This is a genomic window from Solimonas flava DSM 18980 (assembly GCF_000426685.1).
Lineage (GTDB): Bacteria > Pseudomonadota > Gammaproteobacteria > Nevskiales > Nevskiaceae > Solimonas > Solimonas flava.
The window spans coordinates 511,866-568,815 of sequence record NZ_AUFV01000001.1 but is presented as its reverse complement, the minus strand read 5'-3'; the positions used below and the strand labels follow the sequence as shown (position 1 = coordinate 568,815).

The following is a 56,950-nucleotide window of genomic DNA, read 5'->3' as shown; positions in this document are numbered from 1 at the left end:
ATCGACAGCAGCGCGCCGGCCGCCGGGATCAGTGCGATGCTGCCGCGGATCGCCTGCAGGGCGCCGGCCTGCTGCGCCTGGTTGGCGACGAAGCCGCTGGCGTCGAACAGCTGGCCGAGCAGCAGTGCCGACAGGCCGATCGCGATTTTCTGCGTGAACGAGGCGATGCCGAAGACCTTGGCCTCGTCGCGCCGACCAAAGCGCCATTCGTTGTACTCGACGGTATCGGGCAGCATCGCCCAGAAGCAGACGGCGTGCGAGGTCATGCTGATCGCCACCGCCGTCAGCAGCGCGATCGACAGCGGCAGCGGCAGTGGCGCCGGCAGGGCGAGCGGCAGGGCGAACAGCGCGGTGGCGACGCTGCCGAACAGCCATCCGGCGCGCTTGCTCGTGCGCCGGATGATCCAGACCCAAAGCGGCGCGCTGACGACGCTGACCGCCGTCAGCAGCGGCACCGCGTAAGGAATCAGCGCTTCGGCGCCGAGCACGTACTTGAAGAAATACACCAGCGTGCGCGTGTGCAGCGTCAGGGTCAGCGAGATCACGAACTTGCCGGCGAGCAGGCGCAGCAGCGGCGGGCTGGCGCGGACCACGCGCAGGAAGGCGAGGGCGTCCGGCACGAAGGTGCGGGCGTGCGCCGCGCTGACCGCGGCACGCGGGCGCTCATGGACGGTCGCGAAGCAGGCGACGAAGCTGGCCGTCGCCAATACGCCGATCAGCATCGCCGCCGCGGTGTACGCGCCAGGGCCGGCACCGAACGCCGCCGCCAGGCTCGGCAGCAGGTAGGCGACCGCGGCGCCGCCGAGGAAGGCCAGCTGCATGCGCAGGCCGGTCAGCGCGGTGCGCTCGTCGCTGTCCTCGGTGATCGCGACCGACAGCGAGCTGTACGGAATGGCGACCGCCGTATAGAGCGTGCGCACGACGATGTGCGTGACGAGCGTGTAGGCGACGAGCCAGGGCAGCGGCAGCGCCGGACCGGAGAATGCGAGCGCGAACGCCAGCGCCAGCGGCACCGAACCGTACAGCAGGAAGCTGCGGTAGTTGCCGAGGCGGCCGCGCACGCGGTCGGCGACGACGCCCATCAAGGGATCGCTGACACAGTCCCACAGCGATGCGACGAAGAACGACAGGCCGGCCCAGGCCACCGGAATGCCGAGCACGTCGGTATAGAAGAAGATCAGGAACAGGCCGAGGCCCTGCCAGTACAGGTTGAGGCCGAAGTCGCCGATCGCGAAACCGAGCCGCTCGCGCAGCGGCAAGCGGTGGCGCGCACGGGCGCTGGCGGGCGGCGGCTGCGGCATGGTCTCCCCTGGAACGGTCATCGGCGGACAACGGTCGGCGACGCTGGCGCAGTCTCGCACGCGACGCCGGGCCCTGAAACTTCCGCAGCGCTACCATAGCGGACAGACGTGGCGCGACAGCGCGAAGGGAAGGCGATGAAGCCAGGCGACCGCAAACCGACGATCAACGATGTGGCCCGCCTCGCCGGGGTTTCGATCAAGACCGTTTCACGTGTCATCAACAAGGAGCCGAACGTTCGCGACGAGGTGCGCGAGCGCGTGCTGCGCGCGACGACGCAGCTCGGTTATCGGCCGAACTTCTCGGCGCGCAGTCTCGCCGGGCAGCGCTCGTATCTGGTCGGCTATCTGTTCGGCGATGCCGGCGGCGACTACGCGCACCGCGTCGAAGTCGGCATCCTCGACCGCTGCCGCGCCGCCGGCTATCACCTGCTGGTCGAGCAGATCGACGCCGCGGCGCCCGACGTCGCCGAACGCACCGCGGCGCTGGTCACCCAGCTGCGCCTCGATGGTGTCGTGCTGACGCCGCCGATCACCGACCATGCCGATGTGCTGCGCGTGCTGCGCGAGGCCGGCGTGCCGTACGTGCGCATCGCGCCGGACCGTCACGACGACGTCTCGCCGTTCGTCGAGATCGACGACGAGGCGGCGGCCTACGAGCTGACCACGCATCTGATCGGCCTCGGCCACCGCCGCATCGGTTTCATCAAGGGCGACCCTGGCCATGCCGCGGCGCGCCTGCGCTACGACGGCTTCTGCCGGGCCCTGCGCGAGCACGGCCTCGAACTGCAGCCCGCGTTCATCGGCCAGGGCGATTTCTCTTATGCCTCGGGGCTCGCGGCGGCGCGTGGCCTGCTGCTCGGCGGCCAGCGGCCGAGCGCGGTGTTCGCCGGCAACGACGACATGGCGGCGGCGGCGATCGCCGTTGCGCACGAGGCCGGCCTGCGCGTGCCGGCCGAGCTGTCGGTGGTCGGCTTCGACGATGCACCGATCGCCGGCGTGGTCTGGCCGCCGCTGACGACAGTCCGTCAGCCGATCGCGCAAATGGCCGAAACCGCGACCGAGCTGCTGCTGACGCGGGCCGATCCGAAGCGCGGCGGCGAAGCCGGCGAGACGCCGCCGCGACACCGGCTTGCCTACGAGATCTGTCTGCGCCGTTCGACCGCGCCGCCGGCCTGAACGACGGCACCCCGGCCGGAACCGGGGTGCCGTTGCCGCACGGTGATCCCGTGCCGGGACCCGATGCCGCGGGCTAGAACTCGATGCCGAAGTTGGCGCCGAAGGTCCGCGGCGGCAGGTATTGCGCCTGCCAGACCCCGAAGGCGTTCTGGGCGCTGGTCTTGACGTCGTCGTCCTCGACATTGCGCACGTAGACGTCGACATACCAGGGCTGCTGCGCCGCCGTCGTGTAGCGCAGCGCCAGATCGGTGCGCGTGTAGGCGTCCTGGCGGTCACCCTCGCCGAGATTGAAGACGCTGAGCCAGCTCGCCGTCTCGTAGTGGACTGCGACGCGCGGCGCCAGCACCGCGCCGTTGCCGAGATGGAACTTGTGCTCGTACATCAGCTGCGCGGCAAAGCTCGGCGCGTGCGGCAGCTCGTTGTCGGTGACGTCGAGGCAGCTGCTGACGCCGGCGACGGGATTGCCGTGGCGATCGACGCAGGGGGCGGGCAGCGCGTAGTCGTTACTGCCGGCGATCAGCTCGCCGAGCTGGGTGTGCGTATAGGCCATCGACAGCTGCACGCGATCGTCGCGCGTGATCCGGGCGGCGAGCTCGGATTCGATGCCCCAGACCTTGGCGCCTTCGGCGTTCGAGGTCGCCAGCGAATGGGTGCCGTCGGGGTTGGTGACCGGGGCGCTGAACTGGAAGTCGGTGAAGTCCTCGTAGTAGACGGCGTTGTTCCACGTGAGCTTGCCGCCGAAGAAGGTGTTCTTGATGCCGAGCTCGTAGTTCGTCAGTTCTTCCGGCCCGTACTCGCGGCCGCCGTCCTGCAGGCCGCCGGACTTGTAGCCGGTCGAGACGCTGGCGTAGCCGAGGAAGTCCTTGCTGAAGTCGTAGGACACGCGCGTCAGCCAGGTCAGCTTGTTGCCGCTGTAGTGGCCGTCGTTGTGCTGGTAGGTGGTGAAGCCCGAGCCCGGGGCGCGCGGGTCGGTGCTCGGGTCGATCGGCACTTCGCCGAGCGCCGGCGGATTGTTGGCCGGATCCCAGCCGTTGTTGGTGCCGCCTTCGTTCTTGCGGTCGTCGGCGGTGTAGCGCAGGCCGCCGGTCAGGTGCAGGGCGTCCGTCAGGTTCCAGGTCGCCTGACCGAACACGGCCTTCGAATCGACCGTCTCCTTCGGCTGGATGAACGAGCCCTGCCACGACACCGTGCCCTGCTGGGTGCCATTGAAGATCGGGATGTCGAAGCGGATGCCGTTGTCCTCGGCGGCGTAGTAGAGACCGAGGATCCAGTCGACGGTATGCCGGCCGCGCGACTGCAGCTGCAGTTCGTGGCTCTGGTTCTTGTACGTCGACCAGTTGGTGCGGTCCTCCTGGAAGGTGGCGCCGCTGGCGAAGCTGGTCGGCGCCAGCGCGCCGCCGTCCTGATCGAACGTCGACTGGCCGGAGTAGCGCGAGAAGCCGGCGATGTAGGCGAACTCGAGATAGTCGCTGATCGTGTAGTCGACGCGGCTGCGCAGCGTGGTCACGTCGCGGTCGACGTAGGGCGCGGTGTCGATCAGCGCCGACCAGCGGTCCTGGCCGGCGCGCGGCGTTTGCATCAGGTTCATGTTCGGCGTGCCGCGGTCGACGAAGTACTCATACGACAGCGTCCAGCTCAGCCGGTCGAGCGGCTGCCAGAGCGCGCTGACGCGCAGCGCGCTCTGATTCTGCGCGTTGTACTTGTCGCCGCCCTGCACGAACAGGTTCGGGTTGATCGGTTCGAACGGCTTGGTGCCGCCGCTGGCGGCGTAGGCGGCCTGCTGCTCGGCGAGGCTCGGCAGCTTCGGCGCCTGGTAGTCGACGTAGCCGTCGTGCTGTTCGTGCACGAAGGCCAGGCGCACCGCCAGCGTGTCGGCCAGCGGCAGATTCAGTGCGCCGCGCGCGCCGAAGCGGGCATAGTCGCCGATGCCGCCTTCGAGCGAGGCCGAGGTCTGGCCGAGCACCGGCTTGGCGGTCTGCATGTTGACCGCGCCGACCGTCGAGTTGCGGCCCCACAGCGTGCCCTGCGGCCCGCGCAGCACTTCGATCGCGCCCATGTCGAACAGCAGCGAGGTGGCGCCCTCGGCGCGCGGCGAGTAGATGCCGTCGACGAAGATCGCGACCTCCGGGTCGGCGTACTCGGTCTTGGCGCTGTCGTTGCCGATGCCGCGCATCGTCATCGTGATGACGCCGTGGTCGCCCTGGGTCGTCGCCTGGAAGCTCGGCACGAGATGCACCACGTCCTGCACGGTCTGTACGTGGGCGTCGGCGAGGGCCTGCGCATCGAGTGCGGTGACGGCGACCGGCGTGTCCTGCAGCGAGGTCGCGCGCTTGGTGGCGGTGACGATGACCTCGGCGATCGCGTCGTCGGCGGGCGCGGCCCCGGCCGCCGCCGGCGCCGTGTCCTGCGCACGCGCGGCCTGCGTTCCGGCGAGAAAGGCCAGCGCGGCGGCCTGCGTGGTGAACAGTCCGGTCTTCTTGCGGAACGTGAAATCCCTACGGCCCATCGGTGTCTCCTCTCTCTCGTGGCGTGACGCCTTATGCGTTGAACCGGCCTGCGCGTGGCGAGCCCGATTCTTGTATTGGTGGCGATGCTGCCGCCAAAAGACAGCGCTGTCAATAGACCCGATGGACCGCCTGGCGCCGTGCCGCGCGAGGCGAACCGGGGCTCGCCCCGGCAGCGACCACCGAAAGGCGATGACAGCGTTATCATCGCCACCACAAGCGGTTTCGAACCGCGCACGGAGGAGAACCCGATGCTCAAGAATCTGCTGATCGTCGGCGGCGGTACCGCCGGCTGGCTGACGGCGGCGCTGCTGTCGAAGCTGCTTGCAAGCGGCCGCGGCGGCGTCGCGATCACGCTGGTCGAGTCGCCCGACATCGCGACCGTCGGCGTCGGCGAGGGAACCTTCCCGTCGATCCGCGGCACCCTGGCGACGATCGGCCTGTCCGAGGCCGACTTCCTGCGCGGCAGCCACGGCGCGTTCAAGCAGGGCATCCACTTCGCCGACTGGGTGCGCGCGCCGGGCAGTCCGGGCGTGCCGAGCTACTTCCATCCTTTCAGCCTGCCGAGCCAGCGCGGTGCGCTGGAACTGCTGCCGTACTGGCTGCTCGGCGCCGCCGGCGATGTGCCGTTTGCCGAGGCGGTGACGCTGCAGAAGACGCTGACCGACGCGCGCCGCGCTCCGAAGCGCGTCGCCGACGGCGAGTACGAAGGCGCGATGAACTATGCCTACCACTTCGACGCCGCCTGCTTCGCCCAGGTGCTCGCCGCGCACGCCCGCCGCGACGGCGTCGAACACGTGCCGGCGACCGTCGAGCGCGTCGAGCTCGGCGAGGACGGTCATATCGCGGCGGTGCATACGCGCGAGCGCGGCGCATTGCGCGCCGACCTCTATATCGACTGCACGGGCTTTCGCGCGGCGCTGATCGGCGAGGCGCTCGGCACGCGCTTCCAGGGCATGAACGAGGTGCTGTTCAACGACCGCGCGCTGGCGATGCAGGTGCCGTACGCGCGTCCCGACGCGCCGATCGCCTCGTACACGATCGCCAGCGCGCAGGAATGCGGCTGGATCTGGGACATCGGCCTGCAGCAGCGGCGCGGTATCGGCTATGTCTATTCCAGCCGCTATTGCGACGATGCGCGTGCCGAGGCGGTGCTGCGCCGCTACGTCGGCGCCGCCGGCGATGCGCTGCCGGCCCAGCCGATCCGCCTGCGCGTCGGCTATCGCGAGACGCCGTGGTTCCGCAATTGCGTCGCGGTCGGCCTGGCCGGCGGTTTCGTCGAGCCGCTGGAGTCGTCCGGCATCGGCCTGATCGAGACGGCGGCCTACCTGATCGGCCACCTGTTTCCGCATGGCGGCGAACTGGCGCCGACGGCGCGGCTCTTCAACCGTCTGATGGTCGGGCGTTACCGCCGCATCTTCGACTTCATCAAGTTGCACTACTGCCTGACGCAGCGCCGCGACACGCCGTTCTGGATCGACAACGCCGACCCGCGCAGCGTGCCGGATGCCTTGCAGCAGAAGCTGGCGATGTGGCGCACGCGGCCGCCGCACCGCCTCGATTTCGTCACCGACCTGGAGATGTATCTGCCGGCGAGCTGGCAGTACGTGCTCTACGGCATGGAGTTCCGTACCGATCTTGCCGCGCGCCGCTCAGACTTTCCGCGCTACGACGAAGCGCAGCGCGAATTCCGCATGATCCGCGAGGTCGCCCGTCACGCCCTGAACGATCTGCCGGATCACCGCGCGCTGGTCGAGCGGCTATGCGCCGGCGCAGAGCCGCAGCTGGCGCGCGGCGCGTAAGTCCGCGTCAGCCGGGTTTGCGCGGGCAGGTGTTGATGCCGAAGACGCGATACAGCGGGCAGATGCCGATCGTGCCGGTGATCAGCGGGATCAGGCCGAGCAGGCCATACCAGTGCGCCTTGCCGTCGCCGAACACGAAGAAGGCGAGCAGCGCGACGCCGAGCGCGATGCGCACGATGCGGTCGGTGGAGCCGACGTTATTGCTCATCATGGGACGGATGCTCCGGTGTGGGGTTCAGGCTGTGGCGGCGTCCGGCTGCAGCGCCGGGGCCATTTCCTCGTAGGCGGCGACCGCGTTGGCGGCGTACATCAGCGACGGTCCGCCGCCCATATAGACCGCCATGCCGAGCGCTTCCTCGATCTCGAGGCGGGTCGCGCCGGCCTTCAGCAGTGCCTGCATGTGAAAGCCGATGCAGGCGTCGCAGTGCGCGGCGACGCCCAACGCCAGGGCGATCAGCTCCTTGGTCTTGGTGTCGAGCGCGCCGGGCTTGGTGGCGGCGCGCGCCAGCGCGCTGAAGCCGGCCAGCGGTTCGGCGATATCGGCGCGCAGCCTGGCCAGATTGCGCGAAACCTCACGCGTGATGTCCGTGTACTTGCCCGCGCCGTCGGCCATGCCCGCACTCCTTGATTGATTCAGTGTGCAATAGGGTCCTCGCCCCGGCGTCGGCGGGCATTGATCGGCATCAAGCCTCGCGCCTTATGGGCAGAAGCCGTCGCCCGGATTCGAGTCGAGCTGCAGTTCGGTGAAGCTCAGTGCGAAGCGGCCGGCAGTCGCCAGCTCGAACGGACGCTCGACGCGGGCGAGGTCGGCGCCGGCCGCCGCGAAGCAGGCGAGCTTGATGCGCGCGGTGCGCCAGACGCCCGGCGGGGCCTGCGCGAACAGCGCGGTGGCGTCGAGCGTCGCGCCGCAGCCTTGGCCGCAGCCGAGGTGCAGGCGCACCGGCGCATCCGGCGCGGCGTCGACGCGGTATTCGAGACGCAGCACCATGTCGCCGTTGGCCTGGCGGCGCAGGTCGGTCGGCGGGCCTTCGACGTAGACCGCGGCCTCGCCGTCGCCGCGCCAGCGCAGCGACTTGGCGTCCTCCTGCGCGCCGGCGTCGATCGAGCGCACCTGCAGCCGGCCCTGCGGGGTCGACTGCTGCGAAGCCTGCAGATCGACCGTGCCGCCGGCGTCGCGCGCGCGCAGCTGCCAGGGCGGCGTGCTGCGGCCGCGCGCGTAGTAATTGCCGCGGTTGACGAGCGCCGAGGCGGGCACGCCGGAGGCTTCGCTCAGCATCGGCACGCTCACCGTGTCGGCATCGCGCAGGCCGTAGCCGAACGCGAACAGCGGGTCGTAGCCGGGATCGCCGCGGTTCAGCACCGTCTGCGCGGCGCTGCGCGGCCACGACGATGGCAGCCGGCCGCGGAAGTCGTAGGCGATGCGCCCCTGGCGGTCACGGAACAGCAGATCGGCGATCGCGGCGCCTTCCGAGCCGGGCAGCCAGGCCGCGACGAAAGCCTGTGAGGCATTGATCTCCGGATTGACCCACAGCGGGCGCCCGGACAGGAATACCGAAACGACCGGGATGCCGGCGTCGCGCAGGCGCCGCAGCAGGGCGAGGTCGCGCTTGTCGCCGGCCTGGTATTCGAGCGTGTCGAGATCGCCCTGGAACTCGGCGTACGGCAGCTCGCCGTAGACGACGATGGCGACGTCGGGCCTGGTCGCGTAGCGGCCGTCGGCGCGGTACTCGACCTCGCCGCCGGCCTCGCGCACGGCGGCGCGGATGCCGTCGAGGATCGTCGTCGCATGCGGGAAGTCGGCGCGCGTGTTGCCGGTGCCCTGCCAGGAGAGCGTCCAGCCGCCGGCCTGGCGCGCCACGTCGTCGGCGGCGTCGCCGGCGACCAGCACGCGCTGCTGCGGCCGCAGCGGCAACAGCCGCTCGTTGTTCTTCAGCAGCACCAGCGATTCGCGCGCCGCTTCGCGGGCCAGCGCGCGGTGCGCCGGACTGCCGAGTTCCTCGTCGTGCCCGGCCAGCGGCCGCCGCGACGGTGCGCCCTTGTCGAACAATCCGGCGAGCAGCTTGACGCGCAGGATGCGTCGCACGGCGTCGTCGATGCGCGCCGCCGGAATCTCGCCACGTCGCGCCTGCTCCAGCGTGTTCGTGTACAGGCCGCGCCAGCAGTCGGCCGCCATCGCCATGTCGATGCCGGCGTTGAACGCCGCCGCGCAGCTCTCCTTCGTGCAGCCGGGGATCTGGCTGTGCGCGTTCCAGTCGCTGACGACGATGCCGGCGAAGCCCATGCGCTGCTTGAGGATCGTCGTCAGCAGATCGTGGCTGCCGGCGAGCTTTTCGCCGCGCCAGCTGCTGAACGAGGCCATCACGGTCAGGCTGCCGGCGGCGAGCGCCGGCGGATAGCCGGCGTTGTCGATGCGGATCAGCTCCGCCTCGTCGGCGCGGTTGTCGCCCTGATCGACGCCGCCGGCGGTGCCGCCGTCGCCGAGATAATGCTTGGCCGAGGTGATGGTGCGCGTCGCGTCCATGAATCCGGCGCTGCCGTAGCGGCCCTGCAGGCCTTCGACGATCGCCGCCGCGTAGTCGCGCACCAGGTCCGGATCTTCGGAATAGCTTTCGTAGGCGCGGCCCCAGCGGTCGTCGCGGACCACGGCCAGCGTCGGCGCGAAGCTCCAGTCCAGGCCGATCGCCGCCACTTCGCGCGCCGTCGCGGCGCCGATGCGTCGCACCAGCTCCGGATTGCGCGTCGCGCCGAGGCCGATGTTGTGCGGGAACAGCGTGGCGCCGACCAGATTGTTGTTGCCGTGGATGGCGTCGATGCCGAACATCACCGGCACCGGCGTGTGGCCGGGCCGCGCTTCGGTCGACGCCCGCCAGAATGCGTCGGCGAGCGCGAGCCACTGCGCCGGCGGCGCGCGGTCGTTGCCGCCGGGGCCCGAATTGCCGCCGGCCAGCACCGAGCCGAGCGGATAGGCGCGCAGGTCCTCGGGCGTGATCGTCGAAATGTCGCCCTGGATCATCTGGCCGATCTTTTCATCGAGCGACATGCCGGCCATCAGCGCCGTGATGCGCGCCTCGAGCGCCGGATCGCGGTCGAGCGCCGCGGCGGGATGATCGGGCCACAGCGCCGGATGGACACGGGCGTCATCGGGTGCGGCGACCGCCCTGGCGGCGAGCGGCGGCAACGGCGGGCGGCTGCACGCGGCGGCGAGTGCGGTTGCCGCGAGCAGGGCGGCGAGGGCGCCGCGCCGCGATTCAGCGCGCATGGCCGGCCTCGGCCACGCCCAGCGCTGCCGCCGGTGCGGGCCGGCCCCAGACCTCCTGCATCTGTTCGAGCGTGCGGCCCTTGGTTTCGGGCACGAGCTTCCAGACGAACAGCGCCGCGGCGAGGCTCATCGTGCCGTACAGCCAGTACGCGAAGCCGTGGTGGAAGGCGGCGTTGAGCACCGAATTGCCGTCGAGCACCTTGAAGCTCCACGACACCAGCAGATTGGCGATCCACTGCGCGGCGACCGCCAGCGCCATGGCCTTGCCCTTGATCGCGTTCGGGAAGATTTCGGAGAGCAGAATCCAGACGATCGGCCCCCACGAGAACGCGAAGCCGGCGATGTAGACGATCATCGCCGCGAGCGCCGCCAGGCCGAGATGCTGGCTCGCGAACAGGCTGCCGAGCGCCAGCATCGCTGTGGCCATCAGCAGCGCGCCCCACAGCATCAGCGGCTTGCGGCCCCAGTGGTCGACCTTGAAGGTCGCCACCAGCGTGAAGGCGACGTTGGCGATGCCGACGATCACGGTCTGCCACAGCGCGCTGTCGGTGCTCGCACCCATGTTCTGGAACATCAGCGGCGCGTAATACAGCACGGCATTGATGCCGACCAGCTGCTGGAACACCGACAGCAGCACGCCGACGATCACGACCTTGCGGCCGAATGCGAACAGCGGCTCGCGCGACACCACCAGGCTGGCCTCGATCTCGCGCAGTGTCTGCTGCGGACGCGCTTCGCCGAGCCGGCCGAGGATCGCCAGCGCGGCGTCGTCGCGGCGGCGCATGACCAGCCAGCGCGGCGTGTCCGGGGCCTTGAGCAGCAGCAGCACGAACAGCAGGCTCGGGATCGCCTCGGAAGCGAACATCCAGCGCCAGCCCCAGGCGTGCAGCCAGGCTTCGTCACCGGTGCGCGCGATCGCCCAGTTCACGAAGTAGACGCCGACGATGCCGATCACGATCGCGATCTGGTTCAGTGACACCAGCTTGCCGCGCACGGCGGCCGGGGCGATCTCGGCGATATACAGCGGCGACACCAGCGAGGCGATGCCGACGCCGAGGCCGCCGATGATGCGGTAGACGTTGAACGGCAGCAGCGCGTCGGGGCCGAGTCCACCGATCGGGCCGAGCCCGAGTTCCGGCAGCGCCGAGCCGATCGAACAGAGCAGGAACAGCAGCGCGGCGACGATCAGCGTCGTGCGCCGGCCGAAGCGGTCGGCGAGGGTACCGGCGATTGCGCCGCCGAAGACGCAGCCGAACAGCGCGCTCGCCACCGTCAGGCCCGACAGGGACGAACGCGCCGTTTCCGAAAGGCCGCGCGGATCGATGAAGTTGGCGTCGATCGAGGCGATCGCGCCCGAGATCACCGCCGTGTCGTAGCCGAACAGCAGGCCGCCGAGCGTCGCGATCAGCGTCAGGCTGAGAGTCAAAGGGGGTACGCGCGGCGGCATCGGGTTCTCCTCCGGACCGGTCTTGGCCGGTCGCTGTGTGCGCTTCGGGACGAAGCGGAGCTAAGATCGATGCAAAAGACAACGCTGTCAAGTCCAAGTAAACAGCAGCTTGCAGTGATCTCTCGGAAGCTGGCGCAGCGCCTGTGCGGCGCCCGGGACGCCGCGAGCGCGGCGCGCAGATCAGCCCGCTCGGGTCTAGTGGTCCGCCGCCGTGAGCGGCTGCGCGTGCTCGATCTCGCCGCCGCCGAGGCATTCGTCGCCGTCGTAGAGCACCACGTACTGGCCGGGCACGGCGGCGCGCTGCGCGTCGGCGAAGCGCACGCGCACGCGCACGCGGCCGTCGGGCAGCGACTCGGCGCTGCAGTCCTGCAGTTTCTGACGATGGCGGATGCGCGCCTGCAGCCGGGGTGGCAGCGGCAGCGGCTGGCGAATCCAGTGGAACGGCGCGGCGAGCAGTTCGCGCGTCATCAGCAGCGGATGTGCAGGGTCCTGCGCGGCGATCAGCCGGTTGCGCGCGGCGTCCTTGGCCACCACGTACCATGCCGCCTCGCGCGCGCCGCGCGTGCCGCCGACACCGAGCCCGCGACGCTGTCCGAGCGTGTAGTACATCAGGCCCTGGTGGCGGCCGATCACGCGGCCCTGGTCGTCGACGATCTCGCCGGGATCGGGCTTCAGGTAAGCCGACAGGAACTCGCGGAACTCGCGTTCGCCGATGAAGCAGATGCCGGTCGAATCCTTCTTGCGATGCACCGGCAGCCCGGCGCGCGTGGCGATCGCGCGCACTTCCGGCTTGGCCAGCGCGCCGACCGGGAACAGCACGCGCTCGAACTGCGCGCGCTCGACGGCGGCGAGGAAATAGGTCTGGTCCTTGTTGTCGTCGACCGCGCGCAGCAGGCGCGGGCCGTCGCTGCCGTGTTCGATGCGCGCGTAGTGGCCGGTCGCGACGAAGTCGGCGCCGAGGCGCAGCGCATGCTCGCGAAACGGCGCGAACTTCACTTCGCGGTTGCAGAGCACGTCGGGGTTCGGCGTCTTGCCGGCGGCGTAGTCGGCGAGAAATCTGGCGAACACGCGCTCGCGATACTCGCGCGAGAAGTCGGCGCGGTGCAGCGGGATGCCGAGTTCCTCGCAAACGGCGCGCGCGTCCTGGAAATCGTCGGCGGCGCTGCAGTAACCCTGTTCGTCCTCGGTCCAGTTGACCATGAACAGGCCCGAAACGCGGTAGCCCTGTTCCTTCAGCAGATAGGCGCTGACGGAGGAGTCGACGCCGCCGGACAACCCGACGACGACATGCGGCGCGCTCACGTCGACCTTCAGCGCGCGACGCGCGTCTCGTTCAGATGCGCGATCAGGTCCAGCGGCAGGCGGCGGCCGGCGAGATAGTCGTCGACGCAGCGCAGGACCATCGGGCTGCGGTGCCGCTCACGCGTCGCGACGAGTTCGTCGCGGCTCATCCACAGCGCACGCTCGATGCCGCGGTCGAGCACATGGCCGGGCCGCTCGCGCAGCGCCTCGGCGACGAAGGCCACGCGCAGGAAGCCGTATTCGAGACCTTGCGGATCGTAGTGATAGAGCCCGAGGAAATGCGTCGGCTGCACGTCCCAGCCGGTTTCCTCGAGCGTCTCGCGAATCGCGCCGTCGATCAGCGTCTCGCCGTGCTCCCAGTGGCCGGCCGGCTGGTTCAGCATGCTCGCGCCGTTGATGCGCTCCTCGACCGTCAGGAAGCGGCCGTCGCGTTCGACGACGCAGGCGACGACGACGTGCGGCGTCCAGTCGGCGCTCACGACAGTTTCCCTTGGCGGCGCAGGTGGTAGTAGCCCTGAGGGTCGGGATTGCCGAGCGAGCGCAGCAGGTTCTGGACCAGCGGCGGCGCGTCGGCCTTCGGCCGCAGCTGCAGATGCAGTTCGTACGAGCGGTCGGCCTTGGCGCGGGCGTCGCCGGCGACTTCGAGCGAGCCGGCGAGGGTGTGCACGAGGGCGACCATGTCGCTGCCGTCGCGGCTGATCGTCGCCTCGTAATCGCCGAGCACGATCGGCTCCTTGGCCAGCGTCCAGGCCAGGCCCTGCACGCGCAGCGTGCCGTTGGCGTCGACCGGCCAGTTGTCGAGCAGCTTGAGCGTCGGCAGGTCGAGACTGGCCTGACCGTCGATCGGTGCGAACGGCTGGCCGAATGCGGACAGCAGCGGCTTGAGCCCGGCGCCGATACGCAGGTCGGCGGCGCGCACGCTGTTGTAGCCCTTGCTGATGTGGCCGCTGATCAGCACGCCGCCGCGGCTGTCGAGCTCAGCGCCGAGGCGGCCGAGCAGCAGGTCGCTGAGACGCAGGCGCCAGTGCAGCTGTTCGGCGAGCGGGCGGCCGCTGACCAGTACCACGGCGGCGCTGCCGTCGCGCAGCGTGCCGTCGACGCCGGCCAGCGCGACCTTGTCGCCGAGACCGGGCTTGAGCCAGCCGTACAGCGTCGCCGCCGGCGCCAGCAGGACGAGGCTGACGAGAAAGGTGAGGGCGCCGACCAGCGCGTACAGGGTGCGTCGCTTCATGTCAGCGGCCCAGCGTGAAACGGGCGTTGACGAGTCCCGGCGCCGAGCCCGGCTCGATCTCGGCGCTGTCGACGCCGACGCCGTAGCGGGCCTGCAGCTCGCCGAGCCAGCGCAGCGTGTTGTCGAAAGGCACGTCATCGAACCAGACCTTGACGGCCTTGTCGCCGGCGCCGTCCGGCTGCACGCGGGTCGGCGCCTTGCCGAGCGTGCCGCCGCGGCTGGTCTGGTCGACCACCGACAGCAGCGCGGCGCTGCGGTCGACCGCGCCGGCACGGCGGCCGCTCTGCGCGAGGGCGGCCGCGCTTTCGATGCGTACCGCCAGGGCCCGCGCGCCGTCGAGCGCGGCGGTGCGCTGGCGCTGGGCGTTGACCAGCGGTTCCCAGATGCCGAGGTAGAGCACCATCACGACCAGCACGCCGGTGCCGGCGAGCACGATCAGGCGCTCGCGCGGTTGCAGTTGTTCGAGCGCGGCGCGGGCCCGCGCCTGCCATTGTTCGATCAGGGCGTTCATGAAGCGGAGAGGCGGATACGGATCTGCACGCCTTCGGCGCCGGCGTTGGCCGATTCGACGCCGAGCTGGGCGCCGCGGCTGCCGCCGGAGAACCAGCTCTTCAGGCGTTCGAGCAGTTCGAGGTTGGCGGCGCCGAGCTGCGCGTAGAGCGTGCCGTCGCGAAACTGCAGCGACTGCAGACGCAGGCCCGGCTGCGCGGCCAGCGCCTGCGACAGCACATCGAGCAGCGGAATGAAGCGGCCGCCGCTGGCACCGCCCTGCAGCGCGGCGAGCTGCTGCGTGAGCTGGGCGTCGAGGTCGACGATGCGGGTCTCGTTCGGAAAGATCTGCTGGTAGCGCGCCACGTTGGCGGCTTCCTGCGCGGCGAGCTCGCGCTTGAGGCGATAGGCCTCGATGCCGTGCACCAGCATCGTCAGCACGATCGCGACGCCGGCCAGCGTCGCGGCCGTCTTCCACGGCGCCAGCCAGCGCAGGCGATTGCGCTTGGGCGAGTAGTCGCCCTGCAGGAGGTCGATCGCATCGGCGGCACGCAGCTGTTGCAGCAGCGCTTCGAGCGCGGTCGCGAAGCCGTGGCGCGGCTCGACCGGCCAGCCGAGCGTGCTGACGTCGAAGGCTTCGTCGCGCGGCACCGTCAGGCGCAGGGTCTTCTGCTTGTCCGGATCGGCGAGTTCCAGGCAGAACCCGAGATCCTCGGCGAGGCAGACGAAACCGGCATCGCGCGCGGTGCGCACGATCGCCTGCCCGCCGTCGACCAGCGCGTGAATGTGGGTGTCGTCCGGAACCGCCAGTGCCAGTACGTCGGGCAGCATCAGGTCGGCATGCAGGCCCTGCGTCTGCAGCAGCGCGAGCCAGGCTGCCATGCGCTCGCGCGAGATGATCGCCAGCGGCCAGCGGCCGTCCGCCATGCGGCTGCCGAGCGCGAAGTGCAGGGTGTCGACATCCTCGGCGAACTGCTCTTCGAGAACGTAGGGCGCTGCCTGCAGGACCTTGGCCGGCTGACGCGCCGGCACCTGCACGGTGGCCAGCCGCACGTCCGCCGACGGCACCAGCACGACCACGCGGTGCTGCGCGGCCAGCGGCGCCAGCGTGTCCAGCGGCGCGCGCTGGACCACGAACGAGGCAATCGCGTCGGCGCGGGCGATGCAGTATTCGACCGGTTCGGCAGTGTCGGCCGAACGCAGGCGGATGTAGAGGGTTTCTCGCATTTATTCGGTGAAGGTGCTGCGTCCGTAGACGAGCGGCACGCCGCCGCTTTTCGGCCGATACAGGAAACTATACAGGGCGAGGCGGCCACTGCCTATGTAAGCCTCGGCGCGCAACTCGAAGAACTCGCTGCTCGTGCCGATCAGGCTCTTGTCGACCTTGGCGGTCGAGAAGTTGTATTCGTTGTCGAGGTCCTCCACGCGTTCGGCCGGGCGCGCGCTGCGCCCGGCGATGAACTGCTCGAGCGGGGTCCCGGCGTCCGGGAACAGCGCCAGCAGCAGCTGCGGCGGCGCGGTATTGACGTTGATCGAGGTGCCGTTGCGCGGCAGCGCGGCGACCAGGTCGACGAGCTTGGCGTAGACCTGCGCCGTCATGCCCTTGACCGCGAGCAGCTCGCTGACGCTCTGCATCGGCCGGTTCGGCACGCGTCGCGGCGGGTCGAGGCCGAGATAGTCGGCGTCCTCGCCGCCGTCGGTGCCGGTCGGCTCGCTGTCGGCGTCGATGTAGTCGCGGATCGCGTTGGCCAGCGCCTTGCCCTGGTATTCGTCGCCGCCGGTCGCCTGCTGGTAGAGGCGCACGAAGATCGCGACCTGCTTGTTGTAGGCGTCGCTGGTGCCTTGCACGCCGAGGTTGTTGAGGTTGTAACGGCCCTGCAGGTCGACGATGTTGCCGCGCAGGCCGCCCTCGTCGACCGGCAGCGCCGCCGGCGTCGCCCAGATGTCCTTGAGCGAGTCGTAGCGGTTCAGCTCGGCGTCGCGTTGCAGGATGGTGCGCACCCAGGATTCGACGCCGTCCAGATACCACCAGCCGAGTTCGGATTCCTGCAGGTTCTGCGTGCGGTGGATCGCCAGGTTCGCCGAAGTCAGCACGGCCGCAGCGGCGATCGCCGCGAGCGCGACGACCAGTACGGCCGTGATCAGGGCGATGCCGCGTTGCCGGCGCCTCATTGCGCGTCGCTCCCGCTGCTCGTGCCGCCGCTGTCCGGCGTGGTCGTAGTGGCGTCCGGCGTCGGCACGTTGCCGCTGCCGGTACCGCGCGCCGCCTGCGGGTCGAGGCCGAGCTTGAACAGGAAACGCAGCTCGCCGAGGTCCTTGGTGTTCAGCGTCACCTCGACGCCGAGCGGCGGCGCCACGCCGGCTGCCTGCGCGGTGGTCGTTGCCGTCTCCAGCGTCGGCCAGCGCGTCCGCCACTCGCGCTGCTCGTCGAGGAAGCGCCAGCGCAGATCGGTGACGTCGTGCAGCAGCACGACGTCGACCGGCTTGCTGTCCTGGGCGCGGTCGAGCAGCCGCCAGCTGGAGCGGACCAGTGCGCCGTCTTCGAGCCGGTAGGCGACGCGTTCCAGCGTCGAGCGCGGCTGCAGCAGCGGATTGCGCCAGCCGCCGCGCGTGAATTCGACGGCGGCGTTGTCGGCGCCGAGCAGCGCCGCCTGCAGATCGCCGTAGTTGTCGCGAATCGGCCGGTTGCTGAGCTGCTGGAAATCGTTGCGCAGGCGCATGTAGGCCTTCTGCAGTTCGGCCAGACGCTGCTGCGCGGCTTCGACCGAGGCGCGCGTTTTCAGCACCGCATCGAGGCCGCCGTAGGCGAGCATCGCGAAGATCGCGAAGATCGCGACGACGATGATGATCTCCAGCAGCGTGAAGCCGCGCGCGCGGCGGACGGAGCGCTTCATTTGCGCCCCGCGTCGCCGATGAAGGCGGCCAGGTGCGCGAGCGGCGCCGGCTGGTCGATGTTGCCGGGCTTGCCGTTGTCGGCCGTCACCCGGATGTCGACGCGGCGCAGGTGCGGGTCGGTCGTGGCCTGCACCTGCATTTCCCACTTCCATTCGGCGCCGGCCATTTCGGCTTTGCCGTTGGATTTGCCGGTATCCGGCCAGGCGCGTTGCAGCGCCAGCTCGCTGAGGCGGTTGTGCGCCACCCACAGCGCGACGGTTTTCTCGCGCAGATAGGCGGCGTTGCTGGTGTAGCGCGCCATGCCGGCGATGATCGCACCGAGCGCGATCGCCACCACGGCGACGGCGGCGAGCATCTCGATCAGCGTGAAGCCGCGCGCGCGCGCCCTCATCGGCCGTTCTCCAGGGTCTTCAGGCTGCCGCGGCCGAGGTTGTCGATCTCGACGCGGTACGTGACCGGCACGCCGGGCGCTGAGACATCGATGTTCAGCGCCGTGGCTTCGCCGCTCGACAGGAACATCGCCGCCGGCTTCAGTGCCTTGGTTTGCTCTTCGTCCTTCTTCTTCTGCGCCTCGGTGTCCTCGGCGTCGTCCTTGCCGCTGTCGTCCTGGGCTTTGGCGGCCTCGCGTTCGGCCCCCGCCCGGGCCGCCTTGCCGGCCGCGAGCAGATCGGCGAGCGGGGTCGGCGGCACGACGCGGCCCTCGACGCGCAGGTCGAGGGCGATCGGCGCCTGCACCTGGCGCGGCCGCAGCGGGCCGTCGGTGATCGGCACCCAGCGGCCGGTCATTGCCGAGCTTACGAAGGCATAGCCCTGATCGGTGTAGACAAAGCCGATTTCGACGCCCTGCATCTCGGCGTCCTCGGCGGCCATCGCGAACAGTTGCTGCAGGCGCTGGGCCTCGGTTTCGAGCTTGTCGGCCAGCGCGCGGTTGCTCATCGACAGCGTTGCGAACGTGACCAGGATGCCGACGATGATGACGACGACCAGGATTTCGATCAGCGTGAAGCCGTGCGCGGCGCGGGGCGGCGAAATGCGGAGCCTGGAAGTCGGGATCATGCCCGGCCTTGGAGCCTGTTCGGGGAGCGGGAGTTCAGTATGCGGCGGCGGTGTTGCAGGCTTGCGGTCCGCCGTCGTGGCGCTGCAGGGCCTGCGCCGGGGAGTGTAACCGCTTGCCCCGCCGAATGAGTGCGCCGCCGGCTGGCGACCGGCGGCGCTTGGGTTCGTGGCGGGGCGGGACCGCGTCGTTTCAGTACGCGACGCTGAAGCGGCGCCGGCTGTGCCGCGGTTGCTCGAGCTCGTCGGCGAGGGCGATCGCGTAATCCTCCATCGAGATCCGGCTGTTGCCTTCGGCGTCGACCAGCAGCTGATCGCCGCCGAGGCGGAAGTGGCCGCTGCGCTCGCCGGGCTCGAACAGCGCCGCCGGCGACAGGAACGTCCAGTCGAGCGCCGTTTCGGCGCGCAGCGTGTCGAGGAAGCGGCGGCCGGCGCCGGCCTCGGCCTTGTAGGCGTCCGGGAAACCGGCGGTATCGATCAGTGCCACGCCGGGCGCGACCTCCAGGCTGCCGGCCCCGCCGACGACGAGCAGGCGCGGCACGCCGGCCTGGCGCATGGCGGCCAGTAGCGGCGCGGCCGCGGTCGACTCGAAGCGGCCGGCGCTGATCACTGCATTGTGGCCGGCGATCAGCGGCGCCAGGGCGGCGGCGTCGTTGGCGTCGGCGCAGTGCAGCGTCAGGCCGGGGCGGGCGGTGGCGCCCGCTTGGCGGGAGATGCCGGTGATCTGGTGTCCGCGACGCAGCAGTTCGTCGGCGAGGCGGGAACCGACGCGGCCGCTGATGCCGATGAGGGCGATTTTCATGAGGCTTGCTCCTGGTTGGGGGAAAAGGGCTTTGCGTCCGCGCCCGGCGCAGACCTCTGGCGGTGCGGCGAGGGCGGGTACGGTGGCGATCCGGAGGTAACGGACGAGCGTCACTCTAGTTGCTCGTTTTGAATCAAAAAACCGTGATTCCGGCATTTGTTTGTTGCATGATTCGGTCAAATGGACCGACTCACCGCAACCCGCGTGTTCGTCACCGTCGTCGACCGCGGCAGCCTCAGTGCCGCGGCCGGCGCGCTCGACATGTCCCGGGCGATGGTCTCGCGCTATCTCGCGGAAATGGAGCGCTGGGCGGGCGCGCGCCTCTTGCACCGGAGCACGCGGCGGCTCGGGCTGACCCCGGCCGGCGAGCAGGCGCTGGCCCGTGCGCGACGCATGCTGGAGATGGCCGAGGAGATCGAGGCGGCCGGCGAGGCCGCGCACGAACAGCCGCGCGGCCTGCTGCGCCTGACCTGCAGTACCGGCTTCGGCCAGCAGTACCTGGCGCCGGCCGTCGCCGATTTCATGGCGCGCTACCCGCAGACCGCGGTTGAAGCGCTGATCCTCAATCGCCTCGTCAATCTCGTCGAAGAGCGGATCGATCTGGCGCTGCGCATCACCGCCGAGCCGGACCCGAACCTGATCGCGCGCCGGCTGGCGCCGTGCCGCTCGGTGATCTGTGCCGCGCCGTCCTATCTGCAGGCACGCGGCTTGCCGCGCCGTGCCGAGGATCTGGCCCCGCACAACTGTCTGAGCTATTCGTACTTCGGCAAGAGCCTCTGGGAGTTCGAACGCGACGACGGTGCGTTCGCGGTCCCGGTGTCCGGCACGATCAGCAGCAACGATTCCGAGTTCCTGCTGCAGGCCGCGCTGCACGGCGCCGGCATCGTGATGCAGCCGAGCTTCGCCGTTGCCGGCCTGCTGCGCGAGGGGCGCCTCGTCGCGTTGCTGCCGGAGGAATCGCCGAAGGTGCTATCGCTCTATGCGGTCTACAGCTCGCGCCGGCAGATGTCGGCCGCGCTGCGTGCGATGCTCGATTTTCTCGCACAGCGCTGGGCCGACGCGCCCTGGGATGCCGGCCCGGCGGCCTGAGCGGCGCCGGCGTCGCCCAATAAAAAAGCCCGCGCGAAGCGGGCTTTTCGATAGCTGTGGAAAAACGTGCGGCTCAGCCGCCGAGATCCCAGTTGCCGATATCGGCATCGGTGCCTTCGCCGCCGGGCTTGCCGTCGCGGCCGAGCGAGAAGATGTCGATCTCGCCCTTGGTGCCCGGCGACAGGTACTGGTACGGATTACCCCAGGGGTCCTTCGGCAGCGACTTCACGTAGCCGCCGGTCTTGTAGTTCCGCGGTTCCGGATCGCCGCCCGGCTTGGTGACCAGCGCATCGAGGCCCTGCTGCGTCGACGGGTAGTTGAAGTTGTCGAGCTTGTAGAGGTTGAGCGCCGATTCGAGGGCGCGGATGTCCTGCTTGGCCTTGACGACCCGGGCCTGATCCGGCTTGTCCATGATTTTGGGGACGACCATCGCGGCGAGAATGCCGAGGATGATGACCACGACCATGATTTCGATCAGGGTGAAGCCGCCCTGGGCGGGGCGGCGCGCGCGAAATGATTTCATTGGGAGATAATGTCGGCTACAGAAAGAGAGGCGGTGCGCCTTTCGGCCGATGATAACAAACTCGATTCTTCGCGCCCGTGACGTGTGGGCGTGGCCCCTGCTGCTGGTGCTGGTCATGGTCGTTGCCGAGTTGTTCGGCGACGCCGGTCGTGCTGCGCTGGAGTATGACCGCAGCCTGATCACGCAGGGCCAGTGGTGGCGCCTGCTGAGCGGCAGCATCGTGCATCTGGGCTGGTATCACTTGATGCTCAACGCCATCGGCATCGGCGTGCTCGTACTGCTGTGTCCGCAGCCGCTGTCGCCGTGGATCTGGCTGCGCCGCCTGACGCTGATCGCGCTCGGCATGAGCCTGTGCCTGTACGCCTTCGTGCCGAAGCTGCAGACCTACGTCGGCATGTCCGGCGTGATCCACGGCCTGTTCGTGCTCGGCCTCGTGCCGCAGCTGCTGCGTCGCGACTGGATCGCGGCGGCCTGCCTGGCTTACCTGATCGGCAAGCTCGGCTACGAGATCGTCACCGGCGCCCCCGTTTCGGACGAGGCCGCGATCGGCGGCCATGTCGTCACCGAGTCGCACTTGTACGGCTCGATCATCGCTTTGGTTTACGGCCTTGTGTTTGGCAGCTTCAGCGGGCGGGAAGCCCGTTCCGATCCACCCGAACCACCACCGCAGGACCTTTCATGAGTTACGCCATGCTGTTTCCCGGACAGGGCTCGCAAGCCGTCGGCATGCTGTCCGGCCATACCGACCCCATCATTCGCGCGACCTTCGACGAAGCCGCGCAGGCGCTCGGCTGGGATCTCGCCCGGCTCGTCGCCGAAGGCCCGGAGGCCGAGCTGAACCAGACCGCGCGCACGCAGCCGGCCCTGCTCGCGGCCGGCATCGCCGTCTGGCGCCTGTGGCAGGCCCGGCAACTGCCGGCGCCGGTCGCGCTGGCGGGGCACAGCCTCGGCGAGTACACGGCGCTGGTCGCTGCCGGCAGCCTGGATTTCGGCGATGCGCTGCGCCTCGTCGAACTGCGCGGCCAGCTGATGCAGGCGGCGGTGCCGGCCGGCGTCGGCGGCATGGCGGCGGTGGTCGGGCTCGACGATGCGGCGGTCGAGGCCTTCTGCGCCGAATACGCCGGCGAAGGCGTGCTCGAACCGGCCAATTACAACGCGCCCGGTCAGGTCGTCGTCGCCGGCAACGTGCCGGCGCTCGAATGGCTGGAACGCGAGGGCAAGGCGCACGGGGCACGCATGGTCGTGCGTCTGGCGATGTCAGTGCCCTCGCACTGCTCGCTGATGCGCGAAGCCGCCGACCGGCTCGCCGAGCGCCTCGCGCAGACGCCCGTTAACGCGCCTGCAATCCCGGTCCGCCACAATCTCGACGGGCAGGTGCGCGTGGACGCCGACGGCATTCGCCAGGCGCTGCGCGAGCAGCTGTACCGTCCGGTGCGCTGGGCGACGACGATCGCGCAGCTCAAGGGCGAAGGCGTCGGCACGTTCCTCGAGTGCGGGCCGGGCAAGGTGCTGGTCGGACTGAACAAGCGCATTGCCAAGGACGCCGTGTCGTTTGCGCTGGAAGACGCCGAAGGCGTCGACAAAGCGGCGGCGGCTGTCAAGGCTTGACGGGGAAGGCTGGCGGCCGGCTAAATGCGCGCCGCCAGCCAATCGATATAAAGTGTTGCGGTGCAGCGAAGTGCTCGTTCCCCGCAGCCAACGCAAGTACACACATCCGATGACTGATTCAGTTCGAGCTGCCGGCGCTGATGGTGCGCAGCGTGAGGTAGCCTTGGTGACCGGTGCCAGCCGTGGCATCGGCGCCGCCATTGCCGCGCGGCTCGCCCGCAACGGTGCCAGGGTCTATGGCACCGCGACCAGCGAAGCCGGCGCGGCGAAGATTTCCGAAGCCCTGGCGCCGTATGGCGGCGAGGGCCGCGTGCTCGACGTGCGCGATCCGGCGGCGATCGAAGCGCTGCTCGATGCGATCGGCACGCTCAGCATTCTCGTCAACAACGCCGGCGTCACGCGCGACACGCTGATGCTGCGCATGAAGGACGAGGACTGGGCGCAGGTGCTCGATACCGACCTCACCTCCGTGTTCCGCCTCTCGCGTGCGGTGCTGCGCGGCATGATGAAGGCGCGCTACGGCCGCATCGTCAGCATCGGTTCGGTCGTCGGCAGCATGGGCAATCCGGGCCAGGCCAATTACTGCGCTGCCAAGGCCGGTCTGATCGGTTTCTCGAAGTCGCTGGCGCAGGAGATCGGCTCGCGCGGCATCACCGTGAACGTCGTCGCGCCGGGCTTCATCGACACCGACATGACCAAGGCGCTGAGCGAGGACGTGCGCAAGGGCCTGATGGAACGCGTGCCGGTGCAGCGTCTCGGCGCGCCCGAGGACATCGCCGCCGCAGTGGCCTACCTGGTTTCGCGCGAGGCCGGTTACGTGACCGGCACGACGCTGCACGTCAACGGCGGCCTGTACATGGATTGATTCAGGCGGATTGATTCAGGCGGAGGTTCGCGCGCTGCCGGCGCATACGCCTCCGTATGTTTTCTGATGTGGTATATGGCGGAACAAGGCACTGATTTTGCTTGGTTTCGCTCTTGCTGTGACCCTCGCGGCGTTTGTCTACAATACGCCAGCTTCAAACATCGACAACAGTTGTCTCCAGGAGTAATGCATGAGTACGTTGGAAGAGAAGGTCAAGAAGATCATCGCTGAGCAGCTCTCGGTCAGCGAAGATCAGATCACGCCGGAGGCCTCGTTCGTCGAAGATCTCGGTGCCGACTCTCTGGATACGGTCGAACTCGTGATGGCGCTCGAGGAAGAGTTCGAGATCGATATCCCGGACGAGGAAGCGGAAAAGATCGTCACGTTCCAGGACGTTCTGACCTACATCAAGGCGCACGCGCCGCAGCAGGGCTGATCCGTCTTTGCATCTCCCACAATCAGGTATTGACCGATGAGCCGTAGGCGTGTCGTCGTCACCGGCCTGGGCATCGTCTCGCCAGTAGGCAACGACGTCGCTACGGCCTGGGACAACATCCTCGCGGGGAGATCCGGTATCGGGCCGATTACGTACTACGACGTGTCGGCCTATACCACCAAGTTCGGCGGCATGATCCGCGACTTCGACGCCAGCCAGTGGCTGAGCGTGAAGGACGTCAAGCGCACCGATCCCTTCATTCATTACGGCGTTGCTGCCGCCAAGCAGGCGGTACGCGATGCCGGGCTCGAGATCACCGAGGAGAACCGCGAGCGCATCGGCGTCTGCGTCGGTTCCGGCATCGGCGGTATCGGCACGATCGAGGAGGAATGCCGGGCCCTGCACAAATCCGGTCCGAAGCGCGTGTCGCCGTTCTTCGTGCCGAGTTCGATCATCAACATGATCTCGGGCTACATCTCGATCGATCTCGGCATCACCGGCCCGAACATCGCAACGGTGACGGCCTGTACGACCGCGACCCATGCGATCGGTATCGGCGCGCGTCTGATCCAGGCCGGCGACGCCGACGTCTTCGTGGTCGGCGCCGGTGAAGCGGGTTCGGCGCCGGCGGGCATGGCGGGCTTCTGCCAGGCTCGCGCGCTGTCGACGCGCAATGACGCGCCGGAGCAGGCCAGCCGTCCCTGGGACAAGGACCGTGACGGCTTCGTGCTCGGTGACGGTGCCGGTGTGCTCGTGATCGAGGATCTGGAGCACGCCAGGAAGCGCGGCGCCAAGATCTACGCCGAGCTGATCGGCTTCGGCATGTCGGCCGACGCCTATCACATCACCCTGCCGCCGGAAGACGGCAACGGCGCGCGCCGCTGCATGCAGAACACGCTGCGCGATGCCGGCATCAATCCGGAACAGGTCGACTACATCAACGCGCACGGCACCTCGACGCCGGCGGGCGACGTGGCCGAAACGCAGGCGGTCAAGGCGGCGTTCGGCGATCACGCCTACAAGGTGTCGATCAGCTCGACCAAGTCGATGACCGGTCACCTGCTCGGCGCGGCCGGCGGTATCGAGGCGATCTTCTCGGTGCTGGCGCTGCGCGATCAGGTCGTGCCGCCGACGATCAATCTCGATCATCCGGGCGAAGGCTGCGACCTCGACTACACGCCGCATACCGCGAAGCAGAAGAAGCTGGAGATCGCGATCTCCAATTCCTTCGGCTTTGGCGGCACCAACGGCTGCGTCGCTTTCAAGCGCTTCGCCTGACGCCCGCCGCGATGCGGCGTGCGGAGCTGCATTCCGCCGTGGACCTGCTGGCGCTGCATCGCCAGCAGCCACGGCGTTTTCCTTTCCTGCTGCAAAGCGTCGCCGGGCATCCTCAGTCCGGCCGCTGGGATTTGCTGTTCGCGTTTCCGCAGGATGAGCTCCGGCTCGATGCGTCGGGACTGACGGCAAGTCGGCCGGAATTCGCGCAGGGCGGCGACTTCTTCGCCGCGCTCGATCGCTGGTGCGCGAGCGAGCCGCGCGTCGACGGCGGCGAGCTGCCGTTCTGCGGCGGCTGGTTCCTTTATCTCGGCTACGAAGCCGCGCGCCACGTCGAGCCGACGCTCGCGTTGCCGCCGGCGCCGTTCGATCTGCCGGACGCGCTTGCCGTGCGCTGTCCGGCGGCGATCGTCCGCGATCGCGAGCAGGGCCGTTGCTACGCCGTCGCCGAGGATGCGGCGCAGCTCGCCGAACTCGTCGCTCTCGCCGGGAGCGCCGCGCCGTCGCCGGCGTCTGCCGCGGTGACGCCGGTGGCCATCGACGAGCAGGACCCGGATCGCTATCTCGACGGCGTGGCCCGCGTGCTCGATTACCTGCGGGCCGGCGACGCGTTCCAGGTCAATCTGTCGCGCCGCTGGGACGTGCGCATCGACGCGCGGCTCGATGCCGCCGACGTCTACGCGTGTCTGCGCGAGCGCAATCCGGCGCCGTTCGCGGGCTTGATGCGCTGGGGCGATCTGGCGGTCCTCAGTTCTTCGCCGGAACGCCTGCTGTGCATCGACGCGCAGCTCGCGCAGACGCGCCCGATCGCCGGCACGCGCCGCCGCGGTGCCGACGCCGACGAGGATGCCGAGCTGAAAGCGGTCCTGCGCGAGAACCTCAAGGAGCGGGCTGAACACGTGATGCTGCTCGATCTGGAGCGCAACGATCTCGGCCGCGTCTGTGTGCCGGGCACGGTCGAAGTCGACGAGCTGATGACGCTCGAAAGCTATGCGCACGTGCATCACATCGTCTCCAATGTGCGCGGTCGTCTGCGCGACGGCATCGGGCCCGGCGCGGCTTTGCGCGCGGTGTTCCCGGGCGGCACGATCACCGGCTGTCCGAAGGTGCGCGTCATGCAGGTGATCGCCGAGCTCGAAGGCGAGGGGCGCGGCCCTTACACCGGCGCCTTCGGCTATCTGTCGCGCGACGGACGCTTCGACAGCAACATCCTGATTCGCACGATGGTCTGGCGACGCGGGCAGGTGGCGTTCCGCGCCGGCGCCGGCATCGTCGCCGATTCACAGCCGCAGGCCGAGCTGGCCGAGACCCGGGCCAAGGCCCGCGGCCTGCTGCTGGCGCTCGGGGCGCAGGCATGAAGGCGCTGCTCGACGGTCGCCCTGGCGACGCCGTGGCATTGGACAGCCGCGGTCTGGCTTACGGCGACGGCGTGTTCCGCACGCTGCTGGTCGTCGACGGCGCGGCGCTGCACGTCGACGATCATCTCGCCGCGCTGGCGCGCGACGCGCAGAGGCTCGATCTGCAGATGCCGTCGCCCGCGCTGCTGCTGGCCGACACCCGGATACTCGCCGCCGGTCAGGCGCGCGCAGTCGTGAAATGGCTGCTGGTGCGGCGCAGCGAGGGACGTGGTTATCGGCCGGCGACGCGCGCCGCGACGCGCATCGTGCTGCGCAGTCCGGCTCCGCGTTACGAAGGCGATCCCTGGCGGCAGGGCATCGTCGCCGACTGGTCGACGCTGACGCTGGGCATCCAGCCGGCGCTCGCCGGCGTCAAGCATCTCAACCGGCTCGAGCAGGTGCTCGCCTCGCGCGAGCTGGGCGCGGGCATCGACGAGCGGCTGATGTGCGATCATGACGGCCGCGTCATCGGCGGTACGCGCAGCAATCTGTTCTGGGTGACGGACGGCGTGCTGTGTACGCCGCGCCTCGATCGCTGCGGCATCGCCGGCACGATGCGCGCGCGCCTTTTGCAACTCGCGCGCGGCCTCGGGGTCGACGTCCGCGAGCTCGAGGCTCCGCGCGACGCGCTGCTCGGTGCGCAGGAGGCCTTCGTCAGCAATGCGCTGATCGGGCTCTGGCCGCTGCGTCGCGTCGGTTCGCGCGACTATCCGGCGCCGGGCGTGCTGACGCAGCGGCTGATGCAGCAACTCCGCCACCCGTCCTTGAACTGAACACCGTCGTGATCCGCAGATTTCGTTACGTTCGCCTGCTGTTGTCGTTCGCTGCCGTCGCTGCGCTGGCGATCGCCGGTCTGCTGTTCGACGGCTGGCGCCAGCTGCACGCGCCGCTGCGCATCGACGGCCAGCAGACGATCGAGATCGCGCCCGGCGACACGCTGGCCGCCGTGCTCGCGCGCATGAACGCGCAGCACTGGCTGCCGAGCGCGCGCGCCGCGCTGTACCTGCGCCTGTACGTGCGCTGGCACGCGATCGGGGGGCGGGTGCGCAGCGGCGAATACGCGCTCAACGCGCAGCACGACCTGCTCGCCGCGCTCGACCTGTTCCTGTCGGGGCGCACGATCGTGCACGAGCTGCGCTTCGTCGAAGGCTGGACCTTCGCCCAGGCGCTGCAGGCGATTCGTGCCAATCCGCTGATCCGGCAGACGCTGGCTGACGCCAAGCCCGAAGCGATCATGGCGGCGATCGGCCAGCCCGGCCAGCATCCGGAAGGGCGTTTCTTCCCGGATACCTATCGTTTTCCGAAGGACACCAGCGACCTGACGCTGCTGCGTCAGGCTTACGCCGCGATGCAGAAGGCACTGGCCGACGAATGGGCGCAGCGCGCGCCGGACCTGCCGTACGCGACGCCCGATGACGCGCTGATCATGGCTTCGATCGTCGAGAAGGAAACCGGCGTCGCCGCCGAGCGCGCGCAGATCGCCGGCGTGTTCGTGCGCCGCCTGCGGCTCGGCATGCGCCTGCAGACCGACCCGACCGTGATCTACGGGCTCGGCGAGCGCTTCGACGGCAACATCCGGCTCGTCGATCTGCGCACCGACACGCCTTACAACACCTATACGCGCGCCGGCCTGCCGCCGACGCCGATCAGCCTGCCGGGCCGCGCCGCGCTGCACGCCGCGCTGCATCCGGACGACGGCCAGGCGCTATTCTTCGTGTCCCGGGGCGACGGCACCCACGTGTTCTCGGCCACGCTCGCCGAGCACGATGCCGCCGTGCGCCGCTATCAACTGAAGAAGAAGTAGACCGGTATTTCTGGCATGACGACACGCGGACGGTTCATCACGCTCGAAGGCGGCGAAGGCGCCGGCAAGTCGACGCAGGCGCGTTTCATCCGCGACTGGCTGGTTGAGCGCGGCCGCGAAGTGGTGCTGACCCGCGAACCCGGCGGCTCGCCGCTGGCCGAGGCGATCCGCAGTCTGGTGCTCGGCGACTGGGCCGAAGGCGTCACGCCGCCGACCGAGGTCATGCTGATGTTCGCGGCGCGCGCCGCGCATTGGCACACGACGATCGAGCCGGCGCTTGCGGCCGGTCGCGATGTCGTCTGCGATCGTTTCGTCGATTCCAGCTATGCCTACCAGGGCGCCGGCAAGGGCGTCGACGAGGCGGCGCTGCAGACGCTCGAACGGCTGGCGGTCGGTGGCCACAAGCCCGACCTCACGCTGCTGTTCGACATCGAGCCGGAGCTTGGCCTGCAGCGCACGCGCGAGCGTGGCGAGGAAAACCGCTTCGAGCAGGAGACGCTTGAATTCATGCAGCGCGTGCGCGAGTCGTTCATGGCGCGCGCGCGCGCCGAGCCGGCGCGGTTCGCGGTGATCGACGCCTCGCGAGACGCCGACGCGGTCAGCGCCAGCGTCGCGCAGACGCTGGTCGCGCGCCTCGCGCCGGTCTCCGAGGCGGCCGCATGAGCGCGAGCGCGGCACTGTGGCGACCCTTGCCCTGGCAGCAGGAGCGCTGGCTGGAGCTGACGTCGCTGGTGCTGCAGCAGCGGTTGCCGCACGCGATGCTGCTGTCCGGCGGCGCCGGCATCGGCAAGCGCTGGTTCGCGCGCGCCCTGATCGCGTTCATCCTCTGTGAGCAGCGCAGCGGCTATGCCTGCGGCCACTGCCGCAGCTGCCTGCAGCTCGCCGCCGGCAGCCATCCGAACGCCGCGGTCCTCGGCGTCGACGGTCATCTGGGGCTGGCGCTGACGCCGGACGGCGTTGCCGAGCAGGGTCTGGTGCACTGGCAGCCGGACGCCGAGCGCAAGCGCCGCGACATTTCGATCGAGGGTGCACGCAGCCTGATCGCCAAGCTCGGTCTCGCCAGCCATTACGGCAGTGCCAAGTGCGCGCTGATCGAGCCGGCCGACCTGCTCAACGCCAGCAGCGCCAACGCCTTGCTGAAGACCATCGAGGAGCCGCCGGTCGGCACGCACCTGCTGCTCGTCACCGAGCGGCCGCAGGCCCTGCCGGCGACGCTGCGCAGCCGCTGCCAGCGGGTCCGCTTCGCGTCGCCGGATGCCGACGCCGCGAGGGCCTGGATGGCCGAGCAGGGCGTGCGCGACGAAGACGCGCTGGCGTTCGCGCTCGGTGCGCCGCTGCGGGCGCTGGCGCTGTGCGCGGACGACGGCATCGCCGTGCGCCGCCAGTGGGCCGAGCTGTGGAGCGCGGTTGCCGCCGGCCGGCGCGATCCGCTCGCCGCCGCCGCCGCGGTCGACAAGGACAGCGTTGCCGAGCATCTGAACTGGGCGCAGTTCTGGCTGGCCGGCGAGCTGCGCGGGCTGCTGTCGCGGGCGGCGCGGACCGAACAGCGCGAGGCGCTCGCGCTGATGGTGCAGGACGTCTACGACGCCCAGCGTCGCGCCGCCGGCAACGCCCAGCCGCAGCTGCTGATGGAATCGCTGTTCGTGCGCTGGATGCGGCTCGGCCGTACGGCGCTCGCCCGCGCCGCCTGATCGGCGTCCGCTATCCTTTGCCCATGTCGAGCCGATACAGTTCCGGCCAGATCTTCGGGGACAGACTTTGAGCACACCGCCACGCGCGGGCGGCGCACCGCCCGGCATCCTGACGCTGCATATCAAGGACAAGTCGGCCTTGTACGTCGCCTACATGCCGTTCGTGAAAAACGGCGGCCTGTTCATTCCGACCAACAAGGATTACCGCCTCGGCGATGAGGTCTTCATGCTGCTGACGCTGATGGACAATCCCGAACGTCTGCCGGTCGCCGGCAAGGTTGTGTGGGTGACGCCACGCGGCGCACAGAACAAGCGCGTGCAGGGCATCGGCGTGCAGTTCAGCGCGCAGGACGCCGGCGCCACGCAAAAGAAGATCGAAGGCCTGCTCGCCGGCGCGCTCGGCGCCGACCGGCCGACCCATACGATGTAAGAGGCGCGGGCGTGCCCGATGCGCTTGCGGGCAGGAGGCTCGCTGTCAGCGTGATCCCGGGCTGCTTTGTCGGCGCGCGTCAGCGCTTCTGCGGCACGCCGTCTTCGAGCACGTAGGCGTCGTAGCCTTTCTGCGTCAGCACGAACACGCCGACCGCGCTGCGCCGCGTGGTGTCGCAGCACAGGATCCAGCTCAGCTTCGGGTCGAGCATCGCCAGCTTCAGGCGCAGCATGTACAGCGGCAGGTTGATCGCGCCGGGCAGGTGATGGTCCTGGAACTCGCTCGGCAGGCGCACGTCGAGCCAGCGCGCGCGGCCGCTGTCGACCAGGGCCTGCGCGTCGGCCAGCGGCAGGCGCCGTTCGAGCGGCTGGTTCAGCAGTAGCTCGAAGTCCTCCTTGGCGAGCCGCATCAGGCTGACCGGCGTCAGCGCCGTCACCGAGGCATTGCGGCGGTCGGACGAGATCAGCGCTTCCTCGCCGAAGCAGGCGCCGGGTTCGAGTTCGGCGAGGCGCACCGGCTTCTGGCTGCCCTGCTCGCGGGTGACGATGCAGCGCCCCTCGACGATCACGTAGAAGTAGTCGCCCGGTGAGCCCTGCTTGACGATGACCTCGCCCGGCGCGGCCGAGCGCTTCTGCAGGCGCATGAACATCGCCTGCAGCTTGGCCGGCGGCACGAGCTGGAAGGTGCGCATCTGCAGCAGGCGCGTCATCCAGTCGTCGCCGATGCTGGCGGTATGGTTGGCGACGTCGCCGACAACGAACTGGCCGGTCTGGTCCCAGGTCAGCATCACGTCGAGCAGGCTGGCGTCGACCGCCAGCACGCGGAGGTCGCTCAGCGCGCGGGCCGAGACGGTGCGCGGCGACTGGTGGGCCAGGCGGTGGAAACTGGCCGGCTCGCCGGCGCGGATCCGTGACAGCGGCTGGCCGGCGGCGTTTTCGATCTGCAGCTCGCCGGACAGCAGGTAGAGCGCCTGCGGGGCATCATCGCCGGCCCGGAACAGCAGCTCGCCGGCGCGCCGTTCGAGCACGGCGGTCTTGCGCGCGAGCTCGGCCTGGCTTTCCGGGCGCAGGGCGTTGAGCGGCACGTAGCGCTCGAACAGGCCGGTATCGACGACTTGCGAATTCATGCGGCGTTGCGCCTGGGCTGCCCTGAAACGCGGCGATGCTAGCACGCGTCCGGCGCGGCGCTGCGTGACGCTGCGCAAACGACGCGGCGGTCGGGGCGACCCGTTCGGGTGGTTGCCGTCAAGCTCAGTCGGCGGCGCCGAGCGTTTCGAGGCGCTCGGTCGTCGTCAGCCACTCGTCTTCGGCGGCTGCCAGCTGGCGGCGCAGCTCGGCCTGACGTGCCAGCGCGTCGCGCAGTTCGGCGCTGCGCGCGGCCTCGTAGATCGCGCCATCGGCGAGCTGCGCCTCGATCGGCGTCAGCGCCGCCTGCAGCTTGGCCATCTGCTTGTCGAGGCGGTTGATCGTCTCGCGCAGCGGCTTGCTCTGCGCGCGCAGTTCGGCGGCATCGCGGTGCGGTGCCGCCGGCGCCGCTGCTTCGGCGGCCGGTTTCGGCGCCGCGGTGTTGTCGCGCTGGCGCAGCCAGCGCGCGTAGGCGTCGAGATCGCCCTCGAACGGCTGGGCTTCGCCGCCGGCGACCAGCCAGAAGGTTTCGCAGGTGCTGGTCAGCAGATGGCGGTCGTGCGAGACCACGACCAGCGCGCCGGGGTAGTCGAGCAGGGCCTGCTCGAGCGCGTGGCGCATGTCGAGGTCGAGGTGGTTGGTCGGCTCGTCGAGCAGCAGCAGATTCGGTTTCTGATAGACGACCAGCGCCAGTGCCAGGCGCGCCTTCTCGCCGCCGGAGAACGGTTCGACCTTTTCCATCGCGCGGTCGCCGCGGAAGTTGAAGCTGCCGAGGAAGTTGCGCAGTGCCTGTTCGTTGGCGCGCGGATCGAGGCGCTTCAGGTGCAGCAGCGGCGAAGCCTGCGGATCGAGGCTGTCGGTGGTGTGCTGTGCGAAGTAGCCGACGCGCAGGTTCGGATCGCGCATCGCCTGGCCGGCGAGCGGTGCCAGCTCGCCGGCTAGCGTGCGCACCAGCGTCGACTTGCCGGCGCCGTTGGGGCCGAGCAGGCCGATGCGATCGCCGGGCGCGACCAGCAGCTTGAGACCCGAGAGGATCTTCTTGTCGCCGTAGCCGGCGCTGAGCTTGTCGAAGCGGAGCAGCGGCGAGGGCAGTTTCTCCGGCTCCGGGAAGCTGAACGAGAACTCCGAATCGGCATGCACCGCGGCGACCAGTTCCATGCGTTCCAGCGCCTTGACGCGGCTTTGCGCCTGCGTGGCCTTGCTGGCCTTGGCCTTGAAACGGCGGATGAAGTTCTGCAGGTGCGCGATCTCGCGCTGCTGCTTTTCGTATTGCCCGGCCTGCAGCGTCAGGCGTTCGGCACGTTGGCGCTCGAACTGCGAGTAGTTGCCGGTGTAGAGCGTCGCCTTCAGGTTTTCGAGGTGCAGGGTCTGCGTCGTCACCGCGTCGAGGAACTCGCGGTCGTGCGAGATCAGCAGCAGCGTGCCCGGATACGAGACCAGCCATTCCTGCAGCCAGATCACGGCGTCGAGGTCGAGGTGGTTGGTCGGCTCGTCGAGCAGCAGCAGGTCCGAGCGGCACATCAGCGCGCGCGCCAGGTTCAGGCGCATGCGCCAGCCGCCGGAGAAACTGGCGACCGGCCGCTGCCCGGCCTCGTGCGCGAAGCCGAGGCCGTGCATCAGCGTCGCCGCGCGGGCGCGCGCCGCGTAGCCGCCGATCGCGTTCAGGCGCTCGTGGATCGTGGCAATGCGCTCGACGTCGTGTTCGTTCTCGGCCTTGACGAGGCGTGCTTCGAGCTGGCGCAGCTCGACGTCGCCGTCGAGCACGAATTCGATCGCCAGGTCCGGCAGCGACGGCGTTTCCTGCGCGACCGAGGCGATCGCCAGATCCTTGGGCCGCGACAGGCTGCCGCGGTCGGCATCGAGCTGGCCGGTGATCGCGGCGAACAGCGTCGATTTGCCGGTGCCGTTACGGCCGACGACGCCGACGCGCCAGCCGGGATAGATCGTCAGCGACGCGTCTTCGAGCAGCGTGCGTGCACCGCGCCGCAGGGTCAGGGATTGCAGGGAAATCATGGGCGCGCAGTGTAGCGGCGCGTCCGCGCGCAGTCGCGTCTGCGCCGCCTATTCGGCGAAATCCGGGGCGTGGCGGCGCAGGGCGAGGCCGTTGGCGGCGCTCGGCATGTGCACCAGCGTCTGCAGGCCGCTGCCGTACGGCGCCAGACGCGCGCGGTCGCGGCCCTCGGACTTGGCGCAGTACAGCAGGATGTCGGCGTAGTGCAGCACGTCCTCGGCGCGCGTCTGCTCGTCGGGCACCAGCCAGGCCAGGCCGGCGCTGGCGGTGACGCGCACGCGCAGGCCGCCGGCCGGATCGGCGAACGGCAGCTTGCGGATTTCGTCGAGCAGGCCCTCGATCAGGCCGGGCAGCGCTTCGGCCTTGACGTCGTACCAGACGATCGCCATTTCCTCGCCGCCGTAGCGCGCGCGCAGATCGAGCGGTCGTTTGGCGACCTCGGCGCCGAGCAACGCGCCGATCCGGCGCAGCACGCGGTCGCCGAACAGATGCCCGTAGCGGTCATTGATCGACTTGAAATGATCGAGGTCGAGCAGCGCGACCGCGACCTGGCGCTGTTCGCGCGCCGCCAGCGCCAGCACGCGTTCCAGCGAGCGGTGGAAATCGTGGTGGTTGGCCAGCCCGGTGAGGCCGTCGGTGGCGGCCAGCGTTTCGGCGTAGCGCTTGTTGAGCCAGACCAGACGCGCCAGCAGCTCGTGCGTGTAGGTGCCGGCGACCGCGATCAGCGCCATCGTCGCCAGGCCGAAGGTCTGCAGGCCGGGATTCGAGCCCGGCGCCGCGCCGCGGTATTCGACGGCGATCGCCAGCGCGGTGCCGATCAGCGTGCCGCCGAGGATCGCGGTCCAGCGAAAGCCGCCGAAAAAGGCGACCGCGACCATCACCATGCCGAGCATCTGACTCGGGAAGTCGAAGCCGTGATGCAGCGCCAGGCCGCGCATCGCCAGCGTCCCGGCCCAGATGCTGGCCGCGGCGCAGGCCTGCACGGTGCGCTGCACGCGCGGATCCGGTGCGAAGCTGGCGAGCGCGCCGGCCGCCGCCATCGGCAGCACCAGCAGCCACTGGATCGTCTGCAGCGCCGGCAGCACGTCCTCCGGCACGTTGAACAGGCGCACATTGAACAGCGGCGTGATGCCGTAACCGAGCGCGAGCACGGCGAACAGCAGGGCGCGCGCCGGCGCGTGGCGACGCCGCTGCCAGTTGCGGAATTCCTGTTCGAGATGCGCGGGCCCGAGACGCAGACGATAGAGGCGCGGAGGCCGGCTCTCGCTGCGCAGGCTGGCGAGAAGATCCATGATCCACCCGGGATCGCCGTATGCCGGTCAAGCATGCGGGACAGTTCCGGACCGCGGAAGCGATAATATCCACTATCAAGTTTTGCGCTGCGCTGCCGAGCGGGCCGGCTGGCCCGATCCGTGCTTCGCATAGCGCCGGGTCGGCCGGCATCCGCCGCCGCCCATCACAAGTCGAACCCGAAAGGACCGCAACAGGTGACGACGACGCTGAGCTTCGAAGCCCGCCCCCGTATTCCGGCGGCCCTGGACCGGCTCGAGGAGCTGGCCGGCAATCTCGCCTACGCCTGGGACCGCGACATCCGCCGCGTGTTCTGGCGCCTCGACCAGCGGCTGTGGCTGAGCTGCGAGAACAATCCCAAGCTGGTGCTGCGCCGCATTCCGCAAGCCACGATCGATCATCTGGCCGAGGATCGCGATTTTCTCGAGGACTACCACCACGCGCTGTCCTCGTTCGATTCGTACATGGCCAGCGGGCGGCGGCCGGAGATCGAAAAGCACCTGCATCCCGAGCACGATCTGGTCGCCTATTTCTGCGCCGAGTTCGGTCTGCACGAGAGCCTGCCGATCTATTCCGGCGGCCTCGGCATCCTCGCCGGCGACCACTGCAAGGCGATCAGCGACCTTGGCGTGCCGTTCATCGCCGTCGGCCTGCTCTACCGGCAGGGCTACTTCACGCAGACCATCGACGCGCAGGGCCGCCAGCAGGCCAATGCCCACACCGTCGATTTCGACGAGCTGCCGATCCGGCTCTGCCGCCAGGCCGACGGCGGCGAACTGCGCGTCACCGTCGAGCTCGGCGAGCGCGACGTGCAGCTGCGCATCTGGGAAGCCAAGATCGGCCATGTCTCGCTGATCCTGCTCGACGCCGACGTGCCGGAGAACGGCGAAGCCGACCGGGCGATCACCGACCAGCTCTACGGCGGCGACAGCGACACGCGCATCCAGCAGGAGACCGTGCTCGGTGTCGGCGGCGTGCGCGCGCTGCGCGCGCTCGGCCGGGCGCCGACCGTCTGGCACATCAACGAAGGCCATGCCGCGTTCATGATCCTCGAGCGCATTCGCGAGGGTGTCGCCGCCGGCCTGCCGTTCGATGCAGCCCTGGAAGCGGTCGCCGCGGGCACCGTGTTCACCACGCACACACCGGTGCCGGCCGGCCACGACATCTTCCATCACGCGCAGATGCGCTGGTTCCTCGGCCGCCTGCTCGGCAGCCTCGGCACGGAGGAGGCGACGCTGCTCGCGCTCGGCGCCGACCAGCACGGCGGCGACCGCTTCAACATGACCTCGCTGGCCCTGCGCGGCAGCCGCTTCCACAACGGCGTGTCGAAAATCCACGGCGGCGTCGCCAGCCGCATGGAGGCCTATCTATGGCCGCAGATCCCGCCGGAGGAAAATCCGATCGGGCACGTCACCAACGGCGTGCACCTGCACACCTTCATCGCCCGCGCCTGGACGCGGCTGTTCCACGACAGCTTCCGCGCCTGGCGCAACGGCGTGCTCGATCCGAACTTCTGGCGCTGCATCGACAGCATTCCGTACGACCGCTACGTCGCCGTGCGTCGCCAGCTCAAGCGCGACCTGCTCGGCGACATCGCCGCGCGCGTGCGCCGCCAGCTGCGCCGCAACGGCGTGCCGGAGACCATCGTCGCGCGCGCCACGCGCTACATCGGCGATCCGAACAGCAAGGCGCTGGTGCTCGGCTTCGCGCGCCGCTTCGCGACCTACAAGCGGGCGACGCTGATCCTGCAGGACGAGGAGCGTCTGGCGCGGCTGCTGAACCATCCGCAGCGACCGGCGATCCTGATCTTCGCCGGCAAGGCGCACCCGAAGGACCAGCCCGGCCAGGCGCTGATCCAGAAGCTCTACGAAACGAGCATGAAGCCGCAGTTCATCGGCCGCCTGATCATGGTCGAGGGCTACGACATGCTGCTGGCGCGCAACCTCGTGCAAGGCTGCGACGTCTGGCTCAACAACCCCGAGTATCCGATGGAGGCCAGCGGCACCTCGGGCGAGAAAGCCGGCATCAACGGCGTCGTCAACGTGTCCGTGCTCGACGGCTGGTGGGACGAAGGCTACGTCGCCGAGGGCCAGGACGGCCCGAACGGCTTCGCGATCGAGCCGGTCGATCCGCGCTACTGGTACTCGCTGCTCGGCGACGAGATCGCGCGGCGGCGGCGCGACGAGGAAGAGGCCCGCCAGCTGCTCGACATCCTCGAAGGGCAGGTCGTGCCGCTCTACTACGGCCCCGACAACGAGGCCTATGCGCCGGAGTGGGTGCGCATCAGCAAGAACTCGATGAAGACCCTGATCCCGCGCTTCAATTCGGCGCGCATGGTGATGGACTACGTGCACGGCTTCTACGGCCCGGCGGCGCGGCAGACGGCGCGTTTCACCGCCGCCGGCCACGCCCTGGCGCGCGAGTACGCGGCCTGGAAACAGAAGCTGCACCAGGCCTGGGGCGGTGTGTCGCTGCAGGCGCCGACGCTGCCGCAGGTGGTCGGACAGGGCGCGCCGCTGACGGTCGAGGTCGCGGCCGGGCTCAACGGCCTGGCGCCGACCGACGTGATCGTCGAATGCCTGCTCGGCGTCGAGGTGCACGGCCGCTTTACCGTGCACAAGAGCGCGCTGCTGCATCCGCAGACCGCCGCCGACGGCCAGATCCGCTTCGTCGGCTCGCTCGAACCGCTCGCCGGCCGCCAGTGCCTGCGCGTGCGCATGCGGCCGACGCATCCGGCGATGTCGCACCCCGGCGAACTCGGCGCCGCGGTCTGGGCCTGAACGGCGCCGCCGTGCGCGCCGCGCCGGTCTAGCCGCGCGCTGATCTAGCCGCGCGACGGCCGCTCGGCGGCGAGCAGGTCCAGGCGCCGGTCGGCGCGCGCTTCGGCGAACAGCGTCGCGGTGTCGGCCGGCAGACGCCGGCGCCAGTTTGGATGCTCGACGGTGGTGCCCGGCAGGTTCGGCTGCTCGACGATGCCGGCGATGTCTTCGACCGGCACGACCGCCAGATCCGAAGGCGTGCGCGCGACGAAACGCAGCGCCGCGTCGATCGCATCGTCCGGCTGATCCGGTGCCGGCGGCGTTTCGGTGGCGGCGACGCCGGCGTGGCGGAACGCGGCCCACAGCCTGACCCGTTCGTCCGCGCGCTGCGTGTATTCGTGCGCGCGGTCGCTGTCGGGGGCGAACAGGTTCAGCTGCGCGCGCCAGTCCAGATCGCGGCCGTGCCACCAGCCGGCGACGGTCGGCAGATCGTGCGTGGTGGTGGTCGCCATCGCCTCGCGCGGCCAGCGCGAGGGCTCCACGTACAGGCCGTGGTCGGTTTCGAACCACAGCACGCGCATGCCCATCAGCCCGCAGCCGTACAGCGCGTCGCGGATGCCGTCGGGCACGGTGCCGAGATCCTCGCCGACGATCACCGCGCGATGCCGCTGCGATTCGAGCGCGACCAGGCGCAGCAGATCGTCGAACGGACATTTCAGGTACGCGCCCTCGGTCGCGTGCGCGCCCTGCGGCACCAGCCACAGGCGCATCAGCCCGAGCACGTGGTCGATGCGCAGGCCGCCGACGTGGCGCAGCGCCGCGCGCAGCAGCTCGATGAAGGCGCTGAAGCCGCGCCGGCGCATCGACCGCGGCGAAAACGCGGTCAGGCCCCAGCTCTGGCCGAGCGCGTTGAGCAGATCGGGCGGGGCGCCGACCGACAGGCCGCCCAGCATATCGGCCTGGCGGCTCCAGGCGTGGCTGCCGCCGCTGTCGGTGCCGACCGCCAGATCGCCGATCAGGCCGATCGCCATGCCGGCGTCGCGCGCCGCGCGCTGCGCCTGCGCCAGACCGCGCGCGGCGAGCCACTGCGCGAACAGGTGAAACTGCAGTTCGTCGGCCTGCGCCGCCGCGGCGGCAGCGACGGCGGCGCTGCGCGGATCGCGCAGCCCGGCCGGCCATTCGCGCCAGGACCAGCGGCCTTGCGCGAGCTGCTGCGCGTGCAGCACCTCGAAGCGGGCGTGATCGAGCAGCGCTTCGCCGCCGTCGTCGACGAAGCGCTGGAATTCGAGCCCGAGCGGATCGTCCGGGCGCAGGCGCGCCGCCAGCCGGCCGTGGGCGGCGCGCAGCAGCGCGAGGCGCGCGCGGCCGCTCGCCGGCCAGTCGACCAGCGGCAGCGCTGCGAGCCGCGCCGCCTCCGCATCGAGGCCGAGCTCGCCGAGCAGCGCCTGCGTCGGCGTGCTGCCGAGCAGCAGCGCCGGATCGGCGTGCAGGACGTTGAAGAACAGGCGGCTCGACGGCGCGTACGGGCTGTAGTGATGCACGTCGGCCGAGAACAGCGCGTGCACCGGGCTGACGGCGACGGCATCGGCGCCGCGCGCGCCGGCCCGTTCGGCGAAGTCGGCAAGCGCCGTGAAGTCGCCGATGCCGAGATCGCCGTCGCGGCGCAGGGCGTAGAGCTGGGCCGCGACGCCCCAGGCACGGCGCGCGCCGGCGGCGTCGCTGACGCCCCAGGCGCGCGGCGGCGCGACCGCCAGCGTGCGCTCGCCGTCGTCGAGCGTGAGGCGGTGATAGCCGGGCGGCAGCGTCATCGCCGTGCCGGCGCCGGCGCCGTCGGCCGCGAAGTGCAGTTCGCGCGTGCCGCCGTCCTCGAGCCGCACCGGCAGGCGCCGGCCGGCGAGCTGCGGCGCGGCCAGCGACCAGTGCGCACCGGCGACTGCGGTCAGCAGCGGCGCGCGCAGCGGATCGGCGTCCTCGGCTTCGAGCCGTGCCGCGCTGTCGGCGATCTGCGCCGGCGTCGCGCACGGAATCTCCAGCGCGCCGAGCACGGCACGCAGGGTATCGTCGCTGACGCTGCGCGGCGTGCCGCGATAGTCGGTCCAGCGCAGCGCGATGCCGGCGCGTTCGGCGAGGTGCTGCAGGGCGGCGTCGCTCATGCGGACTCCGGTCGTGGGTCGTCGAGAAAGGCACAGCAGGCGGGCGCGACGAGCGCGCCGCGCGCCAGCTCGGCGGCGGCGCCGGCGCGGCTTTCGAACAGCAGGCGCCCGGCGGGCAGCGTCGCGGGCAGCGCTTCGCCGCCGAGCTGCAGTACCAGTGTCAGCAGGCTGCCGTCGCCGAGCCGCCAGCGCGCCGCGACGGCGCGCGCGCCGGCCGCTTCGGCACCGGCGCTGCGCGCGCCGGACAGGCGCGGCATCAGCTCGCGGCGGCGCAGCGCCAGCAGCACGCGGTAGTAGGCCTGCCATTCGCCGTGCGCGGCGGCGGTGAAATCGGGGCAGGACTGCGCGAAGGTCGGCGGCGCATTGGGATCGGGAATGCGCTCGCGGCGCAGCGGGTCGGCGAAGGCGGCGAAATGCGCGAACTCGGCGCGACGGCCGGCGGCGACTTTCGGCGCCAGCGTCGCGTCGTGGTCGGTGAAGAACAGGAACGGGGTGCGGCAGCCCCATTCCTCGCCCATGAACAGCAGCGGGATCTGCGGACACAGCAGCTGCAGCGCGACGGCCGCGCGCAGCGCTTCGGGCTCGGCGAGCGTGATCAGACGTTCGCCGTGCGCGCGGTTGCCGATCTGATCGTGGTTCTGCAGGAACAGCACGAAGGCGTCCGGCGGCAGCGTCGGCGGGGGGGCGCCGGGCGGCGGCAGGCCGGGGTAGGCGAGTCCTTCGGCGAGGATCTGCGCCAGCAGCGCCGCCGGCCGCACCGCGAAGCGCGCGTAGTAGCCCTCGTGCTCGCCGCTGAGCAGGACATGCAGCGCGTGGTGCGCGTCGTCGTTCCACTGCGCGGTATAGCCGCTGGCGAGCAGCGCGAGGTCGTTGTCGCCGTTCTCCAGCACCAGATGCACGTGGCGCCCCGCTTCGGTCCCGGCGCGGACGCGGGCGGCCAGCTCGACCAGAAAATCGCGTTCCTCGATCGCGTGCACGGCGTCGAGACGCAGGCCGTCGATGCGGTATTCGAGCAGCCAGTACAGCGCATTGCCGATGAAGTAATCGCGTACCGCGCGCTGCCGGAAGTCGATCGCCGCGCCCCACGGCGTGTGGCGGTCGGCGCGAAAGAAGTCCGGCGCATAGGCATGCAGGTAATTGCCGTCCGGGCCGAAGTGGTTGTAGACAACGTCGACGAATACCATCAGGCCGAGGCCGTGCGCGGTGTCGATCAGCGCCTTGAGCTGGTCGGGCGTGCCGTACGAGGCTTCCGGCGCGTACGGCAGCACGCCGTCGTAGCCCCAGTTGCGGGCACCGGGGAATTCGGCGAGCGGCATCAGCTCGATCGCGGTGACGCCGAGCGCGGCCAGCGCTTCGAGCCGCGCGGCGACGCCGCGGTAGCCGCCGCAGCAGCCGACGTGCAGCTCGTAAAGCACCGTCTCGTGCCAGGGACGGCCGCGCCAGCTTTCGTGTTGCCAGCGATAGGCGCGCGGATCGACGACCAGGCTCGGTCCGTGCACGTCGCCGTCCTGCGCGCGTGCCGCCGGATCGGGTACCGCGAGGCCGTCGTCGAGGCGGTAGCGGTAGCGGCTGCCGGGCGGGGCCACGGTTTCCCGCTCGAAGCAGCCGTCGGCGCCGCGCTGCATCGGCTGCGGCGGCGCGTCGTCGAGCGCCAGCGCGACTGCGCGCTGGGCCGGTGCGTAGAAACGGAAGCGCGTCCGCGCGCCGTCGGCGAGCAGTTCGGCACCGAACGGCAGACGGTACGCGTGGCGACTCATGCGGCCTGCGCTTCGTCGTCGCCGTCGTCGTCGCCGACCACGAGCACGCGCGGCTCGTTGGCGGCTGCCGCGGAGCCCGGCGCGAACGCGGCGCGTTCGACGCGCGCCGCGAGCAGCATCAGGCTGTGGCCGGCGACCTCGACGCTGCCGTCGGCGGTGTGCAGCTCGCGCCGCTCGGGCGCGTCGGTATCGAGCAGCAGTCGGTAATCGAGCGTCGGCGGCGGCAGGTCGAAGCGGTAGGCGCTGCCGTCGGCGTTGAACAGGGCGATGACGACGTCGAGCATCTGCTCGTGCTCGGCGCTCGGTCCGGCGCGGCGCAGGCCGAGCAGGCGCGCGTTCGGGTTGTTCCAGTCGTCCTCGTTGAGTTCGATGCCGTCCTCGTCGAACCAGAACACGTCGCGCAGGCCCGGCGCGTACTCGATGCGCGCGTGCTGGAAGTAGAGACCCTGCAGCAGCGGATGCTCGCGGCGCAGCGCCAGCACGCGGGCGACGAAGTCGCGCAGCGCCACGCCGCGCGGCGTCTCGGCACGCGACCAGTCGAGCCAGGCGACCGCGTTGTCCTGGCAGTAGGCGTTGTTGTTGCCGTCCTGCGTCTGCCCGAATTCGTCGCCGGCGAGCAGCATCGGCGTGCCGTGCGAGATCAGCAGCGTCGCCAGCAGCGCGCGCTTGGTGCGCTCGCGCTGCGCGATCACGGCGGCGTCGCTGGTCGGGCCCTCGACACCCCAGTTGGAGCTGTCGTTGTCGTCGCTGCCGTCGCGGTTGTCCTCGGCGTTGGCCTCGTTGTGCTTGGCGTTGTAGCTGACCAGATCCTCGAGCGTGAAGCCGTCGTGCGCGGTGATGAAGTTGACGCTGGCCCACGGTCGCCGGCGGTGATGGTCGAACATTTCCGCCGAGCCCTGCAGGCGCGCGGACAGCGCCGGCCGGCGTCCGGAATCGCCTTTCCAGTAGCGGCGCACGTCGTCGCGGAACTTGCCGTTCCACTCCGCCATGCCGGCCGGATGGTTGCCGATCTGGTAACCGCCGGGGCCGATGTCCCAGGGTTCGGAGATCAGCTTGGTGCGGGCCAGCACCGGGTCCTGCATCAGTGCGTCGAAGAAGCCGGCGCCGGGCGTATAGCCGCTGTCCTCGCGGCCGAGCGTGACGCCGAGGTCGAAGCGGAAGCCGTCGACGTGGAACTCCTGCACCCAGTAGCGCAGCGAATCCATGACCAGACGGATGGTCGCCGGATGGCTGAGGTTGACGGTGTTGCCGCAGCCGGTGTCGTTGATGTAGTGGCGCGGATCGCTCGGCAGCAGGCGGTAATAGGCGGCGTTGTCGAGGCCGCGCAGCGACAGCGTCGGGCCGAACTGGCTGCCTTCGCAGGTGTGGTTGTAGACGACGTCGAGGATCACCTCGATGCCGGCGGCGTGCAGCTGCTTGATCGCCCATTTGACCTGGCCGAGCGTGCCGTCCGACAGGTAGGCGCGGTCCGGAGCGAAGAAGGCGAGCGTGTTGTAGCCCCAGTAGTTGCTGAGCCCGCGCTCGACCAGATAGCGGTCGCGGACGAAGGCGTGGATCGGCAGCAGCTCGACGGCGGTGATGCCGAGGCGTTTGAGATAGTCGATCGTGCGCGGATGGCCGAGCGCGCCGAACGTGCCGCGATCGTGGTCGAAGTAGCCGTCGCGGCGCATGGTGTAGCCGCGCACGTGCAGCTCGTAGATCGCGGTCTGCGCCCAGGGCACGCGCGGCGGATGGTCGTTGCCCCAGTCGAAATGCTCGTCGACGACCACCGCCTTCGGCACATAGGCGGCACTGTCGCGGCGGTCGAACGAAAGATCGCCGCGCGGCGAGCCGACCTTGTAGCCGTACAGCGCGTCATGCCACTTCAGCTCGCCGGCGAGCTGGCGCGCGTAGGGGTCGACCAGCAGCTTGTGCGGGTTGAAGCGCTTGCCGGCGCGCGGCTCGTACGCGCCATAGGCGCGGTAGCCGTAGCGCTGGCCGGGCCGCGCATTCGGCAGGTAGCCGCGCCAGATGCCGTCGACGCACTCGGGCATCGGCAGGCGCAGCTCGTGGCGGCCGGCGGCGTCGAACAGGCACAGCTCGACGAGATCGGCGCTTTCCGAGAACACGGCGAACTGCGTGCCGCGTCCGTCCCAGTGTGCGCCGAGCGGACCGTCGGACTGTTGCGGCGTCGGCGGCAGCAGGCGGTCGGGGAGGTCGAGGGACATCGAACGGTTCCTTGTCGCGGCGGCGGGACGGCCTCAGGCCGGCACCGGCCTGCGGGCATCAGCCAAACGATATTCAGGATTCATGCCGCAGCCAGACGACGGCCAGCGGCGGCAGGTCGAGCGTCAGCGAGAACGGCTGGCCGTGGCGCGGATCGCCGGCGGCCTGCAGCTCGCCGGCGTTGCCGATGTCGCTGCCGCCGTAATGGCGCGAATCGGTGTTGAGGATTTCGCGCCAGCGGCCGGTACGCGGACAGCCGAGGCGGTAGCCGCGGCGCGGCACCGGCGTGAAATTGCAGATCGCGATCACCGGCGCCGCGGCCTCGTCGCCGTAGCGCACGTAGGCGTAGACGCTGTTGGCGCGGTCGTCGCCGACCAGCCAGTGGAAGCCGCGGCCTTCGCCGTCGGCGACATGCAGCGCGGGCTCGGCGGCGTAGAGGTGATTGAGGTCGCCGACCAGGCGCTGCATGCCGGCATGCAGCGGGTCGGTCAGCGAGGTCCAGTCGATTTCGGCGTCGTGGTCCCATTCGCGTTCCTGGGCGAGCTCGCCGCCCATGAACAGCAGCTTCTTGCCCGGGTGCGACCACATGAAACCGAAATAGGCGCGCAGGTTGGCGAAGCGCTGCCAGCGGTCGCCCGGCATCTTGCCGAGCAGCGAGCCCTTGCCGTGCACGACTTCGTCGTGCGACAGCGGCAGCACGAAGTTCTCGGAGAAGGCGTAGATCAGGCCGAAGGTCAGCTCGTCGTGGTGATGGTGACGGTGCACCGGATCGCGGTGGATGTACTGCAGCGTGTCGTGCATCCAGCCCATGTTCCACTTGTACGAAAAGCCGAGGCCGCCGTCGCGCGTCGGCCGCGACACGCCGGGCCAGGCGGTCGATTCCTCGGCGATCATCAGCGCGCCGGGGCAGCGCTCGTGCACGACGTCGTTGAGGTGGCGCAGAAAGTCGACGTTCTCGAGGTTCTCGCGGCCGCCGTAGCGGTTCGGAACCCATTCGCCGGCCTGCCGCGAATAATCGCGGTAGAGCATCGAGGCGACGGCATCCACGCGCAGGCCGTCGACGTGGTAGCGCTCCAGCCAGTGCAGCGCGCTCGACAGCATGAAGCCGTGCACCTCGCGGCGGCCGAGGTTGTAGATCAGCGTGTTCCAGTCCTGGTGAAAACCCTCGCGCGGGTCCTCGTGCTCGTACAGCGCGGTGCCGTCGAAACGGGCGAGGCCGTGCACGTCGGTCGGGAAGTGCGCCGGCACCCAGTCGAGGAGTACGCCGATGCCGGCGCCGTGCGCGCGGTCGACGAAACGCCGGAACGCGTCCGGATCGCCGAACTCGGCCTGCGGCGCGTACAGGCCGAGCGGCTGATAGCCCCAGGAGCCGCCGAACGGATGCGCCATGATCGGCAGCAGCTCGATATGCGTGAAGCCGAGTCCGGCGACGTACGGAATCAGCTGTTCGGCGAGCTCGTCCCAGTCCGGCGGCGGCCGGCCGGCGTCCCAGCGCCGCCGCCACGAGCCGGCGTGAACCTCGTAGATCGACAGCGGCGCGTGCGTCGACTGGCGCTGCGCGCGCTCCGCCATCCAGGTCTGGTCCTGCCAGATATGGCGATCGGCCGCGGCGACCACCGACGCGGTGCCGGGCGCCGCTTCGCTCTGCAGTGCGACCGGGTCCGCTTTGAGCGGCAGCAGGCCCTGCGCGCCGAATACCTCGTACTTGTAGCGCGTGCCCGGCGCCAGACGCGGCACGAACAGTTCCCAGACGCCGGCCGGCTTGCGCAGGCGCATCAGGTGCCGGCGGCCGTCCCAGCTGTTGAAGTCGCCGACCACCGACACCCGTCGCGCGTTCGGCGCCCAGACCGCGAAGCGCACGCCGTCGATGCCGTTGACCGTCATCGCTTGCGCGCCGAGGCAGCGGCCGAGCTCGCGATGGCTGCCTTCGCCGATCAGGTAGAGGTCGAGTTCGCCGAGCAGCAGACCGAAGGCGTAGGGGTCTTCGGTTTCCTGCGTGGCGCCCAGCCAGTGCAGGCGCAGCCGGTAGGCGGTGCCGCCGGCGATGCGCGCGGCGTAGAGACCGGGCATCTGGATCGCCTGCATCGTCGCCAGCAGCGCGCCGTCGCGGCCGATCAGCTCGACGCGCTCGGTGCCAGGTGCGTAGGCGCGCACGATGGTGGTGCCGTTGCTGCCGTCGGCGTGCGGGCCGAGCCAGGCGAACGGGTCGCCGCAATAGCCGCCGCCGAGGGCGGCGAGCGCCGCCTCCGGCAGCAGCAGGCTGCGGTCATCACCGACTTGCGACAGGTCGTTCACGGCGAAGACTCCTTGGCGATGCCGAGCGTGCGGCGATGGAAGTGCTGCAGTGCCGTGGCCCATTCGGCCGGCGTGCCATGCGCGACACGCAGCAACTGTAGCGCCGCGGCCTCGATGCCGAACAGTTCGAGCAGCGCGTCGCGGTCGGCCGGGCCGGTGCCCGGCTGCAAGCTGGCGTAGGCCGCGAGAAAGCCGGCCGTGGCCTGCGTGCGGAAGTGCTCGGCGAGTTCGCGGCGCCGTGCGCCTTCGCCGTTGCCGAGCGTGGCGCGGTCGGCGCCGAGCGCGGCGTCGGCGGCGCGCTGCAGCGAGCCGAGCAGCGCCGCGACGTCGCGCAACGGACTGGTCTTGGCGCGGCGTTCGGCGGCGGGCTGCGCCGCCGAACCTTCGAAGTCGATGAAGTAGAGCTGATCCTGGACGATCAGGATCTGGCCCAGATGCAGATCGCCGTGCGTGCGTGTCAGCGGCGCGCCGACGCCGCGCGCGGCGAGCGCGTCGACGTGCGTCTCGAGCGCGTTGCGCGCTGTATCCGGGATCGCGATGCCGCGCCCGGCGAGCGCCGCGAACGCCGACGCTAGGTGCGTGCGGACCTGCGCCGCCCAGCCGGCGCAGACGGCGGCGTCGGCCGTCGCCGGCGCGAAGGCCGGATCGTCGCTGGGTTGCGCCAGCAGGGCGTGCATCGCCGCCAGCCGTTCGCCGAGCTGGGCGCTGCGTTCGATCAGCTCGGCGAGCACGTCGCCGCGCCGTTCGAAGCCGGCGCCGCTCGGCTGGCCGCCCTGCGTGGCGTCGTGCATCGCACGCCCCAGCAGATCCTGCATCCAGGTCCAGGCATCGCCCTGGTTGTGCACGAAGGCGTGCGCCAGCGCCAGCGTCATCGGCGCGCCGTGCTGCGGTTCGTAGACGACCTCGCCGAGCAGCGGCGGGATGTTCGGGTAGCCGGCGGCGGCGAGGTAGCGGTCCATTTCCGCCTCTGGATGCGTGCCGTCGAGCAGATGGCGCACGACCTTGACGATGACCTTCTCGCCGACGATCAGCGAGCTGTTGGTGCGTTCGGCGGCGATGCGCCGCACCTCGGCATCGGCCGGCAGCTTCAGCGCCGCGCCGTCGGGCGACGCGACGAAGCGCAGGCGGCCGTCGGGCAGTGTCAGCGGCGCATCGCCGAGATGGGCGACGAGCCCGCGCGCATAGGCGTCGAGCGCGTAGGCGTCGGTCAGATAGGCGACGCGCGGGCCGCGCCGCACGCGCGCCAGCGCCAGCTGGAAGGGCAGCGCCGAAACCTGCTCCTCCTCCGGCAGCAGGCCGAGCGGCAGCTGGTAGCGCTCGCCGCCGTCGACTTCGACGCAGGCGAACAGCAGCGGCCGCGCGAATTCGCGCAGCAGCGCGACGTGCGCGAAGCGCGCGTGCGGCAGCGCCGCGCCGTCGCGCGTCGCGAACCAGCGGCGCTTGACGAGATAGCTCGGCAGGATGTCGCGCTCGATGGTCGTGCGCAGCGGCGCGTCGAGCAGTTCGCCGAGGTCGTGGCGCAGCACCAGCGTCTGCAGGTCCGGCAGCGGTTCCGGCGGCGGCGTGTACCAGGCCGGCAGCTGCGTGGCCGGCGCCAGCCAGAACCAGTAGAAGCCGAAAGGCGGCAGGGTCAGCAGATAGGGCAGCTGGCCGATCTGCGGGAAGGCCGAGCCGCCGATCATCTCGACCGGCACGCGGCCGGCGAACGAGGGAAGTTCGAGTTCGACGGCCTGCGCGGTGCGCGAGACGTTGGCGACGCAGAGCACGCTTTGCGCGACGCCGTCGGGCCCGGTGTATTCGCGCAGGTAGGCGAGGATGCGGCGGTTGCGCGGGTAGAGCAGCTTGAGGCTGCCGCGGCCGAACACATGCTGGCGCTTGCGCACCGCCAGCAGGCGCCGCATCCAGTTGAGCAGCGAGTGCGGATCGCGCGACTGCGCCTCGACGTTGACGGCCTCGTAGCCGTACAGCGTGCCCATGTTCGGCGGCAGCACCAGCTGCTCAGGATCGGCTTTCGAGAAGCCGCCGTTGCGGTCGGGCGACCACTGCATCGGCGTGCGCACGCCGTCGCGGTCGCCGAGGTGGATGTTGTCGCCCATGCCGATTTCGTCGCCGTAGTAGATGACCGGCGTGCCGGGCATCGACAGCAGCAGCGAGTTCAGCAGCTCGATGCGGCGGCGGTCGCGTTCGAGCAGCGGCGCGAGGCGGCGACGGATGCCGAGATTGAGGCGCGCGCGCTTGTCGGAAGCGTAGACGTTCCAGAGATAGTCGCGCTCCTTGTCGGTGACCATCTCCAGCGTCAGCTCGTCGTGGTTGCGCAGGAAGATCGCCCACTGGCAGTTCGCCGGAATGTCCGGGGTCTGGCGCAGGATGTCGGTGATCGGGAAGCGGTCTTCCTGCGCGAGCGCCATGTACATGCGCGGCATCAGCGGGAAGTGGAACGCCATGTGGCACTCGTCGCCGACGATCTCGACCTTGCCGTCGTCGGCTGCCCCGCCGGCGCCGGCCGCCTTGTCCGCGGGCTTGCCGCCGAAGTAGTGCTGCGTATCCTCCGGCCACTGGTTGGCCTCGGCCAGCAGCATGCGCCCGGAGAAGCGCGCGTCGAGTTCGGCGCGGATGCGCTTGAGGATCGCGTGCGTCTCCGGCAGGTTCTCGTTGCTGGTGCCTTCACGCTCGATCAGGTACGGCACCGCGTCGAGGCGCAGGCCGTCGACGCCGAGTTCGAGCCAGTGCCGCATCACGCCGAGCACGGCTTTCATCACCTGCGGATTGTCGAAGTTCAGGTCCGGCTGGTGCGCGTAGAAGCGATGCCAGTAGTAGGCGCCGGCGACCGGATCCCAGGTCCAGTTCGACTTCTCGGTGTCGAGGAAGATGATGCGCGTGCCGGCGTAGCGCCGCTCGTCGTCGGACCAGACGTAGAAATTGCGCCACGCCGAGCCGGGCCGCGCCTGGCGCGCGCGCTGGAACCAGGGATGCTGGTCGGAGGTGTGGTTGATGACCAGCTCGGTGATGACGCGCAGGCCGCGCCGATGCGCCTCCTGCACGAAGCGGCGCGCGTCGGCGAGCGTGCCGTAATCCGGATGCACGCCGAGGTAGTCGGCGATGTCGTAGCCGTCGTCGCGGCGCGGCGACGGATAGAACGGCAGCAGCCAGATCGCGTTGACGCCGAGCTCGGCGATGTAATCGAGCTTCTCGATCAGGCCGGCGAAGTCGCCGATGCCGTCGCCGTTGGCGTCGTAGAAGCTCTTGATGTGGACCTGGTAGATGACCGCGTCCTTGTACCAGAGCGGATCATCGGTGAAGCGCGCACCGGCAGTGGCCGATGCGGACGGGCGCGGCGCGCGGGCGGCCATGGTCAGGACCTGCGGCGCGCCGCGTCCGGCCGCCGCCGGGCGGCGGCGTGATACGGACGATGGGGCGCGGTGTGGCGGATCGGCGGCATCGGGCGGGCGCGGACGGATCGGGTGACGGACGCCGCGGCAGTCTCGATCGGCCGGCATGACTGCGGCATGAACGCGGCGCCTTAGTCGAGCAGCATCTCGCGCGTCACCAGCGTGACGCCACCTTCGCTGACGTGGAACAGGCGGGCGTCACGCTCGCGATCCTCGCCGATCACGGTGCCGTCCGGCAGCTCGCAACCTTCGTCGATGATCGCCTTGCGCACGCGGCAGTTGCGGCCGACGCGCACGTCCGGTAGCAGCAGGGTTTCCTCGATATGGCTGCCGCTGTCGATGCGCACGCGCGAGAACAGCACGCTGCGCCGAACCTGGGCGCCGGAGACGATGCAGCCGCCGCTGACCAGCGAGTCGGTCGCGCAGCCGCGCCGCTCCGGATCGTCGAACACGAACTTGGCCGGCGGCACCTGCGGCGTGTGCGTCCAGATCGGCCATTCCTCGTCGTAGAGGTTCAGCTCGGGGGTGACGTCGGTGAGCTCGATATTGGCCTGCCAGTAGGCGTCGACGGTGCCGACGTCGCGCCAGTAACCCTGCCGCGCCGGATCGTAGAGATCGGTGAACTCGTAGGCGTAGACGCCGCCTTCGGCGATCGCCGAAGGCACCACGTCCTTGCCGAAGTCGTGGCTCGATTCGACGATGCTGGCGTCGCGCATCAGCCAGCGCAGCAGGAAGTGGGCGTCGAACACGTAGATGCCCATGCTCGCCAGCGCGCGGTCCGGCTTGCCCGGCATCGGCTGCGGGTCACGCGGTTTCTCGTCGAAACGGCGCACGCGCGTGTTCTCGTCGATCTGCATGACGCCGAAGGCGCTGGCCTCCTGCAGCGGCACTTCCAGGCAGCCGACCGTGATCATCGCGCCGGTGCGGGCGTGGTGGGCCAGCATGCGGCCGTAATCCATCTTGTAGACGTGATCGCCGGCGAGGATCAGCACGTAGGCCGGCTGATGCTCCTTGATGAAATCGAGATTCTGGTAGACGGCATCGGCGGTGCCGGCGTACCAGGAGGCGATCTCGCCGCGCTGCTCGGCCGGCAGCAGTTCGACGAACTCGCCGAGCTGGCCGCGCAGGAAGCTCCAGCCGAGCTGCAGCGGTCGCAGCAGCGAATTGCTCTTGTACTGCGTCAGCACGCCGATGCGGCGGATGCCGCTGTTGATGCAGTTCGACAGCGTGAAGTCGATGATGCGGAACTTGCCGCCGAACGGAACCGCCGGCTTGGCGCGCGCCGAGGTCAGCTGCATCAGGCGGGTGCCGCGTCCGCCGGCCATCACCAGCGCGAGGGTTTCGCGGGTCAGGCGGCTGACGAAGCGTGTTTCGCGGTTACCGGTCATGCGCACTCCCGTATTTTTCTGGATGCATCGAGCCAGACTGCCGGCGCAGCGCCGGGTCGCGGCCCGCCGCCGTGCGGCTGCACCCCGAACTATCGCGCGTCTGCTCACGAAATGAAATTCTGCGCTGCGTTCGAGTCAGTGCGATGGCGGCGTTCTACACTACGCGGATTGCGCGCGACGCCGTAGCCCTAGCACGATCCGAACCAAGCCCATGAATGTCCTGCACGCGGCCTCCGAATGTTTTCCGCTGGTCAAGACCGGCGGGCTCGCCGACGTCATCGGCGCGCTGCCGCCGGCGCTGCGTGCGCTCGGCTGCGATGCGCGCGTCGTGCTGCCCGGCTATCGCGGCCTGCGCGAGCGTCTGGCACCGGTGCGCACGCTCGGCACGCTGAGCGCGCACGGTCGCGAGCTGCAGCTGCTGCGCGGCACGCTCGGCGAGCTGCCGGTCTATCTGGTCGCCGACGCCGGGCTCTACGAGCGCGACGGCGATCCGTACCGCGATGCCGGCGGCGCGGAGTTCGCCGACAACGCCCTGCGTTTTGCCTGCTTTGCGCAGGCGGTCGCCGCGCTCGGCCGCGGGTTCGACGCGGACTACGTGCCGGACGTCGTCAATCTGCACGACTGGCAGGCCGCGCTCGCCGCGCCCTGGCTGCGTTCGGCATCGCCGCGGCCGGCGCTGGTCTACACGATTCACAATCTCGCTTACCAGGGTCAGTTCGAGCGCGCGCAGTACGAGGCGCTGGGGCTGCCCGACGCCTGGTGGACGCCGGACGGCCTGGAGTTCTGGGGGCGCTGGTCGTGCATGAAGGCCGGCATCGTCTACAGCGATGCGATCAGCACCGTCAGCCCGAGCTACGCGCGCGAGATCCAGACGCCCGAATACGGCCATGGCCTCGACGGCGTGCTGCGCTGGCGCGCCGCGGCGCTGCACGGCATCGCCAACGGCATCGACACCGCGGTCTGGGATCCGCGCCGCGATCCGCTGATCGAGCGCCACTACGGGGTCGACGACGTCGCTCCCGGCAAGGCCGCCAACAAGTATCTGCTGCAGACCGAGCTGGGCCTGGCGTCTGGCGACTGGCCGCTGGTGGTGTTCATCGGCCGGCTCGCCGAGCAGAAGGGCGCCGATCTGATCGTCGCCGCGCAGGACGAACTGCTGCAGCTGCCGGCGCAGTACGCGCTGCTGGCCAGCGGCGACGCCGAGCTGCAGCGCCGGCTGCAGGATTTCGCCGCGCGGGCGCCGGCCGGCCGCGTCGCGCTGCGCATCGCCCACGACGAGCGCTTTGCGCACCGTCTCAATGCCGCCGCCGATCTGGTGCTGATGCCGTCGCGCTTCGAGCCCTGCGGTCTCAACCAGATGTACGCGCAGCGCTACGGCGCGATCCCGGTCGTGCGCCGCACCGGCGGCCTGATCGACACCGTGGTCGATGCCGATGCCGCGAGCCTGGCCGACGGCAGCGCCAGCGGCGTGCTGTTCAACGACGCCGACGCCGACGGTCTGCTCTACGGCGTGCGCCGCGCGCTGCAGCTGTACGAGCAGGCCGATACGCGCGCGCGCCTGCGCCGCGCCGGCATGACGCGCGATTTTTCGTGGAGCGCTTCGGCGCAATCCTATCTAGCGCTGTATCGCGGCCTCGCCGCCGCCGGAGACACGACGCGATGAATCCGACCCATGCGATTCGCATCCACGCCCACGGCGGGCCGGAAGTGCTGCAGTGGGACGCGCTCGAACTGGCGGCGCCGGGGCCGGGCGAGGTCCTGATCCGCCACGAGGCGATCGGTCTGAATTACATCGACACCTACCACCGCAGCGGTCTGTATCCGGTGGCGCTGCCGTCCGTGCTCGGCACGGAAGGCGCCGGACGCATCGTTGCGGTCGGCGCCGGCGTGCAGGGCTTCGCGGTCGGCGATCGCGTCGCCTACGGTGGCAGCGGGCCGCTCGGTGCCTACGCCGAGCAGCGGCTGTTGCCGGCGGCCTGTCTGGTGCATCTGCCGGACGACATCGACATGCCGACCGCGGCGGCGATGATGCTGCAGGGCATGACCGCCGAGTACCTGCTGCGCCGCCTGTATCCGGTGCAGCGCGGCCAGACCGTGCTGCTGCACGCCGCGGCCGGCGGCGTCGGCCTGATCGCGACGCAGTGGCTCAAGCACCTCGGCGCGACCGTGATCGGGACTGTCGGCAGCGAGGAAAAGGCGCGGCTGGCGCGCGCGCACGGCTGCGATCACCTCATTCATTACCGCCGCGAGGACGTCGCCGCCCGCGTGCGCGAGCTGACCGGCGGTCACGGCGTGCCGGTGGTCTACGACGGCGTCGGCCGCGACACCTTCGCCGCTTCGCTCGACAGCCTCGCGCCGCGCGGCATGCTGGTCAGCTTCGGCAATGCGTCGGGCGCGGTCGAGCCGGTGTCGCCGGGCCTGCTGGCGAGCAAGGGCTCGCTGTTCCTGACGCGGCCGCGGCTCGCCGATTACATCGCCACGCCGGCGGAGCTGGCCGCGTGTGCGAACGCCCTGTTCGACGTCGTGCGCCGCGGCGCCGTGCGCATCGAGATCGGCCAGACCTACGCGTTGCGCGACGCGGCGCAGGCGCATCGCGATCTCGAGGCACGGCGCACGAGCGGCTCGACGGTGCTGCTGCCGTAGGGCCGGCCGGGCAGGCCCTGCGGCAGCGCCGCGCGTCCGCTTACAGGCCGCCGCAGCCGATCAGGCCGCCGTCGACGGTCAGCGTCGTGCCGGTGACGTAGCTGGCCGCGTCGGAGGCCAGGAACAGCACCGCCGGCGCGATCTCCTGCGGCTGCGCCATGCGGCCGAGCGGAATCATCTGCAGCGCCGGCTTGAGGATCTGCTCGTTCTTGGTCAGCGCCGACGCGAACTTGGTGTCGGTGAGGCCCGGCAGCACGGCGTTGACGCGCACGTTCCAGGACGCGCATTCCTTGGCGAAGGACTGCGTCATGCTGATGACGGCGGCCTTGGTGATCGAGTAGATGCCCTGGTAGAGGCCCGGCTTGACGCCGTTGATGCTGGCGATGTTGACGATCGCGCCGCCGCCGTGCTGCTTCATCTGCCGGGCGGCAAGCGAGGACAGCTCGAAGTAGCCGCGCAGGTTGACCTGTACGGTCTTGTCGACCATCGCCATCGGCGTTTCGGCGACGTGGCCGAAATGCGGGTTGGTGGCGGCGTTGTTGACGAGGATGTCGAGCCGGCCGAGCGCGGCGACGGTTTCGGCGACGAGACGCTGCAGATCCTCGCTGACGCCGGCGTGCGCGGCGATCGCGCTGGCCTTGCCGCCGGCGGCGGCGATCTCGTCGCGGACCTTTTCGAGATCCTCGATCTTGCGCGACGCGAGCACCACGTGCGCGCCCTGTTCGGCGAGCAGGCGGGCGGTGGCGGCGCCGATGCCGCGCGACGCGCCGGTGACGATGGCGACGCGGCCGGCGAGATCGAACAGACGGGTGGACATGCGGGCTTCTCCTCTGCGGATGGGTTCTGCCCGCGATTCTATGAAACCGCCGCCGGCGCCGCGCGGCGCCCCTGCGTCGGCGCCGTTTAGAGCACGGCGAGGGTGCGGAACGACTCGCGCAGCTGGCCGCCGGCCGCCAGCTCGGCGAGCGCGCGATCGACGGCGAGGTAGGCGCCGCTCATCTGCCAGGTGCCGTCGCCGCCTTCGCGCCAGCTGATTCCGGCCAGCGCCGGCGGCGGCGCGTCGAGCCGGCACAGCGCCGAGGCCTGCAGCTCCGCTGCGCCGGCGTCGAGCACGCGCAGGCCGAGCACGTCGTGCAGGCGTGCGATTACCTGCGCCAGCAGCCGGCACTGGCGCGGCGTGCCCTCGAACGGAATCAGGATGCGCGGCGGCCGGCGCACCGCGTCGGCGATGAACGAGCGCATGCTCAGGCCGCGATGCGCGAACACGGCGGCGAGCGCGTGCACGATGCCCGGCTTCTCGGCGACCTCGACGACGTACACCACGTGGCGCAGCGGCAGGCTTTCAGTCATGGCCCCAGTCCTTGAGCTGAGCGGCGATGCGGCCGGCCGCATCGAGCAGGGCGACACGCTCGTCGGCTTCGAGTTCGAGGTCGGTGGTCCGCGACCAGCCGCGCAGGCCGAACATCACCGGCACGCCGAGCACGCCGGGCGGGCCGAACCAGTCGCCGTCGGCGAGCTGCACCTGCGCCGGGATCACGCTCTGGCCGCCGGACAGGATCACCTCGACCAGCTCGGTGGTCACCGAGGCGGTCGACACCGCAGTCTTGGCGCCGGAGATATGCGTGATCAGCGGCAGCAGCACGGCACGCAGCGTCGCCGGCAGGCTTTCGGCGTGGCGGAACGCTTCCGACACGCGCTGTTCGGCGAGCAGCGCGCGCAGCACCTTCTTCTCGGTGGCGAGGCGGCCGGCGAAGCCGGAGGCGGAATGGCCGCCGCGCAGGCGTTCGCGCGTCTGCGCGTTCTCGGCCTCGTCGAAGCCGTAGATCCACAGGCTCGACAGCATCGGCACCAGCGCGTCGCCGTGCTCGCCGAGCGCATAGGCCTGCACGCGCTGCCGGCGCACGCCGAGGTCGGCGGCGATCTCGCGGCGCAGGCGCATCGAATCCTGATAGGCGCCCATGCCGATCACGCGATGCCGGCCGAGGTAGCGCGCGAACACGGCGACGCCCAGCTCGACCGGATTGGTGACGACGACGACGATCTCCTCGCCGTGGCCGCGCTCGGCGAGGCTGCGGGCGTAGGCCTCGAACACCGCGCGATTGCCCTGCGCCAGCTCGCGGCGATCGACGATCTGCTGCGGTGAAGTCGATACCGTGCTGCCGGCGGCAAACAGGATCAGGTCGGCGGCGACGTCCTCGGGCGCCAGGCCGACGTCGATTTCCGGCGTGATTTCGGCGAAGGCGTCGTAGAGATCGGCGCGCAGGCCGTGCAGTGCGCGCTCGCTGCCGCCGCCGCGGCGGCCGATCAGCTGCAGGCGTGCGCGCGGCGTCAGCAGGCGGCGGGCGATGATCTGGACGGCGAGCTGGCGGCCGACATCGCCGTTGGCGCCGATGATGGCGATGTCCACGAGGGCAGGAGAGCGTTCGGAGCGGCCAAAAAGGGCGGCGATTGTACGCTCGCAAAAGCCGCGCCGTGGTCGTCGGCCCCGGCGACCGGCCGGAACCTCAGAAGATCGTGTAGACGATCATGAAGCCGATCACGACCAGTCCGGTCATGCCGGTCAGGAACAGGTAGTCGACGGTCTTCGACAGCAGATGCGCGCGCGCCGGATCGCGCGTGCGCAGCGCCCAGATCGCGAGATAGCAGCAGACCAGGAAGAACAGCGAATCGACCGCCAGCGCGTCGTCGGCGAGCGTCTGGATCTTGCGCGAGTCGGCGATGATCTGCACCACCGACAGCAAGGCGACGCACACGCCGGTCATCGACGCCGAGGTCGACAGCAGGCGTTCGAGCAGTTGCTCGTCGCGGGCGAGGGGCTGCGGGTGTGGAAGGCTCACGGCGGGCTCGGGTGCTGCCGCATCGGCGGCCTGGCTTGGAACGCGGCGGCGGCGAGGAAGTTCGCCGCCGCCTGATCCAAGTCCGCCTGATCCGGGCCCGCCTGATCCGGGCCGCCGGGTTCCGGCGTGCAGTGCCGAGGCTACTGGACCTGGACGCTGCCCTTCAGGCTCTGGCCGAGCGTGCGGTTCTGCGCATCCGCCAGGCCGCCGTCGATAACGAGCTGATAGCGGCCGTTGCGGGCCACCGGGAACAGCAGCATGGTCTTGTTGTTGGAGCTGACTTCCCAGCTGCCGGACACACGCTTGCCGTTGCCGTCGAGCACGCGGATGTGCTGGTTGGCGCTGCCGGCGTCGCCGAAGGCGCCGTTGCCCATCACCACGACCGCGCGCCGGTAGGCGGCGGAGCCGGCGTAGACGATCTGCAGTCCGCTGCTGCTGCCGGACTGCCACCACGGCGAGGCGTTGAGATCGCGCTTGCCGTCGGCGCCGGCCTTTTTCGCGGCCGTTTTCGCCGGCGCCGGGCGCGCCTTGGCGACCGGGCTGGCGGCCGCCGGCGGCTCGGCCGGCGCCGGCGCGGCTTCCGCTGCCGGGGCCGGCTTCGGCTCGGCTTCGGCCGGCGGCGTGGCGGCTGCGACTTCGGTCGCGGGCGCCGGCTCGGCTTCAGGTGCCGGCGCCGCGCTGTCGGCGGCGGCCGTGGCGGCCTCCGCGGCCGGCGCTTCG

General features: G+C 70.2%; 48 protein-coding genes (2 of these 48 only partly in view). 17 read left to right on the top strand and 31 right to left on the bottom strand.

Features of this window, described 5'->3' with window-relative positions; translation table 11 throughout:
- Nucleotides 1-1,301, bottom strand: partial view of an MFS transporter gene (locus K343_RS23155; RefSeq protein ID WP_028006712.1) — the 5' portion only. 85 nt of this gene lie to the left of the window's left edge; 1,301 of the gene's 1,386 nt are visible here — the first part of the coding sequence; it begins with the start codon at nucleotides 1,299-1,301; its stop codon lies off the left edge, out of view.
- Nucleotides 1,302-1,436: 135 nt separating this feature from the next.
- Between K343_RS23155 and K343_RS0102490 the strand changes: the two genes are divergently transcribed.
- On the top strand, nucleotides 1,437-2,477 hold the full coding sequence (locus K343_RS0102490; RefSeq protein WP_028006711.1) for a LacI family DNA-binding transcriptional regulator: 1,041 nt from the start codon (nucleotides 1,437-1,439) through the stop codon (nucleotides 2,475-2,477).
- Between the two features lie 73 nt (nucleotides 2,478-2,550).
- On the opposite strand, the gene K343_RS0102485 is transcribed toward K343_RS0102490, so the two are convergent.
- On the bottom strand, nucleotides 2,551-4,983 hold the full coding sequence (locus K343_RS0102485; RefSeq protein ID WP_154662419.1) for a TonB-dependent receptor: 2,433 nt from the start codon (nucleotides 4,981-4,983) through the stop codon (nucleotides 2,551-2,553).
- Between the two features lie 249 nt (nucleotides 4,984-5,232).
- Here K343_RS0102485 and K343_RS0102480 point away from each other — a divergent pair, with 249 nt between their 5' ends.
- On the top strand, nucleotides 5,233-6,783 hold the full coding sequence (locus tag K343_RS0102480; protein WP_028006709.1) for a tryptophan halogenase family protein: 1,551 nt from the start codon (nucleotides 5,233-5,235) through the stop codon (nucleotides 6,781-6,783).
- A gap of 7 nt (nucleotides 6,784-6,790) precedes the next feature.
- Here the strand turns inward: K343_RS0102480 and K343_RS0102475 are convergent, their stop codons facing one another.
- The 14 genes from K343_RS0102475 to K343_RS0102410 form a co-directional block, all read right to left on the bottom strand.
- Nucleotides 6,791-6,994 carry a YgaP family membrane protein gene (locus K343_RS0102475; RefSeq protein WP_028006708.1) on the bottom strand — a complete coding sequence of 68 codons (204 nt, stop codon included), beginning with the start codon at nucleotides 6,992-6,994 and terminating at the stop codon, nucleotides 6,791-6,793.
- 24 nt (nucleotides 6,995-7,018) lie between these two features.
- Nucleotides 7,019-7,396, bottom strand: a complete 378-nt coding sequence (locus K343_RS0102470; protein ID WP_028006707.1) for a carboxymuconolactone decarboxylase family protein — start codon at nucleotides 7,394-7,396, stop codon at nucleotides 7,019-7,021.
- Between the two features lie 84 nt (nucleotides 7,397-7,480).
- Entirely contained in the window at nucleotides 7,481-10,042 is a 2,562-nt protein-coding gene (locus K343_RS0102465; protein ID WP_028006706.1) for a glycoside hydrolase family 3 protein, read from the bottom strand.
- The gene (gene xylE / locus K343_RS0102460) at nucleotides 10,032-11,489 is read right to left on the bottom strand and encodes a D-xylose transporter XylE (RefSeq protein WP_043111869.1); all 1,458 of its coding nucleotides are present in this window, start codon (nucleotides 11,487-11,489) and stop codon (nucleotides 10,032-10,034) included. Before xylE ends, K343_RS0102465 begins: the two co-directional genes overlap by 11 nt.
- A 195-nt stretch (nucleotides 11,490-11,684) precedes the next feature.
- Nucleotides 11,685-12,791: a tRNA 2-thiouridine(34) synthase MnmA gene (gene mnmA, locus K343_RS0102455; protein WP_028006704.1), complete on the bottom strand. Its 1,107-nt coding sequence runs from the start codon at nucleotides 12,789-12,791 to the stop codon at nucleotides 11,685-11,687.
- Between the two features lie 8 nt (nucleotides 12,792-12,799).
- Nucleotides 12,800-13,270, bottom strand: a complete 471-nt coding sequence (locus tag K343_RS0102450; protein ID WP_028006703.1) for an NUDIX hydrolase — start codon at nucleotides 13,268-13,270, stop codon at nucleotides 12,800-12,802.
- The gene (locus tag K343_RS0102445) at nucleotides 13,267-14,022 is read right to left on the bottom strand and encodes a type II secretion system protein N (protein ID WP_028006702.1); all 756 of its coding nucleotides are present in this window, start codon (nucleotides 14,020-14,022) and stop codon (nucleotides 13,267-13,269) included. Before K343_RS0102445 ends, K343_RS0102450 begins: the two co-directional genes overlap by 4 nt.
- A 1-nt stretch (nucleotide 14,023) precedes the next feature.
- Nucleotides 14,024-14,533 (bottom strand): type II secretion system protein M, encoded by a 510-nt coding sequence (locus tag K343_RS0102440; RefSeq protein ID WP_028006701.1) that lies wholly within the window; start codon nucleotides 14,531-14,533, stop codon nucleotides 14,024-14,026.
- Nucleotides 14,530-15,738, bottom strand: a complete 1,209-nt coding sequence (gene gspL, locus K343_RS0102435; RefSeq protein WP_028006700.1) for a type II secretion system protein GspL — start codon at nucleotides 15,736-15,738, stop codon at nucleotides 14,530-14,532. Before gspL ends, K343_RS0102440 begins: the two co-directional genes overlap by 4 nt.
- Nucleotides 15,739-16,683, bottom strand: a complete 945-nt coding sequence (gspK, locus tag K343_RS0102430; RefSeq protein WP_028006699.1) for a type II secretion system minor pseudopilin GspK — start codon at nucleotides 16,681-16,683, stop codon at nucleotides 15,739-15,741.
- Nucleotides 16,680-17,405 carry a type II secretion system minor pseudopilin GspJ gene (gspJ, locus tag K343_RS20640; RefSeq protein ID WP_043111867.1) on the bottom strand — a complete coding sequence of 242 codons (726 nt, stop codon included), beginning with the start codon at nucleotides 17,403-17,405 and terminating at the stop codon, nucleotides 16,680-16,682. Before gspJ ends, gspK begins: the two co-directional genes overlap by 4 nt.
- Nucleotides 17,402-17,797, bottom strand: coding sequence for a type II secretion system minor pseudopilin GspI (gene gspI / locus K343_RS0102420; RefSeq protein ID WP_028006698.1), 396 nt, complete (start codon nucleotides 17,795-17,797; stop codon nucleotides 17,402-17,404). The genes gspJ and gspI overlap by 4 nt, the downstream gene beginning before the upstream one ends.
- Nucleotides 17,794-18,462: a prepilin-type N-terminal cleavage/methylation domain-containing protein gene (locus K343_RS23150; RefSeq protein WP_051277869.1), complete on the bottom strand. Its 669-nt coding sequence runs from the start codon at nucleotides 18,460-18,462 to the stop codon at nucleotides 17,794-17,796. The genes gspI and K343_RS23150 overlap by 4 nt, the downstream gene beginning before the upstream one ends.
- A gap of 190 nt (nucleotides 18,463-18,652) precedes the next feature.
- On the bottom strand, nucleotides 18,653-19,261 hold the full coding sequence (locus K343_RS0102410) for an NAD(P)-dependent oxidoreductase (RefSeq protein WP_028006697.1): 609 nt from the start codon (nucleotides 19,259-19,261) through the stop codon (nucleotides 18,653-18,655).
- Between the two features lie 180 nt (nucleotides 19,262-19,441).
- On the opposite strand from K343_RS0102410, the gene K343_RS0102405 reads away from it, so the two are divergent.
- Nucleotides 19,442-20,350: a LysR family transcriptional regulator gene (locus K343_RS0102405; protein ID WP_028006696.1), complete on the top strand. Its 909-nt coding sequence runs from the start codon at nucleotides 19,442-19,444 to the stop codon at nucleotides 20,348-20,350.
- Nucleotides 20,351-20,423: 73 nt separating this feature from the next.
- Here the strand turns inward: K343_RS0102405 and gspG are convergent, their stop codons facing one another.
- Nucleotides 20,424-20,873 (bottom strand): type II secretion system major pseudopilin GspG, encoded by a 450-nt coding sequence (gene gspG / locus K343_RS0102400; protein WP_028006695.1) that lies wholly within the window; start codon nucleotides 20,871-20,873, stop codon nucleotides 20,424-20,426.
- An 82-nt stretch (nucleotides 20,874-20,955) separates the two neighbouring features.
- Here gspG and rrtA point away from each other — a divergent pair, with 82 nt between their 5' ends.
- The 11 genes from rrtA to K343_RS0102345 all read left to right on the top strand — a co-directional run bounded on the left by rrtA (nucleotide 20,956) and on the right by K343_RS0102345 (nucleotide 30,379).
- On the top strand, nucleotides 20,956-21,555 hold the full coding sequence (gene rrtA / locus K343_RS0102395) for a rhombosortase (protein ID WP_245585096.1): 600 nt from the start codon (nucleotides 20,956-20,958) through the stop codon (nucleotides 21,553-21,555).
- Nucleotides 21,552-22,481: an ACP S-malonyltransferase gene (gene fabD / locus K343_RS0102390; protein ID WP_028006693.1), complete on the top strand. Its 930-nt coding sequence runs from the start codon at nucleotides 21,552-21,554 to the stop codon at nucleotides 22,479-22,481. Before rrtA ends, fabD begins: the two co-directional genes overlap by 4 nt.
- A gap of 109 nt (nucleotides 22,482-22,590) precedes the next feature.
- Nucleotides 22,591-23,346 carry a 3-oxoacyl-ACP reductase FabG gene (fabG, locus tag K343_RS0102385; RefSeq protein ID WP_051277868.1) on the top strand — a complete coding sequence of 252 codons (756 nt, stop codon included), beginning with the start codon at nucleotides 22,591-22,593 and terminating at the stop codon, nucleotides 23,344-23,346.
- Between the two features lie 190 nt (nucleotides 23,347-23,536).
- A complete protein-coding gene (gene acpP / locus K343_RS0102380; protein ID WP_028006691.1) occupies nucleotides 23,537-23,782 on the top strand; it encodes an acyl carrier protein in 246 nt (81 codons plus the stop codon).
- A 36-nt stretch (nucleotides 23,783-23,818) separates the two neighbouring features.
- Nucleotides 23,819-25,060 (top strand): beta-ketoacyl-ACP synthase II, encoded by a 1,242-nt coding sequence (fabF, locus tag K343_RS0102375; protein WP_028006690.1) that lies wholly within the window; start codon nucleotides 23,819-23,821, stop codon nucleotides 25,058-25,060.
- 11 nt (nucleotides 25,061-25,071) lie between these two features.
- Nucleotides 25,072-26,415 carry an aminodeoxychorismate synthase component I gene (locus tag K343_RS0102370; RefSeq protein WP_028006689.1) on the top strand — a complete coding sequence of 448 codons (1,344 nt, stop codon included), beginning with the start codon at nucleotides 25,072-25,074 and terminating at the stop codon, nucleotides 26,413-26,415.
- Nucleotides 26,412-27,227, top strand: a complete 816-nt coding sequence (gene pabC / locus K343_RS0102365; RefSeq protein ID WP_028006688.1) for an aminodeoxychorismate lyase — start codon at nucleotides 26,412-26,414, stop codon at nucleotides 27,225-27,227. Before K343_RS0102370 ends, pabC begins: the two co-directional genes overlap by 4 nt.
- A gap of 8 nt (nucleotides 27,228-27,235) precedes the next feature.
- Nucleotides 27,236-28,258, top strand: coding sequence for an endolytic transglycosylase MltG (gene mltG / locus K343_RS0102360; RefSeq protein ID WP_028006687.1), 1,023 nt, complete (start codon nucleotides 27,236-27,238; stop codon nucleotides 28,256-28,258).
- Nucleotides 28,259-28,273: 15 nt separating this feature from the next.
- Nucleotides 28,274-28,921, top strand: coding sequence for a dTMP kinase (gene tmk / locus K343_RS0102355; protein ID WP_028006686.1), 648 nt, complete (start codon nucleotides 28,274-28,276; stop codon nucleotides 28,919-28,921).
- The gene (locus K343_RS20630; RefSeq protein ID WP_084615610.1) at nucleotides 28,918-29,949 is read left to right on the top strand and encodes a DNA polymerase III delta subunit-related protein; all 1,032 of its coding nucleotides are present in this window, start codon (nucleotides 28,918-28,920) and stop codon (nucleotides 29,947-29,949) included. Before tmk ends, K343_RS20630 begins: the two co-directional genes overlap by 4 nt.
- Before the next feature lie 67 nt (nucleotides 29,950-30,016).
- Nucleotides 30,017-30,379 carry a PilZ domain-containing protein gene (locus K343_RS0102345; RefSeq protein ID WP_051277866.1) on the top strand — a complete coding sequence of 121 codons (363 nt, stop codon included), beginning with the start codon at nucleotides 30,017-30,019 and terminating at the stop codon, nucleotides 30,377-30,379.
- Nucleotides 30,380-30,458: 79 nt separating this feature from the next.
- Here the strand turns inward: K343_RS0102345 and K343_RS0102340 are convergent, their stop codons facing one another.
- The 3 genes from K343_RS0102340 to K343_RS23145 form a co-directional block, all read right to left on the bottom strand.
- On the bottom strand, nucleotides 30,459-31,505 hold the full coding sequence (locus tag K343_RS0102340; protein WP_028006684.1) for a cyclic nucleotide-binding domain-containing protein: 1,047 nt from the start codon (nucleotides 31,503-31,505) through the stop codon (nucleotides 30,459-30,461).
- A gap of 124 nt (nucleotides 31,506-31,629) precedes the next feature.
- On the bottom strand, nucleotides 31,630-33,516 hold the full coding sequence (locus K343_RS0102335; protein WP_028006683.1) for an ATP-binding cassette domain-containing protein: 1,887 nt from the start codon (nucleotides 33,514-33,516) through the stop codon (nucleotides 31,630-31,632).
- Nucleotides 33,517-33,564: 48 nt separating this feature from the next.
- Nucleotides 33,565-34,806 (bottom strand): GGDEF domain-containing protein, encoded by a 1,242-nt coding sequence (locus tag K343_RS23145; RefSeq protein ID WP_051277865.1) that lies wholly within the window; start codon nucleotides 34,804-34,806, stop codon nucleotides 33,565-33,567.
- Nucleotides 34,807-35,001: 195 nt separating this feature from the next.
- Between K343_RS23145 and glgP the strand changes: the two genes are divergently transcribed.
- On the top strand, nucleotides 35,002-37,584 hold the full coding sequence (glgP, locus tag K343_RS0102325; protein WP_028006682.1) for an alpha-glucan family phosphorylase: 2,583 nt from the start codon (nucleotides 35,002-35,004) through the stop codon (nucleotides 37,582-37,584).
- A 44-nt stretch (nucleotides 37,585-37,628) separates the two neighbouring features.
- Here the strand turns inward: glgP and malQ are convergent, their stop codons facing one another.
- The 6 genes from malQ to glgC form a co-directional block, all read right to left on the bottom strand.
- Complete coding sequence (gene malQ / locus K343_RS0102320) at nucleotides 37,629-39,716, bottom strand: 4-alpha-glucanotransferase (protein ID WP_051277864.1); 2,088 nt, start codon at nucleotides 39,714-39,716, stop codon at nucleotides 37,629-37,631.
- Nucleotides 39,713-41,473 (bottom strand): malto-oligosyltrehalose trehalohydrolase, encoded by a 1,761-nt coding sequence (treZ, locus tag K343_RS0102315; protein WP_028006680.1) that lies wholly within the window; start codon nucleotides 41,471-41,473, stop codon nucleotides 39,713-39,715. Before treZ ends, malQ begins: the two co-directional genes overlap by 4 nt.
- Nucleotides 41,470-43,680, bottom strand: coding sequence for a glycogen debranching protein GlgX (glgX, locus tag K343_RS0102310; protein WP_028006679.1), 2,211 nt, complete (start codon nucleotides 43,678-43,680; stop codon nucleotides 41,470-41,472). Before glgX ends, treZ begins: the two co-directional genes overlap by 4 nt.
- Nucleotides 43,681-43,753: 73 nt before the next feature.
- The gene (glgB, locus tag K343_RS0102305; RefSeq protein ID WP_028006678.1) at nucleotides 43,754-45,973 is read right to left on the bottom strand and encodes a 1,4-alpha-glucan branching protein GlgB; all 2,220 of its coding nucleotides are present in this window, start codon (nucleotides 45,971-45,973) and stop codon (nucleotides 43,754-43,756) included.
- Complete coding sequence (gene treS / locus K343_RS0102300) at nucleotides 45,970-49,323, bottom strand: maltose alpha-D-glucosyltransferase (RefSeq protein ID WP_028006677.1); 3,354 nt, start codon at nucleotides 49,321-49,323, stop codon at nucleotides 45,970-45,972. The genes glgB and treS overlap by 4 nt, the downstream gene beginning before the upstream one ends.
- 170 nt (nucleotides 49,324-49,493) lie before the next feature.
- Nucleotides 49,494-50,750, bottom strand: coding sequence for a glucose-1-phosphate adenylyltransferase (gene glgC / locus K343_RS0102295; RefSeq protein WP_028006676.1), 1,257 nt, complete (start codon nucleotides 50,748-50,750; stop codon nucleotides 49,494-49,496).
- Between the two features lie 211 nt (nucleotides 50,751-50,961).
- Between glgC and glgA the strand changes: the two genes are divergently transcribed.
- Nucleotides 50,962-52,413 (top strand): glycogen synthase GlgA, encoded by a 1,452-nt coding sequence (glgA, locus tag K343_RS0102290; protein ID WP_028006675.1) that lies wholly within the window; start codon nucleotides 50,962-50,964, stop codon nucleotides 52,411-52,413.
- Nucleotides 52,410-53,393, top strand: a complete 984-nt coding sequence (locus K343_RS0102285; RefSeq protein WP_028006674.1) for a quinone oxidoreductase family protein — start codon at nucleotides 52,410-52,412, stop codon at nucleotides 53,391-53,393. The genes glgA and K343_RS0102285 overlap by 4 nt, the downstream gene beginning before the upstream one ends.
- Before the next feature lie 40 nt (nucleotides 53,394-53,433).
- Here K343_RS0102285 and K343_RS0102280 read toward each other — a convergent pair whose 3' ends face one another.
- The 5 genes from K343_RS0102280 to K343_RS23135 form a co-directional block, all read right to left on the bottom strand.
- Nucleotides 53,434-54,210: an SDR family oxidoreductase gene (locus K343_RS0102280; protein WP_028006673.1), complete on the bottom strand. Its 777-nt coding sequence runs from the start codon at nucleotides 54,208-54,210 to the stop codon at nucleotides 53,434-53,436.
- Nucleotides 54,211-54,296: 86 nt separating this feature from the next.
- On the bottom strand, nucleotides 54,297-54,743 hold the full coding sequence (locus K343_RS0102275) for an ACT domain-containing protein (RefSeq protein ID WP_028006672.1): 447 nt from the start codon (nucleotides 54,741-54,743) through the stop codon (nucleotides 54,297-54,299).
- A complete protein-coding gene (locus tag K343_RS0102270) occupies nucleotides 54,736-55,800 on the bottom strand; it encodes a lactate/malate family dehydrogenase (protein WP_028006671.1) in 1,065 nt (354 codons plus the stop codon). The genes K343_RS0102275 and K343_RS0102270 overlap by 8 nt, the downstream gene beginning before the upstream one ends.
- Nucleotides 55,801-55,897: 97 nt before the next feature.
- Nucleotides 55,898-56,230: a hypothetical protein gene (locus K343_RS23140; protein ID WP_051277863.1), complete on the bottom strand. Its 333-nt coding sequence runs from the start codon at nucleotides 56,228-56,230 to the stop codon at nucleotides 55,898-55,900.
- A 140-nt stretch (nucleotides 56,231-56,370) separates the two neighbouring features.
- Nucleotides 56,371-56,950, bottom strand: partial view of a hypothetical protein gene (locus K343_RS23135; protein WP_051277862.1) — the 3' portion only. Its footprint extends 266 nt past the window's final position; the window shows 580 of its 846 coding nt (coding positions 267-846); its start codon lies off the right edge, out of view; it ends in the stop codon at nucleotides 56,371-56,373.

Bases quoted from the DNA above. Each gene is read 5' to 3' on its own strand.
- gspK (WP_028006699.1), bottom strand. From the start codon at position 16,683: ATGAGGCGCCGGCAACGCGGCATCGCCCTGATCACGGCCGTACTGGTC.
- K343_RS0102485 (WP_154662419.1), bottom strand. From the start codon at position 4,983: ATGGGCCGTAGGGATTTCACGTTCCGCAAGAAGACCGGACTGTTCACC.
- K343_RS0102275 (WP_028006672.1), bottom strand. From the start codon at position 54,743: ATGACTGAAAGCCTGCCGCTGCGCCACGTGGTGTACGTCGTCGAGGTC.
- gspL (WP_028006700.1), bottom strand. From the start codon at position 15,738: ATGCGAGAAACCCTCTACATCCGCCTGCGTTCGGCCGACACTGCCGAA.
- glgC (WP_028006676.1), bottom strand. From the start codon at position 50,750: ATGACCGGTAACCGCGAAACACGCTTCGTCAGCCGCCTGACCCGCGAA.
- fabG (WP_051277868.1), top strand. From the start codon at position 22,591: ATGACTGATTCAGTTCGAGCTGCCGGCGCTGATGGTGCGCAGCGTGAG.
- glgA (WP_028006675.1), top strand. From the start codon at position 50,962: ATGAATGTCCTGCACGCGGCCTCCGAATGTTTTCCGCTGGTCAAGACC.
- fabD (WP_028006693.1), top strand. From the start codon at position 21,552: ATGAGTTACGCCATGCTGTTTCCCGGACAGGGCTCGCAAGCCGTCGGC.
- gspJ (WP_043111867.1), bottom strand. From the start codon at position 17,405: ATGAAGCGCTCCGTCCGCCGCGCGCGCGGCTTCACGCTGCTGGAGATC.
- fabF (WP_028006690.1), top strand. From the start codon at position 23,819: ATGAGCCGTAGGCGTGTCGTCGTCACCGGCCTGGGCATCGTCTCGCCA.
- xylE (WP_043111869.1), bottom strand. From the start codon at position 11,489: ATGCCGCCGCGCGTACCCCCTTTGACTCTCAGCCTGACGCTGATCGCG.
- K343_RS0102445 (WP_028006702.1), bottom strand. From the start codon at position 14,022: ATGAAGCGACGCACCCTGTACGCGCTGGTCGGCGCCCTCACCTTTCTC.
- K343_RS0102405 (WP_028006696.1), top strand. From the start codon at position 19,442: ATGGACCGACTCACCGCAACCCGCGTGTTCGTCACCGTCGTCGACCGC.
- K343_RS0102335 (WP_028006683.1), bottom strand. From the start codon at position 33,516: ATGATTTCCCTGCAATCCCTGACCCTGCGGCGCGGTGCACGCACGCTG.
- gspG (WP_028006695.1), bottom strand. From the start codon at position 20,873: ATGAAATCATTTCGCGCGCGCCGCCCCGCCCAGGGCGGCTTCACCCTG.
- glgX (WP_028006679.1), bottom strand. From the start codon at position 43,680: ATGTCCCTCGACCTCCCCGACCGCCTGCTGCCGCCGACGCCGCAACAG.
- K343_RS0102470 (WP_028006707.1), bottom strand. From the start codon at position 7,396: ATGGCCGACGGCGCGGGCAAGTACACGGACATCACGCGTGAGGTTTCG.
- K343_RS0102410 (WP_028006697.1), bottom strand. From the start codon at position 19,261: ATGAAAATCGCCCTCATCGGCATCAGCGGCCGCGTCGGTTCCCGCCTC.
- K343_RS0102490 (WP_028006711.1), top strand. From the start codon at position 1,437: ATGAAGCCAGGCGACCGCAAACCGACGATCAACGATGTGGCCCGCCTC.
- acpP (WP_028006691.1), top strand. From the start codon at position 23,537: ATGAGTACGTTGGAAGAGAAGGTCAAGAAGATCATCGCTGAGCAGCTC.
- K343_RS0102280 (WP_028006673.1), bottom strand. From the start codon at position 54,210: ATGTCCACCCGTCTGTTCGATCTCGCCGGCCGCGTCGCCATCGTCACC.
- K343_RS0102340 (WP_028006684.1), bottom strand. From the start codon at position 31,505: ATGAATTCGCAAGTCGTCGATACCGGCCTGTTCGAGCGCTACGTGCCG.
- gspI (WP_028006698.1), bottom strand. From the start codon at position 17,797: ATGAGGGCGCGCGCGCGCGGCTTCACGCTGATCGAGATGCTCGCCGCC.
- K343_RS23145 (WP_051277865.1), bottom strand. From the start codon at position 34,806: ATGGATCTTCTCGCCAGCCTGCGCAGCGAGAGCCGGCCTCCGCGCCTC.
- K343_RS0102370 (WP_028006689.1), top strand. From the start codon at position 25,072: ATGCGGCGTGCGGAGCTGCATTCCGCCGTGGACCTGCTGGCGCTGCAT.
- pabC (WP_028006688.1), top strand. From the start codon at position 26,412: ATGAAGGCGCTGCTCGACGGTCGCCCTGGCGACGCCGTGGCATTGGAC.
- K343_RS0102480 (WP_028006709.1), top strand. From the start codon at position 5,233: ATGCTCAAGAATCTGCTGATCGTCGGCGGCGGTACCGCCGGCTGGCTG.
- tmk (WP_028006686.1), top strand. From the start codon at position 28,274: ATGACGACACGCGGACGGTTCATCACGCTCGAAGGCGGCGAAGGCGCC.
- K343_RS0102285 (WP_028006674.1), top strand. From the start codon at position 52,410: ATGAATCCGACCCATGCGATTCGCATCCACGCCCACGGCGGGCCGGAA.
- K343_RS0102465 (WP_028006706.1), bottom strand. From the start codon at position 10,042: ATGCGCGCTGAATCGCGGCGCGGCGCCCTCGCCGCCCTGCTCGCGGCA.
- K343_RS23150 (WP_051277869.1), bottom strand. From the start codon at position 18,462: ATGATCCCGACTTCCAGGCTCCGCATTTCGCCGCCCCGCGCCGCGCAC.
- K343_RS0102475 (WP_028006708.1), bottom strand. From the start codon at position 6,994: ATGATGAGCAATAACGTCGGCTCCACCGACCGCATCGTGCGCATCGCG.
- treS (WP_028006677.1), bottom strand. From the start codon at position 49,323: ATGGCCGCCCGCGCGCCGCGCCCGTCCGCATCGGCCACTGCCGGTGCG.
- K343_RS0102440 (WP_028006701.1), bottom strand. From the start codon at position 14,533: ATGAACGCCCTGATCGAACAATGGCAGGCGCGGGCCCGCGCCGCGCTC.
- treZ (WP_028006680.1), bottom strand. From the start codon at position 41,473: ATGAGTCGCCACGCGTACCGTCTGCCGTTCGGTGCCGAACTGCTCGCC.
- K343_RS20630 (WP_084615610.1), top strand. From the start codon at position 28,918: ATGAGCGCGAGCGCGGCACTGTGGCGACCCTTGCCCTGGCAGCAGGAG.
- malQ (WP_051277864.1), bottom strand. From the start codon at position 39,716: ATGAGCGACGCCGCCCTGCAGCACCTCGCCGAACGCGCCGGCATCGCG.